52 protein-coding genes and 1 pseudogene (1 of these 53 running past the window's edge) are annotated in these 57,671 nt (G+C 67.7%); 39 read left to right on the top strand and 14 right to left on the bottom strand.

Features of this window, described 5'->3' with window-relative positions; genetic code table 11:
• Positions 1 to 916, bottom strand: the 5' portion of a protein-coding gene (gene eccE, locus ABZT93_RS13110; protein WP_356103575.1) for a type VII secretion protein EccE. 353 nt of this gene lie to the left of the window's left edge; only the first 916 of its 1,269 coding nucleotides appear in the window; its start codon is at positions 914 to 916; the stop codon falls past the left edge of the window.
• Between the two features lie 267 nt (positions 917 to 1,183).
• Here eccE and eccB point away from each other — a divergent pair, with 267 nt between their 5' ends.
• From eccB to ABZT93_RS13085, 5 genes are all read left to right on the top strand, one after another.
• Entirely contained in the window at positions 1,184 to 2,758 is a 1,575-nt protein-coding gene (gene eccB / locus ABZT93_RS13105; protein WP_356103079.1) for a type VII secretion protein EccB, read from the top strand.
• A 224-nt stretch (positions 2,759 to 2,982) separates the two neighbouring features.
• The gene (locus ABZT93_RS13100) at positions 2,983 to 3,303 is read left to right on the top strand and encodes a WXG100 family type VII secretion target (protein WP_007385064.1); all 321 of its coding nucleotides are present in this window, start codon (positions 2,983 to 2,985) and stop codon (positions 3,301 to 3,303) included.
• Between the two features lie 67 nt (positions 3,304 to 3,370).
• Positions 3,371 to 3,664 (top strand): WXG100 family type VII secretion target, encoded by a 294-nt coding sequence (locus ABZT93_RS13095; RefSeq protein ID WP_057616722.1) that lies wholly within the window; start codon positions 3,371 to 3,373, stop codon positions 3,662 to 3,664.
• A gap of 133 nt (positions 3,665 to 3,797) precedes the next feature.
• On the top strand, positions 3,798 to 5,096 hold the full coding sequence (gene mycP, locus ABZT93_RS13090) for a type VII secretion-associated serine protease mycosin (protein ID WP_356103076.1): 1,299 nt from the start codon (positions 3,798 to 3,800) through the stop codon (positions 5,094 to 5,096).
• Between the two features lie 5 nt (positions 5,097 to 5,101).
• Positions 5,102 to 5,416: a hypothetical protein gene (locus ABZT93_RS13085; RefSeq protein ID WP_356103074.1), complete on the top strand. Its 315-nt coding sequence runs from the start codon at positions 5,102 to 5,104 to the stop codon at positions 5,414 to 5,416.
• On the opposite strand, the gene ABZT93_RS13080 is transcribed toward ABZT93_RS13085, so the two are convergent.
• On the bottom strand, positions 5,392 to 6,090 hold the full coding sequence (locus ABZT93_RS13080; protein WP_356103071.1) for a hypothetical protein: 699 nt from the start codon (positions 6,088 to 6,090) through the stop codon (positions 5,392 to 5,394). The two genes, ABZT93_RS13085 and ABZT93_RS13080, sit on opposite strands and share 25 nt — an antisense overlap.
• A 247-nt stretch (positions 6,091 to 6,337) precedes the next feature.
• Between ABZT93_RS13080 and ABZT93_RS13075 the strand changes: the two genes are divergently transcribed.
• From ABZT93_RS13075 to ABZT93_RS13020, 12 genes are all read left to right on the top strand, one after another.
• Positions 6,338 to 6,601 carry a hypothetical protein gene (locus tag ABZT93_RS13075; RefSeq protein WP_356103068.1) on the top strand — a complete coding sequence of 88 codons (264 nt, stop codon included), beginning with the start codon at positions 6,338 to 6,340 and terminating at the stop codon, positions 6,599 to 6,601.
• 345 nt (positions 6,602 to 6,946) lie between these two features.
• Positions 6,947 to 8,266, top strand: coding sequence for a S8 family serine peptidase (locus ABZT93_RS13070; protein ID WP_356103066.1), 1,320 nt, complete (start codon positions 6,947 to 6,949; stop codon positions 8,264 to 8,266).
• A 517-nt stretch (positions 8,267 to 8,783) separates the two neighbouring features.
• Positions 8,784 to 9,941 (top strand): hypothetical protein, encoded by a 1,158-nt coding sequence (locus tag ABZT93_RS13065; RefSeq protein WP_356103063.1) that lies wholly within the window; start codon positions 8,784 to 8,786, stop codon positions 9,939 to 9,941.
• A gap of 522 nt (positions 9,942 to 10,463) precedes the next feature.
• Complete coding sequence (locus ABZT93_RS13060; protein WP_356103060.1) at positions 10,464 to 10,772, top strand: hypothetical protein; 309 nt, start codon at positions 10,464 to 10,466, stop codon at positions 10,770 to 10,772.
• 104 nt (positions 10,773 to 10,876) lie between these two features.
• Positions 10,877 to 11,503 (top strand): hypothetical protein, encoded by a 627-nt coding sequence (locus ABZT93_RS13055; RefSeq protein ID WP_356103057.1) that lies wholly within the window; start codon positions 10,877 to 10,879, stop codon positions 11,501 to 11,503.
• A gap of 24 nt (positions 11,504 to 11,527) precedes the next feature.
• On the top strand, positions 11,528 to 12,967 hold the full coding sequence (locus tag ABZT93_RS13050; protein ID WP_356103054.1) for a putative T7SS-secreted protein: 1,440 nt from the start codon (positions 11,528 to 11,530) through the stop codon (positions 12,965 to 12,967).
• Positions 12,964 to 13,473 carry a hypothetical protein gene (locus tag ABZT93_RS13045; RefSeq protein ID WP_356103051.1) on the top strand — a complete coding sequence of 170 codons (510 nt, stop codon included), beginning with the start codon at positions 12,964 to 12,966 and terminating at the stop codon, positions 13,471 to 13,473. Before ABZT93_RS13050 ends, ABZT93_RS13045 begins: the two co-directional genes overlap by 4 nt.
• A 384-nt stretch (positions 13,474 to 13,857) precedes the next feature.
• On the top strand, positions 13,858 to 14,682 hold the full coding sequence (locus tag ABZT93_RS13040) for a hypothetical protein (protein ID WP_356103050.1): 825 nt from the start codon (positions 13,858 to 13,860) through the stop codon (positions 14,680 to 14,682).
• Positions 14,683 to 14,948: 266 nt separating this feature from the next.
• Positions 14,949 to 15,389: a hypothetical protein gene (locus ABZT93_RS13035; RefSeq protein WP_356103047.1), complete on the top strand. Its 441-nt coding sequence runs from the start codon at positions 14,949 to 14,951 to the stop codon at positions 15,387 to 15,389.
• Positions 15,390 to 15,475: 86 nt separating this feature from the next.
• Entirely contained in the window at positions 15,476 to 17,734 is a 2,259-nt protein-coding gene (locus ABZT93_RS13030) for a hypothetical protein (protein ID WP_356103045.1), read from the top strand.
• A gap of 89 nt (positions 17,735 to 17,823) precedes the next feature.
• On the top strand, positions 17,824 to 18,420 hold the full coding sequence (locus ABZT93_RS13025) for a hypothetical protein (protein ID WP_356103042.1): 597 nt from the start codon (positions 17,824 to 17,826) through the stop codon (positions 18,418 to 18,420).
• A 33-nt stretch (positions 18,421 to 18,453) separates the two neighbouring features.
• Positions 18,454 to 19,518: a hypothetical protein gene (locus ABZT93_RS13020; RefSeq protein ID WP_356103040.1), complete on the top strand. Its 1,065-nt coding sequence runs from the start codon at positions 18,454 to 18,456 to the stop codon at positions 19,516 to 19,518.
• Positions 19,519 to 19,542: 24 nt separating this feature from the next.
• Here ABZT93_RS13020 and ABZT93_RS13015 read toward each other — a convergent pair whose 3' ends face one another.
• Positions 19,543 to 19,692, bottom strand: a complete 150-nt coding sequence (locus ABZT93_RS13015) for a hypothetical protein (RefSeq protein ID WP_356103038.1) — start codon at positions 19,690 to 19,692, stop codon at positions 19,543 to 19,545.
• Between the two features lie 169 nt (positions 19,693 to 19,861).
• Between ABZT93_RS13015 and ABZT93_RS13010 the strand changes: the two genes are divergently transcribed.
• The 6 genes from ABZT93_RS13010 to ABZT93_RS12985 all read left to right on the top strand — a co-directional run bounded on the left by ABZT93_RS13010 (position 19,862) and on the right by ABZT93_RS12985 (position 24,952).
• Positions 19,862 to 20,185: a hypothetical protein gene (locus ABZT93_RS13010; protein WP_356103035.1), complete on the top strand. Its 324-nt coding sequence runs from the start codon at positions 19,862 to 19,864 to the stop codon at positions 20,183 to 20,185.
• Positions 20,182 to 21,312 carry a WXG100 family type VII secretion target gene (locus tag ABZT93_RS13005; protein WP_356103032.1) on the top strand — a complete coding sequence of 377 codons (1,131 nt, stop codon included), beginning with the start codon at positions 20,182 to 20,184 and terminating at the stop codon, positions 21,310 to 21,312. The genes ABZT93_RS13010 and ABZT93_RS13005 overlap by 4 nt, the downstream gene beginning before the upstream one ends.
• A gap of 311 nt (positions 21,313 to 21,623) precedes the next feature.
• Positions 21,624 to 22,760 (top strand): hypothetical protein, encoded by a 1,137-nt coding sequence (locus tag ABZT93_RS13000; RefSeq protein ID WP_356103029.1) that lies wholly within the window; start codon positions 21,624 to 21,626, stop codon positions 22,758 to 22,760.
• Positions 22,761 to 22,995: 235 nt separating this feature from the next.
• Entirely contained in the window at positions 22,996 to 23,319 is a 324-nt protein-coding gene (locus tag ABZT93_RS12995; protein WP_329294175.1) for a type VII secretion target, read from the top strand.
• Between the two features lie 2 nt (positions 23,320 to 23,321).
• A complete protein-coding gene (locus tag ABZT93_RS12990; protein WP_356103027.1) occupies positions 23,322 to 24,584 on the top strand; it encodes an amidase domain-containing protein in 1,263 nt (420 codons plus the stop codon).
• The gene (locus ABZT93_RS12985; protein WP_356103024.1) at positions 24,581 to 24,952 is read left to right on the top strand and encodes a hypothetical protein; all 372 of its coding nucleotides are present in this window, start codon (positions 24,581 to 24,583) and stop codon (positions 24,950 to 24,952) included. Before ABZT93_RS12990 ends, ABZT93_RS12985 begins: the two co-directional genes overlap by 4 nt.
• Positions 24,953 to 25,027: 75 nt before the next feature.
• Here ABZT93_RS12985 and ABZT93_RS12980 read toward each other — a convergent pair whose 3' ends face one another.
• The 6 genes from ABZT93_RS12980 to ABZT93_RS12955 all read right to left on the bottom strand — a co-directional run bounded on the left by ABZT93_RS12980 (position 25,028) and on the right by ABZT93_RS12955 (position 34,000).
• Positions 25,028 to 26,749 (bottom strand): PQQ-binding-like beta-propeller repeat protein, encoded by a 1,722-nt coding sequence (locus ABZT93_RS12980; RefSeq protein ID WP_356103021.1) that lies wholly within the window; start codon positions 26,747 to 26,749, stop codon positions 25,028 to 25,030.
• Positions 26,749 to 28,242, bottom strand: a complete 1,494-nt coding sequence (locus ABZT93_RS12975; RefSeq protein ID WP_356103019.1) for a hypothetical protein — start codon at positions 28,240 to 28,242, stop codon at positions 26,749 to 26,751. The genes ABZT93_RS12980 and ABZT93_RS12975 overlap by 1 nt, the downstream gene beginning before the upstream one ends.
• 759 nt (positions 28,243 to 29,001) lie before the next feature.
• Positions 29,002 to 30,837 carry a hypothetical protein gene (locus tag ABZT93_RS12970; protein ID WP_356103016.1) on the bottom strand — a complete coding sequence of 612 codons (1,836 nt, stop codon included), beginning with the start codon at positions 30,835 to 30,837 and terminating at the stop codon, positions 29,002 to 29,004.
• A gap of 23 nt (positions 30,838 to 30,860) precedes the next feature.
• Positions 30,861 to 31,637, bottom strand: a complete 777-nt coding sequence (locus ABZT93_RS12965) for a nucleic acid/nucleotide deaminase domain-containing protein (protein WP_356103013.1) — start codon at positions 31,635 to 31,637, stop codon at positions 30,861 to 30,863.
• 5 nt (positions 31,638 to 31,642) lie between these two features.
• The gene (locus tag ABZT93_RS12960) at positions 31,643 to 32,215 is read right to left on the bottom strand and encodes an SUKH-4 family immunity protein (protein ID WP_356103011.1); all 573 of its coding nucleotides are present in this window, start codon (positions 32,213 to 32,215) and stop codon (positions 31,643 to 31,645) included.
• 54 nt (positions 32,216 to 32,269) lie between these two features.
• Positions 32,270 to 34,000: a nucleic acid/nucleotide deaminase domain-containing protein gene (locus ABZT93_RS12955; protein ID WP_356103008.1), complete on the bottom strand. Its 1,731-nt coding sequence runs from the start codon at positions 33,998 to 34,000 to the stop codon at positions 32,270 to 32,272.
• A gap of 204 nt (positions 34,001 to 34,204) precedes the next feature.
• Here ABZT93_RS12955 and ABZT93_RS12950 point away from each other — a divergent pair, with 204 nt between their 5' ends.
• The 6 genes from ABZT93_RS12950 (at position 34,205) to ABZT93_RS12925 (ending at position 39,529) form a co-directional block, all read left to right on the top strand.
• A complete protein-coding gene (locus ABZT93_RS12950; RefSeq protein WP_356103005.1) occupies positions 34,205 to 34,921 on the top strand; it encodes a DinB family protein in 717 nt (238 codons plus the stop codon).
• 156 nt (positions 34,922 to 35,077) lie between these two features.
• Positions 35,078 to 35,815 (top strand): hypothetical protein, encoded by a 738-nt coding sequence (locus tag ABZT93_RS12945; protein ID WP_356103002.1) that lies wholly within the window; start codon positions 35,078 to 35,080, stop codon positions 35,813 to 35,815.
• Between the two features lie 112 nt (positions 35,816 to 35,927).
• On the top strand, positions 35,928 to 36,215 hold the full coding sequence (locus tag ABZT93_RS12940) for a hypothetical protein (RefSeq protein WP_031038056.1): 288 nt from the start codon (positions 35,928 to 35,930) through the stop codon (positions 36,213 to 36,215).
• A gap of 53 nt (positions 36,216 to 36,268) precedes the next feature.
• On the top strand, positions 36,269 to 37,522 hold the full coding sequence (locus ABZT93_RS12935) for a putative T7SS-secreted protein (RefSeq protein WP_356102998.1): 1,254 nt from the start codon (positions 36,269 to 36,271) through the stop codon (positions 37,520 to 37,522).
• A gap of 5 nt (positions 37,523 to 37,527) precedes the next feature.
• On the top strand, positions 37,528 to 38,643 hold the full coding sequence (locus ABZT93_RS12930; protein ID WP_356102996.1) for a hypothetical protein: 1,116 nt from the start codon (positions 37,528 to 37,530) through the stop codon (positions 38,641 to 38,643).
• 16 nt (positions 38,644 to 38,659) lie between these two features.
• Positions 38,660 to 39,529, top strand: a complete 870-nt coding sequence (locus ABZT93_RS12925) for a hypothetical protein (protein WP_356102992.1) — start codon at positions 38,660 to 38,662, stop codon at positions 39,527 to 39,529.
• 78 nt (positions 39,530 to 39,607) lie between these two features.
• Here ABZT93_RS12925 and ABZT93_RS12920 read toward each other — a convergent pair whose 3' ends face one another.
• Genes ABZT93_RS12920 through eccCa form a run of 3 tightly spaced genes read right to left on the bottom strand, consistent with a single transcriptional unit; the run spans position 39,608 to position 44,344 of the window.
• Positions 39,608 to 40,210: a hypothetical protein gene (locus ABZT93_RS12920; protein ID WP_356102988.1), complete on the bottom strand. Its 603-nt coding sequence runs from the start codon at positions 40,208 to 40,210 to the stop codon at positions 39,608 to 39,610.
• A gap of 20 nt (positions 40,211 to 40,230) precedes the next feature.
• On the bottom strand, positions 40,231 to 40,380 hold the full coding sequence (locus ABZT93_RS12915) for a hypothetical protein (protein WP_356102986.1): 150 nt from the start codon (positions 40,378 to 40,380) through the stop codon (positions 40,231 to 40,233).
• A 25-nt stretch (positions 40,381 to 40,405) separates the two neighbouring features.
• The gene (gene eccCa, locus ABZT93_RS12910) at positions 40,406 to 44,344 is read right to left on the bottom strand and encodes a type VII secretion protein EccCa (protein WP_356102983.1); all 3,939 of its coding nucleotides are present in this window, start codon (positions 44,342 to 44,344) and stop codon (positions 40,406 to 40,408) included.
• A gap of 260 nt (positions 44,345 to 44,604) precedes the next feature.
• Between eccCa and eccD the strand changes: the two genes are divergently transcribed.
• The 6 genes from eccD to ABZT93_RS12880 all read left to right on the top strand — a co-directional run bounded on the left by eccD (position 44,605) and on the right by ABZT93_RS12880 (position 51,785).
• A complete protein-coding gene (gene eccD / locus ABZT93_RS12905) occupies positions 44,605 to 46,068 on the top strand; it encodes a type VII secretion integral membrane protein EccD (RefSeq protein WP_356102980.1) in 1,464 nt (487 codons plus the stop codon).
• Positions 46,069 to 46,325: 257 nt separating this feature from the next.
• A complete protein-coding gene (rpsO, locus tag ABZT93_RS12900) occupies positions 46,326 to 46,613 on the top strand; it encodes a 30S ribosomal protein S15 (protein WP_005479656.1) in 288 nt (95 codons plus the stop codon).
• A gap of 313 nt (positions 46,614 to 46,926) precedes the next feature.
• Positions 46,927 to 49,149: a polyribonucleotide nucleotidyltransferase gene (locus ABZT93_RS12895; protein WP_356102976.1), complete on the top strand. Its 2,223-nt coding sequence runs from the start codon at positions 46,927 to 46,929 to the stop codon at positions 49,147 to 49,149.
• Positions 49,146 to 50,525, top strand: coding sequence for a pitrilysin family protein (locus tag ABZT93_RS12890; RefSeq protein ID WP_356102973.1), 1,380 nt, complete (start codon positions 49,146 to 49,148; stop codon positions 50,523 to 50,525). Before ABZT93_RS12895 ends, ABZT93_RS12890 begins: the two co-directional genes overlap by 4 nt.
• Before the next feature lie 52 nt (positions 50,526 to 50,577).
• Positions 50,578 to 51,330 carry a 4-hydroxy-tetrahydrodipicolinate reductase gene (dapB, locus tag ABZT93_RS12885; RefSeq protein WP_356102970.1) on the top strand — a complete coding sequence of 251 codons (753 nt, stop codon included), beginning with the start codon at positions 50,578 to 50,580 and terminating at the stop codon, positions 51,328 to 51,330.
• A complete protein-coding gene (locus ABZT93_RS12880) occupies positions 51,330 to 51,785 on the top strand; it encodes a hypothetical protein (RefSeq protein WP_356102967.1) in 456 nt (151 codons plus the stop codon). The genes dapB and ABZT93_RS12880 overlap by 1 nt, the downstream gene beginning before the upstream one ends.
• A gap of 73 nt (positions 51,786 to 51,858) precedes the next feature.
• Here the strand turns inward: ABZT93_RS12880 and ABZT93_RS12875 are convergent, their stop codons facing one another.
• Both ABZT93_RS12875 and ABZT93_RS12870 read right to left on the bottom strand, forming a co-directional pair.
• Positions 51,859 to 52,413, bottom strand: coding sequence for a phage holin family protein (locus ABZT93_RS12875; protein WP_356102963.1), 555 nt, complete (start codon positions 52,411 to 52,413; stop codon positions 51,859 to 51,861).
• Between the two features lie 91 nt (positions 52,414 to 52,504).
• Entirely contained in the window at positions 52,505 to 52,744 is a 240-nt protein-coding gene (locus ABZT93_RS12870; protein WP_356103572.1) for a hypothetical protein, read from the bottom strand.
• Positions 52,745 to 52,937: 193 nt separating this feature from the next.
• On the opposite strand from ABZT93_RS12870, the pseudogene ABZT93_RS12865 reads away from it, so the two are divergent.
• The 4 genes and pseudogenes from ABZT93_RS12865 to ABZT93_RS12850 form a co-directional block, all read left to right on the top strand.
• Positions 52,938 to 53,228 (top strand): annotated as a pseudogene (locus tag ABZT93_RS12865) (FAD-dependent thymidylate synthase); the annotation flags it as partial.
• On the top strand, positions 53,208 to 54,587 hold the full coding sequence (gene thyX / locus ABZT93_RS12860) for an FAD-dependent thymidylate synthase (protein WP_356103570.1): 1,380 nt from the start codon (positions 53,208 to 53,210) through the stop codon (positions 54,585 to 54,587). The pseudogene ABZT93_RS12865 and the gene thyX, both read left to right, overlap by 21 nt.
• A gap of 211 nt (positions 54,588 to 54,798) precedes the next feature.
• Positions 54,799 to 55,698, top strand: coding sequence for a 4-hydroxy-tetrahydrodipicolinate synthase (gene dapA / locus ABZT93_RS12855; RefSeq protein ID WP_356102960.1), 900 nt, complete (start codon positions 54,799 to 54,801; stop codon positions 55,696 to 55,698).
• Between the two features lie 153 nt (positions 55,699 to 55,851).
• Entirely contained in the window at positions 55,852 to 57,537 is a 1,686-nt protein-coding gene (locus ABZT93_RS12850) for a ribonuclease J (protein WP_356102957.1), read from the top strand.
• The last annotated feature ends 134 nt before the right edge of the window (positions 57,538 to 57,671 follow it).

Below are 57,671 nucleotides of genomic sequence, written 5' to 3'. Positions count from 1 at the left end.
TACGGCGGCCCGAGCGGCTGCCGTCCATGGCGGCACCGCCGGTGGTGGCCATCGGGTTGACACAGCTGGAGGTCGCGATGGCCCCGCAGATGTCCGACTCGCTCAGCACCTTGGCCTGCATACCGGCTCCCATGAGCCGGCTGGCCAGCTGGTCGGCGACCCGCAGCAGCGCCCGCCGGGCACCCTGCATACCGCCGCCGCGGGCCTTCACGGCCTCCGGGCACAGCTCCGGGTCGAGCTTGAGCGCGACCCAGGTGATGCGCAGCCCCGGCGTCATGCTCTGGGCCTGCAGCGGCCCGTAGGAACGGACCGCCATGGCCTGCGGGGGCAGGTGCGGGGCGGGGGCGGGCTGGGTGTGCTGGACGATCTGGACCGAGGCGAGCCGGATGTCGTCCACGTCCAGCAGGCCCTGGAGCAGATCGAGGGGGATGTCGCCGGTGCCGTAGGCGGGACGCAGGGGGGTGTCCGCGGCCTGCACCTGTACGAGCGCGGTGAGGAAGGTGCCGTCGCCGAGCATGCCGATCTCGCGCTGCTCGCGGTCCTGGAAGCTGTAGGTGCGCAGCGCCGGGTCGCACTCGACGGCGGGGGCGAAGCCGGGGTCGGTGCCGGGCGGCACGGGTTCGGCGTTGCGCCTGCGGCGGTCCCGGAGCGCGCGGGCGGTGCTGAACCACTCGGGCAGCGGGCGGCCGCGGCGGCGCAGCAGTCCGGCCAGGACCAGCGGTACGGCCAGCACGATGCCGACGGTGAGACCGATGGGGCGCAGCAGCCAGCCGATCAGCAGGACCGCGGCGGCCAGTTCGAAACCGACCAGCTGCTGGACCCGGATGGGGCCGATGCTGCCGGGGCGCCGGGCGAGCGACGGCGAGGCCGGACTCGGGGGCCTCGGGGTCGAGGACGGCTGTGCCGGTTCCGGCACCTGCCCGGGCCCCTGGTTCTCCTGGGTACGACGGCTGCCGTTACGGCGCCGGGACCTGGTCGCAGTGCTCATCCCCCGGTACAACCCCTTTGCATTGTCTGGCCGCGACTCGAGCTGGCGGCGGATCACCGTACCCCGTACCGTACGGTGCGATCGTCACACGGCATAGTAGAGGCCCCTGCAGGAGCAAACGCCACGGAGTACCGGGCGGCCCTGGGGAGTTCCGCATCCGGCAACAAAGCGAAATAACGGGGAGTTGACCCATCGATGGCGACACGTCGGGATGAGCTGAACGCTTACTCCTTCGCGCGCAGGCGCACGGTGGCGGCGTTTCTTCAGCCGTCTCCGCACGGCTCGGAAGAGGCGGCGCCGCGTCCCCTCAAGACGGTCCTGCCGAGTCTCGGTGTGGCGGCGCTGGTGCTCATCGGATTCGGCGCCTGGGGGATGCTCAGCCCGACCGCTCCGAAGGGCTGGGACAGCCAGGGCAAGAACATCCTCGTCGGCAGCGAGTCGACGACGCGCTATGTACTGGTGAAGACCAAGGGCGAGAACAAGCTCAGCCTGCACCCGGTCCTCAACCTGGCCTCCGCCAAGCTGCTGCTGAACGGCGAGAACCCCCAGGTCATGAAGATCAAGGAGTCGGTGCTCGACAACAGCAAGTACCCGATGGGCGCGACCGTGGGGATCCCGTTCGCGCCGGATCGGCTGCCGTCGGCCTCGGACGCGGAGACGGTCAAGACCTGGGCGCTGTGCCAGTCCCCGGGCCAGGACGGGCAGCCCGTCAGCGCGACGTACGTGCTGGACAAGGGCGACTACAACAAACTGCTCCACAACAAGAGCGAGCTGAAGCAGGGCCAGGTCCTGTACGTCGAGGGCCCCAAGGACCCCAACTCGATCAGCGGGAACGGTCCGCGGTACATGGTCACCGCGGACGGGAGCGCGTACCTCATCGGCGGCAAGGCGTGGCGGCTCGCCAGCAAGAACACGCTCCAGGACATCGAGCGCGCGGTGTTCGGCGACGGCAAGCAGCCGCAGCGCGTCAGCCAGGACTTCCTCAAGACGCTCAACGTGGCGGGGATCCTCGACTTCCCGAACATGGCGAAGGACGCGGGGGCCGACGCGAACGTCGAGGGACTCGCGCCCAACCTCTCCAAGGTCGGCATGGTCCTCGTGGCCGACTCCGGAGCCGGACAGCAGCAATACGTCGTGCTGAAGGACAGGGTCCAGCCCGTCTCCGACTTCGCGGCACAGATGTGGCTGCGCAGCCCCTTCATCAACACCGTGTACCCGGGGCAGACGCCGGCGCCGGTGAAGGTCGGCTTCAACGACATCCACCCCGACACCGGCCAGTGGATGGACGAGATGAACTGGCCCCAGGAGCCGGTCGTCCAGGCCAACACGCACTGGGAACAGGGCGGCAACAAGATCTCGTGCAGTGTCTGGCACGGCGGTGAGAAGAACGAGAAGACCAACAGGCCGTTGATGACGGTCTGGTCCGGCCAGGACTATCCCAAGGACCTCTCCCAGAGCGGTTCCAGGACCTACGTCTCACCCGGCAGCGGCCTGCTGTTCAAGCGCCTCACCGGGGCCGACGCCGGTGGCGGCAGCACCTTCCTGGTGACCGACACAGGGCTGCGCTACTCGGTCCCCGCGACGAACGACAGTCAGGTCACCGGCGGCGAGAAGGTCGACAACAACACCCAGCAGCAGACCAACACCGCTCAGGTGAGGCTCGGTTACGGCAAGATCAAGCCGGTCGCGGTACCGGCGGCGTGGGCGGACCTGCTGGCGGCGGGGCCGGAACTGAGCAGCGGGAACGCCGAGCAGGCGCAGGGGTCGTAACCCCGCTCCCGGATCCCGTGTCACTCACACTTCACGAACGCACTTGTGAAAATGGTGAGTTGACTTCATCGCGATCTTGCTACAGGGCCCCAACTGATGTTCGCTCTGTCGGCGGATGCGACTAGAGTGGAAGCAGACCGGACGGGATACGCCTGCCACCATTCGGTGTCGGCGTTCCGAGTGAGGGTCTACTCAGAACTCCTACGTCTCATGGGGGACACAACATGGCTGGACAGCAGTTCACCATGACCGAGGAGGAGATGGTCGCGTTCAGCGGCAAGATCTCCTCGGTCAACTCCTCGATCCAAGGCGAAATCTCCCGCCTGCAGACCGTGATCGACACGATCACGGGCGGCTGGAAGGGCTCGGCGGCCACCGCGTACAACAACCTGCAGTCGCAGGTGAACCAGGATGCCAACAAGATCAACCAGATCTTGAACGACATCAAGGAAGCGATCGACCAGAGCACCAAGGCCTACGCGGCTTCGGAAGAGGAGCAGCGCGCGTCCATCCAGAACATCGCGGCCTCGTCCCCCTTCGGATGATCGGACCCGTGCGCCGCGGCGCACGTCCGTGACCGACCATCCACACATCTGAGGAGACATAGAAGAGATGTCCGGGCAGATTCTTGTAAATTTCGCCACGATCTCCCAGGCCGCGCAGGACGTCCGCAGCACTGCGGGCAAGATCCGTACGCAGCTTGACGAGCTGGAGAGCGGCGTCAAGCGCATCTCCGCCAGCTGGGAAGGCACGGCGCAGGAGTCCTACCGCGCCAAGCAGGCCGAGTGGGACCAGCGTGCCGCCTCCATGCAGCAGACGCTGGAGGCCATCGCCAAGGCGCTCGACAGCGCCGCCCAGAACTACCAGGCGACCGAGTCGAAGAACGCCCAGATCTGGGGCGGCTGACGTGATCGCCTGATGGGGGCGGGTGCGCGACAGCGCGCTCGCCCCCATCGGCGGTTCACGGGCCGTATGGACTTTTCCGCTCATTGCCGGTTCATGCGTCCCGTACAGGAACAACACGGGAGGACGTAACACAGTGGGATCCGGGGCATCGCGCGCCGCGCGTCGGAGCGCCGCAGGCACCGCCGCCGTGGCGGTTCTGGCCTGTGGGCTGCCCTTGGCGGGGGCCACACCGATCGCCGCCGCCGAGCGCGTGCGGACCACCCTGGCCGACGACGACGTGCGCTTCCAGGTCGACGACACCAGCTGCTCGTTCCCGTCCGACATCATCAAGGGGACACCCTGGTCGCTGCAGCGTGTGGTCCTGGACCAGCTGTGGCAGGACACCAAGGGCAAGGGCGTCAAGGTCGCCGTCATCGACACCGGTGTCGACACCGTCAACGCGCAGCTCAAGGGCGGCGCCGTCGCCAACGGCAAGGACTACCTGCACCCCGGTGGCAACGGCCGGACCGACAAGGTGGGCCACGGCACCAAGGTGGCCGGCATTATCGCGGCCAGGAAGCTCGACGGCACCGGCTTCGTCGGCCTCGCCCCGGAAGCCACGATCATCCCGGTCCGGCAGAACGACGACCAGGGCAGCGGCAATGTCGGCACGATGATCCAGGCGATCAAGTACGCCGCCGACGCCGGCGCCAAGGTCATCAACATCTCGCAGGACACCGCGTCGAAGATGGACCCGGCGGTCGACGCGAACTTCCGGCAGGCCGTCGAGTACGCCCAGGACAAGCACGACGCTCTGATCGTCGCGGCGGCCGGCAACGACGGCGCGGACGGCAAGGTCAAGGAGACGTACCCGGCGGCGTATCCGGGCGTGCTGGCGGTCGCGGCATCCGACCGCAACAACGCCCGCGCCCCCTTCTCCCAGTCGGGCCCGTTCGTGGGCGTCGCGGCACCGGGCATCGACATGGTCTCGACCGTCCCGGTGGGCGGCAACTGCGTCGACCAGGGTACGAGTTTCGCGGCCCCGTACGTCTCGGGTGTGGCGGCCCTGATCCGCGCCAAGCACCCGGACTGGACCTACAAGCAGGTCATCACGCAGATCGAGCAGACGGCGGACCGGACCAAGTCGGGCCGCGACGACTTCGTGGGCTGGGGCGTCATCGACCCGGCCGCCGCGGTCAACGACGACACGACGACGCCCTCGGCCGACGGCCCGAAGCCGGACTCGGTCGGCCCTGTGGGCGACTCCGCCAACGTCCAGGCCGCGACACTGGTCCTCGGCGAGTCCGAACAGCAACGCACGGAACGGTACGCGCTGTACGTCCTGGCGGCGGGGTTCGCGTTGGTGCTGCTGCTGTTCGGCGGCGGACGGGTCCTGAGCGACTGGCGACGCAAGCAGGGTGTGGGTAACAACGTGGAGTCAACGGGGAGCTGAGCATTATGGCTGAGCAGTACAAGGTCGATCTGAGTGAGATCGAGGGGACGATCACCAAGCTCAACGGCGTTCTCAAGAACATGTCGACGTCCAAGGCGAGCGTTCAGAACAAGACGTACCTGCCGCAGGGGGCACTCGGGACAGGCTTCGGGGAGGCGGAGACGTTGTACACGGCTCATGCCCAGATGAAGGAAGTCCTTGAGGGCGTTGTCCAATACCTGGAAGACCTGCTGGACGACTTCGGTCAGAAGACTAAGAAGACACACGATTCGTTCAGCGATGCCGAAGCGGATAACTATGCCGCATTCCAGGGGAAGTGACAGGTGTTCTGCTTCATGGAGATGAGGGGACAGTAGCCATGGGTGGCAAGGGCATCGGCAGTTTGGAATACCTTCCCGCGAACCAGTGCTTCGCAGCAAAGCCCACCACGAAATTCGGGCTTGATTGCGACATGGACCAGATGAAGGCCATGGTTCAAAGCGCAGACGCAGGAACCGTGAAGTCGGTGGCTCAGGGTTGGGCTGATCTGAGCAACGAACTCATCGGAAGCGGCGGTATCAAGGAAGGCCTTGAAACCGCTGTCCAGCACGTCCTGGCGCATTGGGAAGGTCAGAGCGCGGAGCTGTTCAGGCAGCGGGCACAGGAGATCAGTAAGACGATCGCCGACAGTGCCGGCTACGCAGACCACGTCGCGGCATCCCTCCGAGGTGCGGCTGCGATCCTGTCGACCGTTAGGGAAACGGTTATGGCGATGGAGAAACCAGGCAAGCTCTCCAGCGCGGCGGACTATCTTGGAGATCTCGGCGACCGAGATGGCGGTCCGGCTGCCGATGACGCCCTTAGAAATGGCGCCAGTTCGGGGGATGTCCTCGCCAATAAGGAGGGCAGCCTCTCGGCAGGGCGAGAAGCTCAGCTCAAGATGGCTGAGCAGATGGAGATTCTGGGGGCGGCTTACAACAGTCGAGCCCTGGAGATGGGGAGGTGGAAAGGCCACATTGAGGATTCCCAGGACTATCCTGGCGATCCTAGTGGCGGTGTTGCCCCTGCTCCCGTGATCATGCCTACTGGGACCGCAACGCGAAGTCCGCAAAAGGTATCGGCGGGCAGCGCTCGCAGTGCTGGCCAGACCAGTTCGATCGCCTCCACTAAGTCTGTGACTCCCCCGTCGGGCATCACCGGTGGCGCGCACAAGGCGACGCCGCAGACCCCGAATGTAGGCACAGCGATTGATGGCATCGCCGGTGGACGCACTGGTGCGCCGACAGGCGGTGGCGCAGGCATGGCCGGTAGTGGATCAGTTGGCGCTGGTGGTGGTGTCGGTGGTGCTGGCTTCGTCGGTGGTGCGGTCGGCGGTGCGGCTGGAGCCGGTGCCGCTCGCGGCGGCATGGTCGGTCGTGCAGGAGCTGGAGGCATGGCAGGCCGCGCTGGCGTTGGCAGCGCTGGTGGTGCAGGTGCTGCCAAGGGTGCAGCTGGACGTGTCGGAGGCACGGCTCGTGGTGGCGTAGTAGGCGGCACGCCCAAGTCCGGTGCTGGTGTGGGCAGAGGCACAGCCGGTGGCTCGGGCCTACACAGCAGCCGTGGTGCCACAGGAAAGGGAGGAGCCAGCGCCGTTCGAAAGGGTGGTATCGCAGGCGCCCCCGGTTCGCGCACTGGTCGCCGTAAAGAAGACGAGCAGCATGAGGGCGAGCGTCCCGACTACCTGGTCGAGGACGAAGAGACCTGGGCCCCGCAGACCAACGCGGCCCCTCCAGTCATCGAGTAGTCGGCTGATACTCAGCGACAAGTGACAGGATGCGTGGGCGTGGCCAGAAGACCACGCCCACGTTGGGTAACGGGAGATGGAAGACGAAATGGCCTTCGAACGAACGCTGCATACGCTGAGTGTCACAGCGTTGACTGGCGCTCTGATCCTGGCAGCGGCTCCCGCAACTTTCGCCGATCAAACTAGGCGTGACCAGTGGGCGCTGGACGCACTGCAAGCTGAGTCGGTCTGGAAGGTCTCAACTGGCAAGGACGTCACTGTCGCCGTCATCGATAACGGGGTTAATCGCGACCATATTGACCTTAAGGGGAATGTGCTCGAGGGGCGAGACTTCGAGGACAACGATGATGACGCAAGCCCTGAGGGGAATAATTCGGGATCAGGCCATGGTACGGCAATGGCTTCGATTATCGCCGGTCATGGGCATGGTCAAGAAGGAGACGATGGCGTCAAGGGGCTAGCGCCAGATGCCAAGATCCTCCCCATTCGGTCGGGTACCGAGGGCTACGCGGACGCCATCCGTTACGCGGTGGATCACGGTGCCTCAATTATTAGCGTTTCCGAATTTCAGACACAGGATCTCCCGCAAGACAGAGAGGCCGTGACATATGCGCTTGCGCATAACGTCTTGATTGTTTCCGGTTCGGGTAATAATGGTAGCGCTAATATTCAGTTTCCCGCGAAATATCCTGGCGTGCTAACTGTCGGGGGCGTGGACAGTAGTGGCAAGATTTGGGATAAATCTAACTACGGGCCCGAGGTTCTTCTTACTGCTCCAGCTACTCGCATTGTGCACGCAGGCTGGCCTGGTAATAATAAGCTCAGTATCGGAGATGGAACTTCAGACGCCACCGCCTTCGTATCTGCTGCCGCAGCGTTGCTCCGGTCTAAATTCCCCGACCTCACCGCGGGACAGATCGCTAACCGCCTAGTGAAGACTGCTGTAACTCCTGCATCAGCTAAGGGTATTTCCCTACCGGACGAGAAGTACGGCTACGGAATCATTAATCCCATTAATGCGCTGACGAAGAATATTCCTGCAGGATCCAAATACGGCCCGCTCAAGGTCTCAGGCGAGGGCGCCTCTGCTGCTCCGAATGTCGGCGCGTCGGGCGCTGGCGAAGCCGCCGATAGTGAAAAGGCAGACCAGAAGCAGATGCTCTTCTTCGTCGTCCTCGGTGTCGTTGCCCTGGTCGTGATCGGTCTCATCGTTCTCCTGATTGTGAAGCTGTCCCGACGCAACAAGAACAACAACGGCGGTCCCGGTGGCCCGAGTAGCTATCCGGACTATGGCCAACAGCCTTCTCCGCCGCAGCAGAACCCGTATCAGCAGCAGATTGCACCGCAGCAGAACCCGTACCAACAGCAGCCCACTCCGCCGCACGGGCAGTGGCCGCCTCAGCAGTAGCTGCAGAGGGAGCGCGGGCCTGAGGTGGCTCCTCAAGGACGTCAGACCGCCAGCGGACTTGCTGACTTGTAGTGGCCGAGCGAGCAGCGGGCGGGAACTCAGTCGCATTGCGCCCGCTTTCTTTGGTTTTTCTACGCCGCTCAGTCAGGCAACTCGGATCGCTCCCACTTGTCATGTCGAGTGGTAAACACTATGAATATGTGGCGGTGCGAGTAACTGCCTTGAACACCCTTTCTGAGACTACGTAGGAATTTCTGTGTCATACTCGCAGCCGCCTAGCGGCAACTGGCCGGGTCAGACGCCTCGGCAGGATGATCAGCGACAGCATTTCTTGCAGCCGTCCTGGCAATCTCCGCCGCAGCCGACACCGCCGCCTCCCCGCCGGAGTCTCCTACGCAAAATCCTGATCGCCGGCGCCGGCGTAGTAGCGTTCGCCCTTCTCGCACTCACGAGTCTGCTCGTTTATGGGAAAATGACGTACCACGCACCCACGGATGATGAAAAGTATGCCGACTCCGTGGGCAGGCTCTTTGACGACCTTAACCAGGCGCTCAAAGAGAAAGATGAGACGGCTTTTATCTCACATTTCAACGGGACCGCGAAAGACGAGCAGCGCAAGGTTTTCCGTAACCTTGTAAAGGTCCCTTTCTCTGTGGCTCGGTTTCAGCCCCTCAGGGAAGCCGCAGCAGCTGGTTACGAGGACATTGTCTTCGTTCATCAGATCGAGGGTGCCGATGTCGTTCCCGTGTACGAGCAGTACACGTGGAAGCTGAATTTCGACTACAAATCCGAGTATCCGTTCTCCGTCAGTGAGGTTCGCGAAAGCGACGCCCCGTGGACGGGGCTGGACGCCACGTACTATCCCGCACCCTGGGATGTCTATGACGACATGACTGTCGTCAAACAGGGGCGCATCGTGGTCGTCTCGGACAAGAGGTACGCACGGAGTACCCAGCGTTATGCCCCGTACATCTTCCGCGCAGGTGCTGAAGATGTCTCCTTCTGGGACCGAAAGGGTCCGGCAGATGTGTCCGTGACCAAGGGCGCAATGGTGATCCTGGAGCCGAACCGAAAGATCTACAATAGGTTCTTCTCGAGGGGTGGCGAAAACGACTCCCTGGAAGCTGGGTCTACCGTATCGGTGCCGGCGTACGAATCGAAATCGACGGAGAGACTTCAGTTCGGCTCCCGGGTGATCATGGACTCATCGCTCAGCAGGTTCACCTCCAGCACGTGGCGAGACGGGGTTCAACGGATCAGCCGTCATGAGATCGCGCACGCGATGCTCGCTCACTTTTCACCCCCCGCTACCTGGCTGGCTGAAGGCTTCGCCGAGTACATGGAGCTTCGGGGGGATTCCAGCGCTGCTCAAGCAGATGCCAGTTCGCTGAATGGGTACTCCTTCAGAGGACTTCCGCCGTCCGGCGGCAAGGATTTTTATTCCGATGACGCACGTGAGAGGGCAGGAAATTACACGCTGTCTCGGTTGGCAGTCCAGTACATGGCAGAAAAATACGGTGACGAAAAGGCGCTCCGCTTTGTTGGCCTTTTCTATGCTGACCCCGCGAACGAAGAAAAGCTTTACGTAACTCTGTTCGGTCTGGAGGAAGGCAGCTTCTGGTCTCAATGGGCTTCATGGGTTCGTTCGGAGCATCCGGGTATCGGCAGCTGGTAGCCGACTTGCGCGGTCGACTTTTCCCACAGTCCATGCCTGCGAATGGGCGTCTGGCGACGCAGGCTTCACGAGGCGCCCACTCGCGGCTCCAGCAGCCAGGCGGGGACATCGGAGGCCGTGGCTGTCAGGGTTTCGGCCCGTCTGGTTCGTCACGGCGGACGAAGGTCCTTCGGCTCAGTGTTTTCGCGTGGGGGCACACGGCGGAATGGGCGTTCCAAGCAGCAACTCGCGTGTGCAGCCCAGGCATAGCAGAACTGCGCCACCCTGTGCACCTCGCGATCGGTAGCTCCGCGAGCACGGTCACACCATCATCGCCCTGGCCGCGGGCAATGTGTTGTCGGATCGTCACCCTCCGGACGACTTCCTGGGTGTGTTCTGGACCAGCAACTACATCAAGTGCACGGGTTCTTGAGGGGCCCCAGGGGGCGGGTGTGATCGCGGGCACCCGCGCCAGTACCATAACCATCCGATTCTTCGGGCCCGTGGGCCGACGTGCAACATCATCGGGGGAGTTCGACGACGGTGGCTGGCTATTACAAGGTTCAACTTGAGGCGCTTGCCCGGCTGGGCACGCAACTCGGCGAATGCGGGGACACCATGCGTTCGGCGATGAAGCAGCTGAAGGACATTGGTCCAGAGGGCTCGGGGTACGCCGAGTTGGAAGAGGCCTGTGACGAGTTCCAGAACAAATGGGGCTACGGCATCGGGTTGATCGCTGACGCCACCGGCGGCGTCACGGAGGGGCTCTCGGAGACCCGGAAGGTCTACGAGACTCTGGAGGGGCAGATCGCCGAGGCGTTCAAGGTGTCCGGGAAGGCGGACGGCAAGTGAGGCCGGCGCCTGACACCGGGGTCGAGAGACAAGCCGATTCGGAGCCTGCTTCGTCTGCATTCCGCTTCCAGGTTCAACCCGAGTTTCACGAGATCCCTCTCGGCGTGGGGACCGACGAGGCCGCCCTCGATGAGCAGATGGTCGCCTTCGCGCGTGACTACTGGGGCGGCCAGGAAGAGCGGGAGCCGCTTCGCGCGCTCACCGCAGCCCTGTACGGGGTGAACTCACGGCACTTGGTCTCCGAAGGGGCCGTCTTCAACGCGATGGGTGTCTTCCCCGTCGGAGGCGGCGAGGACGGATCGAAGCCGACGGAACGAGTCAGCCGCTGCACCCTGCTGATCACTGTCCAGGATCTCGACAACCCGGACCCCGTGCTTGCCGCTGCCGGCATCGCTGAGACGCTTTCACGAAGCAAGCACGGCGGGGACGTGCTGACGGTCCGTCTCCCGGCCGGCCCCGCTGTGGTGCATGTCGCGGGTACTCGTATGGTCTGGGCGCTGGCAGACGGGGAGCAGGAACGCTTCTCCGTCCGTATCGAGATCTGGTTGCCCTTCCCCGGCGAGGACCGGGTTCTCGTCATGTCGCTCAGTACCGCCGACGTTCAAGACCTGTACATGTACCAGGCAGTCCTGGCCGATATCGCCGACACCATCGCCTTTGCCGACAGCAGTGGAGATCCCCCCGTCGCTCCTGCCACGACCACCCTGCCTGGGCCCAACCCGTTCGGATAATCGCGTCGAGGAGGACGTAGACGTATGAGCACGCAGACCTACGACGCGCTCGGCTTCGACCCGGCCCCCGGTGTGCCGGCCTCGGTCCAGCGACTCGTCACCACGCTGAGCAAGGTGGGCAACCAGTTGAACGATGCCCACGGCACGCTGGCCAAAATAGGGAAGGCCGACGGTGCGTGGGAGGGCGACGCCGCTTCCGGTTTCGCCAAAAAGGTCGGAGAGCTGCCGAAATATCTCGCCGACGGCCACAGCTCCCTGATCGATGCCGCGCAGGCGCTCAACCAATGGCATTCCCAGCTGTCCGACTTCCAGGCGCTGGCCGCCCGCTACGAGCGGGAGGCGGAGGAGGCGCGGCGCGTACTCGAGGCCGCCCAGGCCAACCCCGACCTGCGGCTCGCGGGAAAGACCTTCGACACCGAAGCGGCCCTGGACAATGCCCAGAAGCGTCTGGACTACGCAGTCAGTCGGGTCAACGACGCCACTGGTGAACTGAATGCCGTCATCAAGAAGGCTCAGGACCTGCTCGGTGATCACGAGGAGTCCGCGCGAGCTGCCGCGGAGGCCGTGCGCAGGGCTGCCCAGTGCGCCCCTGACAAGCCTGGCCTGTTCGACCGTTTCATGGATACGCTCAAAGGCCTCGGTGACAAGATCACTGAGCTGGCGGGGGACATCTGGGAGTGGATACAGGAGCACGCCGACACGATCTACAAGATCGGCGACTGGCTGGGCATGGCGGCCGCTGCATGCGACGTGCTGGCCATCGTCTTCTCGGAGACGGTCATCGGAGCCGCGGTCTTCGAGATCGCGGGCAGGATTCTCAACGCGGGGGCGCTCGGTTTCCACGCGGCCGGATGGGCGGCGGGTGCCCAGAAGGGCTCCTGGGCGGACATCGGCCTCGACATTGCGGGTTTCGTGCCGTTCGGCGATCTCCTCAGGGGCGGCAAGGTCGCTATGGGTGCCTGGAAGGGCGTGGAAATCGCGGCGGACTCGTTCAAGGCAACCGAGCGCGTAGCCGAGATCGCAGGGAAGGCCAAAAATGCCGAAGTCTTTCTGGAGTCCAAGAAGTTCCTCGGCTTGTTTGGTGAAGGCAATGCGGTGTACCGGGTCACCGCGGATACGATCAAGGATCGGCTCGCGATCGCAACCGAGCGCGTTTTCAACGATGCCACGCGGTACGAAAGGCCGCTGACGAGTCCTGTCAAATGGGCGGACGAACACCTCTTTCCGAAGATCATCGACCACACTCCGCTAGGCAAGATCCCGGGTCTGGCCGACGCCGTGAAACTGGGTGAGAACGGAAAGACGTTCATTGATCCCACCTCGTGGGTCTCGCGCGGTGCCGAGGCGGCCTACCGCGGGTACAAATTCGTGGAGTCTGCCGAAACGGCCTTGTCCGACGAGGTGCAGGGGAAGTACGAGAAGTACAAGGACATGGCCGACCGAGGTCTTGGAGCATTCGGATGAGCACTGTGACCGGCGGTTCCAGCAAAGAGTGGGGCCCAAGACCGCCAAAATCAGCGCTGCGTGTCTGGACTCGCTATGTCACGCAATGGCTCTGGGGCCCCCCGATCTGGGTGCTGGCGCGAATTCCACTACTTCTCCTGACTGTTCTCGAGATCGACGTGCAGAGCTCGGGAACCGGACGGGCCAGGAAACCGCGTTGGCGGCGCCGCATCTGGGTGGACCGGGAACGCCTGCGTCTCGACCGGATGCGTGACCCACAGGAACAGGAGCGCGATCTGCGTCAGTTCCTCGCGGATCACCGCCTGAACTGTGTTCCACCGCGACCTGGGGCGCCGGTGCCGCTGCCCTGTCCAGGGGGCAAGCATCGGCTGGGTATCGATGACTGCTACTACCGTCTCCTGGGCGCGCGGCGCGCTCTGGACATCGCCCACAACGAGTTCGGTTGGGTGCCGGCCGAGGGTTTCGAGAGGAAGCTGCCGGGGTGGCTCCAGCTGCGGTGCCCGTGAGTTTGCATATGCGGGCCGACAAGGTCGTGATGGTGCCGCCGGCGAACACCCCAGTGTTGTGAGAGCCCCGTGAGTGGTCACCGTCCTGCCCGGTCCGCGTGTGTACTGCGACGAAAATCCACAGCCTCGGAGGATTCCCCACGTGGCTGACCGCCCACCCTTCTTGAGGGCGCGCACTCGTGGTCCTCGTGATCCGGCCGCATGTGGATGCGGACGGTGCGAGGCAATGAGGACTGGACGGAGAAGGCCTGCCAGACCGGCTCCGCCAGTCGCCACTCCGCGTAGAGACCGGCGCGATCCGGGGCGCCGTCGCGAATGACGTCGAGGAGATCGGGCCGGCTGCAGCCGAGCAGGGCTGTGCGTACGTCCTTGGCGGAAGGCGGTGTGACACCGTCGACGGGGCGCTGGGTGCCGGGCAGTCTGTCGAAGTTCACGGGGGTCTTTATGAAGACGCACGTCCTCTCTGCCCGGCATGCAGCCGTCACGCTCTCCTGCGTCGTTGCGCTCGTATCGCTGACGGCCTGCAACGACGGCAGCGATGCCGCTGAGTCCGCAGCTGGTTCCACGCCGTCCAAGGCTGCGAAAGCCAGTCCCGCTGCCGAGCCGAACGGCATCGAGAAGCTCTCGGCGAAGGAGATCTACGAAACCGGCATGAAGACCAATGCCGAGGCGGCTTCCTTCCACGAGAAGATGGAGCGCGAGGGCACCAAGAGCGACTTGCGGCTCTCCGCCACGGAATGTGTCGGCACCGTCGACATCTCGGAGAAGGGTTCCTTCGAGATCATCCGCAAGGGCGACGACATCTGGGCCAAGCCCGATGCGACCTTCGCCAAGGGCATGAACTCCGCGCTCGGTGAGAACGCGTTTTCCACCGAGAAGTGGACCCATGGCACACCGAGCAACGCGCTCATGGCGAAGCTCGCCAGCTGGTGTCACCAGGAGCAGCTCAGCGCCCCCGACACGCTCGACGCCGGCAGCAAGGTGACCAAGGGCAAGGTGGCCACGGTGGGCGGTCAGCAGGCGGTGCCGGTCGTACTGGCGGAGAAGGGGGAGTCCGTCACGTGGTACGTGGCGAGCACCGGAAAGCCGTACTTCATCAAGCAGGACAGCACTCGTGAGGACATGCAGGACCTCACCGACTCCGACTTCGGCGGGCCGGTGGGTGCGAAGGCGCCGTCCGAGTCGGTTGTCGAGGCACCGGCGGCCTGATCTTCGGTGAGCGGCGAACGGCTCGGCGGGCACCTGCCCGCCGAGCCGTTCGCGTTCACTTTCGCGTCCCACAGTGCGGCCGGCAGTGGGCCACTCAGAGGAAGATCCGGTATCTTTCGGCCTGCTGATTGGCATGTCCTTGCCTAGGTCGCCGGGTGCCGGTCCCGGCCGGAGTGGGCACCTCACGTCGTACGGATCAACGGAATCCGTGGCCGAGTGAGCGAACCGGGCATGTCCACCACTTCACAACGGGGATGGGACAAGGGATGAGTACTCCCTTCGATGCGCCGCAGCACAGCGGATCCACTCGGACGCGGCTGAACTCCGTGCCCGCGGACGGCGGGGGCGGGAGTGGAGGCGGCGGTGGTGGTACGAACGTCGACACCCAGCGTCTCGACGAAGCCGCCAACGCGCTCGTCGAACTGCGTGGTGACACCGAGAACGCCGACAACAGTGCCGACGACGACTGCCTGAGCGCCTCCCGGGGGCTGAACAAGCACAGCGCCGGCGGCATGGCCGAGGCGGGCTCCTGGGCCACCGCCGGTTCCCTGGTGACGATGGACGTCCGCTGGGGGGCGCAGGTCCTGAACCTCAAGAGCCTGCTCCAGGAGATCAGCGACAAGCTCCACACCACCACGGGTCACTACACCAGTACCGAGCAGGAGGAACAGGCCCGCCAGCACTCGATCAGCACCCCCTTCGGGTGAGCCGGGCCGCCCGGGCCGTCGCCGTAGCGCCGCCCGGGTGAGCCCATCGAGTCGGACCTGAACCCCCTCACAAGGAGCAGTCGCACATGGTGTCCATCCCCTATCTCGACAAGGCCGACCTCGCCCCTCTGGCCGACGCCGCCGCGTCCTGGAAGGCGTTGCCGGCCAAGTACGAGGCGCTGCAGCGGGAGTTCGAGCAGCGGGTCATCAACCACCTCAAGGGCCACTGGGAGGGCGACGCGGCCGACGCCGCCTTCACCACCATGGGCAAGGCCCGCACGGAGTACGAGAACGCCGCCACCGAGGCGGAGCGCATAGCCAAGCTGTTGCTGGACGCGCACGGCGAATTCACCGCCTCCCAGAAGCAGTTGCACGCCCTGCTCGACGAGGCGCGCGACGACCACTACAAGGTCTACGACGACGGCCGTGTCGAGGACGTCGATCCACGGCAGGACAGCCCGACCGCCTCCGCCTCGCCGGGCCTCGCCGAGGAACGCAAGAAGAAGCTCGACTCGCTCGTCTCCCGGCTGACGCGCGTCCTGGAGGTGGCCACCGCCGCCGACGAGGCCGCCAGTTCGGCCCTGGAACGCGACGCCAACGGCGACAGCCAGTCCTTCAACACCAGCGTCTACACCACCCTCGACTCCGTCGAGGCCGACCAGGCGTCCGCCCTGATGAACAAGAAGGGCCGGCTCTCCGACGCCGAGATCACCAAGCTCAACCTGCTTCTCTCCGCCAACAAGAACGACCCGGAGTTCTCACGGGAGTTCGCGGTCAAGACCGGCGGCGAGAACATGCTGAGCAAGTACAACGAGCTCATGAGTCCGCCGGCCGGCACCACCCTCTCCAAGGAGCAGCTGGCCCAACTCAAGCAGCTCAAGGCGAACTTGGGCACCACCATCGGTACGGCGACCACGTCGGACGATCACCGTAAGGGCGGACCCGACCCGGAGATCACCAAGTTCCAGAACGACCTCCTCAAGGCGGGCCGGCGCGACTTCAACGCCAACCCCACCGAGTCGCCGTACGGCCTCAGCGGCTATCAGCTCACCAGCAGCCTGATGAGCGAGGGCAAGTGGGACAAGGACTTCCTCCAGGACTACGGCGACGCCCTGATCACCGCGGAGAGGAACGGCGCCAACGCGGGGCAGAACCCGGACGCGTACTGGGGCTATCCGCGGACGCTGGGCACGACCAACATCGGGGCGCTCGACCCCATGGCCGGGTACATGGACGCCCTGGGGCACAACCCGGAGGCCTCCACAGAGTTCTTCGGCTCCGAGACCTCGGTGAACGGCGAAAAGGTCGACCACTACGACTACTTGATGAAGGACCGGCACTGGCCCGAGGGTGCCGGCTACACCGGCGACGACAAGAACCCCAACGGCTACAACAACCTCGGTCACGCTCTGGAATCCGCCACGACCGGGCACGCGTACGACGCCCCGATCCCGAACCCGCTCCCCAAGCACACCACCGAGCAGGCCGACCTCACCTCGAAGATCATCTCGGATGTGTCCCAGCATCCCGAGCTCGCCCACAAGGGAATGAACGACAGCCTGGGCCGCATGTCCGCCGAGTACATGCCCGACATCAACCGCGCCCTGGCCAACGACGAGCAGGGCCTGGACAAGCTCTACCCCGAGGGCGACAGCGCACCGGCGACCATCAGCGACAAGAGCGAACGGGACGTCACGCGGTTCCTGTACACGGTGGCCCAGGATCCGGACGGCTACGCGGCGATCAACTACGGCCAGACGCAGTACACCAGCTCGCTGATGGAGTATCACCTCGAGCACCCGGGGGCGTACGACGTCTCGGCGACCGAGAAGATCGAGAAGATCAGCACGAACTCGGCGGAGATCGAGGGCATCATCGGCACGGCCCGCAAGGACGCCGTCATCCACGACAAGGTCGCGGACGACGCGGTGTTCAACAGCCGTATCGAGGCAGCGGGGGAGTGGGCGAAGACCGGCGTCGGTATCGGTATCGGCGCGGGGACCGCCACCATCGCGTCTCCGGCGGGCGGGGCCGTGGCCGGTGCCGCAGCCGAGTGGGTCAGTGGCCAGGTGATCGACTCGATGGTTTCCGGTGCTTCCAGGGACTCGCTCGGCGAAGTCGTCTACAGCACAGGTGGAGAGGTCGAGGACCGAAAGAGGTCCTTCATGGCGGTCACCAGCAACGCCGCGATGCTCGCGAACGAGCGGGCCGAGACCGGGCTGAGCCAGGAACAGGTGGACACCGCGGTGAGCAAGGGGCTCAACAGCGGCCACGGAAACGCCAAGGACAACCTGGACGACTACGCCAGTGACCTCGATGCCGATACATCCGGCCTGGGAAATTGAGAGGCCAGCCCGTGACCGACCCCACCCACCCCGAACCCGAGGTCCCTGTGAGCACGAGCTCTGCCTTTCGGAAACGCCTGACCGTCGGCTTGCTGGCCATACTCTGCCTGGTCGCGGGAACAGTCATCGGCGACCGCTTCATCCCGTTCCGTGGCACGGGTGTCTCCGCTGACTGCGGTGGCATTCTCTCCGCCGTCGACATGGGATTCATCGAGCAGACCACTTTCACCGGCCGTCGGGTCACCTCAACGGAGTTCACCGAGTCCGGTGCGGGCGACGCGTACCGGTTGGACTGCACGATCGACGGCGACGAGAAGACGCAGCTCGACGCACGGGTCCGCCTCACCACCGCCGACGCTAAGGCATGGGAGGACGACCTCAAGGAACGGGGCCGCCTGCCGGGCGAGACGAAGCCCCTGAGCAGCACGGCCGCCGGTGCGCAAAAGTCCGTGGCGCTGTCCGGTGACTCGAGCGCGGCGGTATACATCCCCTGCAAGTTGGACGGCAACGCGACAGCTCGCCTCAGCGTCTCCGTCGAGGCTCCGGGCGCTTCCGACGGCAACTCGGACAGTCAACGTCTCACCATCGCAGCCGTCGCTGCCCGCCTCGCCAACCACTCCGTCCTCGGTGCCGGGTGTCTGAAGCCTGTTTCCGCGGCTGACCAGTCACCTTCCTTCGGCTCCTGACCGCGGACCGACCTGCACCTGAAATGAGTCCCCATGACGTGGGATCACCGCACATGGCTCCGAAGGAACGGGAGACGCCGGCTGATCAGTTCCGCGCTGACGCTGGCCGTCCTGGGGGCCGGGTACTACGGATTCCAACTCCAGTACCCGGCCGCCAGGACCGCGCGAGTATGCAGTGGGATGCTTCCGGTCGACCCGGTGCTGAGCCTCGCGGGAAAGTCGAAACTCTCCCTGCTCGGCTTGGGCTTTCACGTCTCCAGCAAGCAGTTCGACGTGTCCGGTGATGTGACGGAGCCATCCGGTCTGGCGACGACATGCGATGTCGACGGCGTCGTCATATCGATCGAGACCGCGTCCGGTGCTCGCAACGCATACGGTTTCTATTCCTTCCAGCGTGATCAGGAGTCCTTTCCCGTACCTCTGGACGCGGGTTGGCGAGGATTCATGGTCACCGACGAGGACGAGGCCACGGCGTCGGTACTGCTCAGCTGTAAGAACTGGACGCCGGAGGAGGGCAGCGGAATCCTCGTGGCGGGCGAGTCTCCCTACGGCAACGAGGTCACGAAGGCCGTCCGGCTCGAACTCGCCCGTACGGTGACCGGGGCAGCCCAGCGTGCCGCAGAGAAAACCGGTTGTGCGACGGAACCGGGAGACTCGGACAAGCTCACCGCTCCTGCTGCCGAAGCCACCACCGCGTCGGCGAGCGATGCCACCGGGACCTGCAAGGGCATGACGTCGGTGAAGAAGGTACGGGAAACCGCCGCTGGAACGTCACCGGCCGAGGAGTGTCTACTCGTCGGCGATCTGCAACTTGCCGCCGCGTACGGTCCTTTCAGCGATGCTTCCCAGGCGGTGGTCAACGGCCCGTACGGCGGCCACGACACCCCCTCGGGCACCGATGTCTACACCGCCTGGACGTCGGCCACCTGTCAGGGCGCGCTGGGCGTCGGCTACTACCACGCATCGCCTTTGGAAGGCAGCGACCGGAAGTTGACCTCGGACCCGCTCACGAAAGCGGAGCGCGCGGACCTGGAGCACTTCGCGGAGCAGTCGGCGGCCCGCCATGGGTGCGGCGCACCGGCGGCCCTGCCCTCCTGAGTCAAGGACGCTCAATCACCGGCGCTACGGCACCGTCCTGGAGCCCGGCGAGCAGAGGCGCTCGCTCGTGAACGGCGCCGGGACGTGGCCGGGGTGGTCGCGGATCCCGGTCAGCGCGTCGAAGCAGTCGGCCCCCTCGCCGCTCACCTGGCCCCAGGGACCGACGGCGGTCATCGTGAAGTCATGTTTCCCGCCCTCCCAGCGCATCCGAAACAAGTGGTGTCACCTGGCGGGGAGTTGACTCCGTCCCTCCATCGTGTGCTGGTACGTGACTCTTCGCTCGGCGCGCGGTTGCGGAAGTGCAAACCAAGGGTCGTCGAGGAATGAGTGCACGGAGCGGCGCATGTCTGGTGACTTCTCTTTAGATCCGCAAGAACTGGCGAAGCTGGCCGGCGCGTTCGATACGCGGGCCTATGACTTGGCGAGTGCGGTCAGGGAATTTGAGCGTACGACGGGGGCGGAGCAGATCCATGACGGTTTCGGGTTCTTGACGGAGTCCGAAGAGGTCACGTCGGCCTATGTGGAGTTGGCCGCGGGGATGGTCGAATCGTTGGGGAACCTGGCTCGGCACCTCGATGAGGTGAGCCATGCTCTCCAGGACAACGCGAAGAACTCGAAAGCGTCGGACGAGGCTCTCGCGGGTCTGTTCAAGGGTGGGAAGACGTGAGCGAGGAGAGTGTCGCCGAGAAGGTGTACGAAGCCGGGATCGAGGTGGTGAATCCCGGTGGCCGCCCCGATGTGCTGCGTGCGGCGGCCAAGGGGTGGCGGACCATGGGGGAGGAGCTGGAGGAGGCGTACGTCGGGCTCGACAGGAGGGTGCGGGCCGTACTCGGTGAGCATTGGCGGGGGAAATCTGCCGAGGCCTTCCGTGAGCATTGGGCGAATGTCGGGCGAGCGGTCGAGGAGACTGCGCCGCTTTTCGAGCAGGCGGCCAAGGGGCTTGAGGAGGCGGCCGACAACATCGAGGAGATCAATGATGAGATTCATCAGATCTACCTTGAGATCGGTGTATCCATCGCCGCGTCCGCCGCGCTGTCCTTTGTCACGCTGGGCTTCTCCGCGCCTGCCGGAGTCGCCAACGCCCTCCGCCTGGCTGCGCAGGCCGCCGAGGCCGCCTCGAAGTTGGGGCGCCTGCTCAACGCCGCCGCTCGTGTGTTCCGGTACGTTCGCGGGCTGGCGAGGGGGAACGCGGGGTGGCGACTGGTGGTCGAGCTCGGTGTGCAGTGGGGTGCGGGGACCGGTACGGGGATCGCGACGAGCCTGGCCACCGGCAATGGCCCCGAGTATCAGAGCAACGCTGTCAACGGGGTTGTGGGTGTACTTGGCGGGAAGTACTTGTCCGGTCATCTGGCTTCGACGCTGGGCGGAGGCGTGGTGGCGCATGCTGCGGACGGCGCGACTGTAGGCGTACTCTCCTCGGTCGCTGGTGACACCATCAACAACCTTCGTAGCAAGCAGCATTTCGACGGATCTCAGCTGGCGCTCGGAGCCGTCGCCGGAGGCCTTACCGGAGGAGCCGGCGGCGCAGCCGTTCACAGGGCCACGGACGGACGGACAGTTTCCACGGCGCACGGTCTGGTCGGCGACGTGGCGACCAACGCCCCCATCGGCTTCGGCCTTGGCGCGGGCGGCAACATCTCCAAACGACTCGATGCGGCCGTCAACGGCGACCCCAACGCTGAGGAGGAAGCTGAAAGGCCTGGTGGCGCCGCTGACACGCGGAAAGATGCGAGTGAGGACGGCAAGGCATTGCGGGAGCGGCCCGACACGCGACGCTACGGAGCGTTCGGGTGAGTGCTGAGTGGACTATGGACAAGGGTGAGAACGATGCCGCCGACGGCGCCGGGTTCCACCTCTTCCCGCGCTGTGGACGGTTCGTCGCTTCAGCCGCCCCGCTCGCCCTTGTGGCGCTGACCGCCGCATGGCTCTTCATAGGGGCCACGCCAATCCGGACAGCTGTCCTGTGGTGCTCGTTGACCCTGCTGGCGGCCTGCTGGCTGATCTTGGGCGTAACCGTGGCGTCCTGGGGCAGTCGGTGCCGCCGCGACACCTACCTATGGGGTGTGCAAGCAGCGTCGGCGACCCCTGACCGCGGGGAAGGTGCAGTGCCGTCGCGACTGAGCAGTGCGTGCTGGCTGTCGGCCCGCTTCGCAGGTGCCGCGGTCGCCGTTCCTGCGCTGTTGGCTCTCTGGGTGACGCTGGCGGCGGCCGACGCGCGGGGAACGGGCACGAGTTCGGTACTCGCACAGGCAGACGCAGTGATCGAGCAGCGTCCCATCGTGAAGATCGAGAACGAGGTCGCGGAGGGCAGCAGCCGTTTCGCTGCCGCCACGGCCGACCTCACCGTCCTGCTCCCGTCACCGACCGGTGGGCGTGCTGTGCCGGCCAAGTTCGAGGCGTCCACGAATCGGCGACAAGGTGTCGGCAGCGACCTTTACGTCGCCTACGTCCCCGCACACCCCGAACTGGGCGCCATCGGTGACGACCAGCGTGAGGACGTGGAGCGTCAACTCGCCGGACGAGCCGTGCAGTTCGGTGACGCGTGGGTGATCGGGGGCTTCTGGGCCCTGGCGACGGTCGCCCCGCTCGTCCACTGGTGGAGGAAAGAGAGCCTCCGCCGTCCCGCGCGTACCGTCGGCCCCGAGTGGAAGGCGCTGCGCGTCACCGTCACCGGCACGGTCGAGCACACCGACGCACCCCCGCACGGCAGTCCGGAGGCGGCCGACGAGAAAAAGCGTCGGGAGAACACCCGCACGCTGCGGTGCCTGGTGCTGGAGGGCGGTGGGCGGCAGGTTCCCTTCCATTCCCAGATGGACGCCGAAGCCGCGGGGGCTGCCCTGACCGGCGCGCACGGCTGGCTGCTCTGGCATCCGCGACAACGTCGTGGCCGGGATGTCCTCGCCGAGCTCGTGGGCGACGACGGCTGGCAACTGCCGGGCGCGGTCCCGGTGCGGGTGGCGGAGGAGATCGAGGAACAGGGCGTGATGGGTGCCGCGCAACCCGACTCCGAGCGCCGGGTCCATCTCCTGGACCTCGGCGCCGGCTGGCTCGTGACCGCGTCCGCACCGGTCGTCGTGGGGTTCGCGGTGGCGCTCGGTTGTCTGACCGTCCTGCTGCTCGTCCCGGACAGCGGCGCATGGCGGCTGTGGACGGCTGCGGCGGGTGTGCTGGCGCCCCTCGCCGGTTTCGCCGCGCAGGCGGTGGCGAGGATGGACCACGGCGATGGTCGCGCAGCAGGTTGAGACCCGCCGGTGAACAGGCCTCTCGCCGACGACACCGGAGGAGAGGCACTGACCGGGTCCCCTGGCGGCGTGCGACGAACACACCATGACCTGGGAGGGGGCCGTAGGGGGCGGATTGGGCCCTGCGAAGAGTGCCGTCCACGACATGGGGGGCGGGTGTGAAGGTTCGGCGGAGGCCCCCCGGAGCCCCCGTACGATGATTTTCGACAGCCAGTTCACATCGGGGGAGTTGTCCATGGCCGACATCGACATCGACGCTGTGCGCGTACGCGCCGCGGCCGATGACACCGAGTCCTTGTCCCAGCAGACGATGAAGCGTCTGAGTCATTCGCTCGACACCAGCGACGAGGTGTACGGCGCCCACTACGGCAACGGCTGGGAGAGCCCCGTACACCTCAAGGTCTGTGCCGAGAAGTGGGAGGAGCACATGGTCTCCCTCGCCCGGCGGATGGGCGAACTCAGCCAGAAACTCCGGGAGTCCGCCGACGGCTACGACCGCGCGGACGCCGAGGCCGAGTCGCGGCTGCGGGCCGGGCTGAACGACCTCGGGAGGGCCTGATCATGGTGTCGTACGAAGGAATCAACAACGCCCGCCCCAAGACCTGGGCGACGGCCGCCGACGAGTGGCACGCCCTCGCCAAGTACTCCCTGGACGCGGCGAAGGACCTGCGGGAGTACGGCGCGAAGCCGCTGAAGGACAACTGGACCGACGAGGTCGGTGCCGCCGCGGCCGCCGAATTCGAGCTGCTCGCCAACCAGTTGGAGGCGGCCTACGACATCCTCCTGTCCGTCAACATGGTCGCCGACGGGATGACCACGACCATCGAAACCGCGCACAGCACCATGCGGGCCGCCGTGGATCTCGCCGCCCAGTACGGTCTCGAGGTCGGCGTCGACGGGACGGTCACGGGTCCGCCGCCGCGCAGCCGTACGGAGGCCGAGGAGATGGGGCCGTACCGCACACAGGTGCAGGACCTTGTCGACCAGGCCGTCGAACAGGTCACCGCTGCCGACAAGTTGGCCGCCGAGGAGTTCGCCAAGCTCGGCGGCCAGACCGGACTCACCGATCCGGGCAAGGCGCTCAACGACCTCCAGACGCACGCCTCGCACGTCCAGATGCAGATGCTCGCGCATGACATCCCGGTCGGCGAGGACCCGACCACCGTCCGGCAGTGGTGGAACGGGCTGAGCGAACAGCAGCGCAAGGACATGATGCTCGCCCAGCCGGTCGCCATCGCCAACCTCGACGGCATTCCGGCCGACGTGAGGCAGGAGCTGCGCGGCAACGGCAAGTACGACCGGGTGAAGCTCGTCGAGTACGCCCTCGCCAACTGGGACAAGGACGACCCCACCGACTTCGGCAACAACTGCACCAACTTCGTCTCCAACGCCCTGCTGCACGCGGGGATGAAGGAGAAGACCAGCATCTGGGGGACGTCCGACGACGACTCCTGGATGATCGGCAACCGCACCGGCGCCGACGGCGTCGACAAGCGCCTTGCCTACTCCGACAGTTGGGCCGCCGCCGAGAACAACCAGAACTTCATGCTGGAGCACGGCGGCAGCGAGGTCCCGCGCTCCGACGTGAAGCCGGGCGACATCATCTACTACGAGCAGTCCGGGCCCAACGACTCCATCGAGAAGGGCAACACGCACCACGCGGCGATCGTCACCGCGGTGATGCCGGACGGCGAGATCAAGTACACCCAGCACAGCGACTCGTACCAGAACGTCAGCCTGGAGGGGCGGCTCCCCGCCACCGAGCAGCACGAAGGGCAGCAGAACATCCGGATCGTCCGCCCCAACCCGGACTGGTACCGATGAGCACCGGAACCGTCAAGACGTCCCGCTGGGCCCTGCTGGTACCCGTCCTGGTCCTTGCATCCGCGGGCCTCCTCGCCGCCCACTTCTCCTTCGACGGCGACACCTTCCAGAACTGTCGCTACCTGGGCCCCTCCACCCGCATGTACGTCACCGCCTGGGCCGCTCCCGCCTGCGCCCTCGCGGCTCTGCTGACGCTGGTGCTGCTGCGCCGGCGCGGGCAGCGACCGGGCGGCCTCGCCCTGGCGGCGGCCTGTCTCGTCCCCGTCCTCCTGCTGGCCCAACTCGCCGCGCTCTACTGGGTGTACGAGCCGGATCCCGCCGGCGGGCAGGACTGCTCGGGGCTGACGAGGATCGCCGCAGAGCACTGACGTACGAAGAAGCTCCCGTCGCCGGGGTCCGTAAGGAACAGGCGACGGGAGCTCTTCTTCAACTGCGGCCGGGGCTCAGTCGGCAGTGGGCAGGGCCACCAGGGTGTACGGGGTGTCCCCGTAGACGACGGACGGGTTCGCCTCGGAGACGTAGAGCCGGTTGTCGTGCCAGTAGGGCCTGGCGAAGACCGACATGCCCTTGTGGACGTCCGCCGGGTACTCGACGACGGTCTTGATAGCACCGTCCTTCGCGCCCAGCTCCACCAGCTCGGAGCCCGCGTCGTTGTCGTTGTTGTCCCGGTAGGCCAGGATCCGGTCGCCTCCCGCCGCCGGCAACGGATAGAACGCCCTGAACTCGACCGCCTCGGTCTTCCACAGCTCCTTGCCGCTGTCGAGGTCGTAGGCGGCCAGCAGTTCCTTGCTCTTCTCGCTGGTCACACCGATGACGAACGTGTCGCCGAAGACACCCGCCTCCGACCAGGGGCCGCCCCGCGAGTCGTGGGTCATGACGTACTCGGCCGGAGTGGCGGGGGAGAACTGGCTGCGGACCTTGCCGGTCTCGTCGTCGAGGGAGAACAGGGCATCTCCGTCGTCACTGTGTCTGATCAGGACGACGGGGGAGGTCGAGATGACGTCACCGCCGTCGAGCTCGCCCAAACTGTCCTTGGGGACCTTGCGGTGGTAGGTCCAGCGGGCCTGGCCGGTGGCGGGGTCGATCAGCGAGACCTCGTCCCAGTTCTGTCCCCAGTCGGGGTCGTCGAAGTCGTTGATCTGGCAGCCGCGGACCCGGATCAGCGCCTTGCCGCCGGTGAACTCGCCGCTGTCGCAGTCCTCGGTCGCGAACTTCTTCGGATCCCAGGCTGTCGTGCCGTCGGCCGCCTTCAGGGCCAGCGTCACCTTCGCGGCGTTGATGACGACGACATCGCCGGCCCGCGCGACCGACACCTGGTCCTTCGACGTCGTGTCACCGGGCTTGAGGTCCTTGTCCCAGAGCTGCCTGCCGCTGCCGAGGTCGTAGGCCACCACGTGGTCGCAGGCATTCCCCTCGCCGTAGGCGACGATCCCGATGTCACCGGAGGAGTTCTCGGGTGCGACGCACGCCTCGTTGCTGTCACCGGGCAGCGCCGTGGCCCACAACTGCTTGCCCGTGTCGAGGTCGTACGCCTTCACACCGGTGGACAGTGTCTGCACCACAGCCTTGTCGGTGAACCAGGTGCCCCGGGTGTTCGCCTGGATTGCCGCGCCGACCTCGTCACCGTTCTGCTCGGTGCCTTGAACGGTCCACAGGACGTTGTTGCTCGGCGAGCCGATGAACATGTACCAGGCCCCGAACCCGGCCCCGCTCAGGACCAGCACGGCCATGACGAGCAGCACGATCATCCCGACCGGCTTCTTGCGCGTGCTCCCGGGCTGAGCCGCGCCGCCAGGACCGACGGGGCCGGGATAGCCGTACGGCTGCGGCTGGGGCTGGAAGCCGTAGCCCTGCGGGGGTTGCTGCGGAGCGCCGTACCCGGGCGGAGGTGCTTGCGGGCCTCCGTATCCGGGCGGAGGTGCCTGCGGGGCCCCGTACCCGGGCGCGGGCGGCGGAGGGGCCTGCTGGGGAGACCCGTATCCGTAGCCGTACTGCTGCGGCGGTGGGCCCTGCGGCGGCGGACCCTGTGGCGCAGGAGATTGCGGCGGAGCTCCCTGCGGTGGTGCCGGAGGCTGCTGCGGGTAGCCGTATCCCGGCGGTGGCACCGGCGGCGGAGGCTGCCCGCCGTACGCCCCGCCCGCTCCCTGCATGCCGTCTGTGCTCATCAGCTGTGGCTCCTCACATAACTCGCCCAGGCGGCCTGGAACTGGCTCTCCCCCATGCCCGTGGCGTCGCGCAGCTGCTGGTCGAGCCGCTTGGGGTCGCGGTAGTGGTCGGCGACGAACTGGAGCGCGGCGGCCGTGCCGCTCTTCTCGGCGATGAACCGGATGGCCAGGTAGCTGACCGTGTAGTCCGTGCCCACCTCGTCCCCGCTCCCGGCCGAGGTGGGCAGCGTGCCGCCGAACTCCTTGCCGGTGACGTCGTTGCGGACGTTCCACGCGCCGAGCTCGGTGTCGAAGCGGAACGCGACGTAGTCGGCGAAGCCCTCCACCACCCACCAGCGGGCGTTGGTCTCGGTGACGAAGGTGCCGGTGGCCTCCAGCGGCTGGACGATGGCGTGCGCGAACTCGTGGTGGGAGATCTCCTGCACGAGCTTGGGCCAGTACGTCGCGTTGGTGAAACGGCTTCCGGACGTGTCCATCTTGACCCGGGCACCGCCGTACTCCAGGTCCTTCTCGTCCCCGCCGTACCCGGCGTCGAAGGTGGGCATCGCCACGCTCTGGCCGGCCTCCCACTCGACGGACTCCGAGCCGTACAGGGAGGAGTAGGTCTTGCGGTCGGGTTCGAGGACCGCCACGAATCCCGTGGGCGTCTCGGTGTCCTCGGGACCGTTCGCCTTCCACAGCTCGATGTCGTCGGCCGCCGCCTTCTCGATGTACGGCGCATAGCGGTCCGTGTCGGTGGCGTACTTCTTGTTCGAGATCGTGAGCGTGTGGGCCTTCTTGACGACGTGCATGTCCTCGTAGAGGTCCCAGGGGGCCGGGTAGAACACATAACCCTTGGAGCCGTAGGCGCCGGGCGAGGGACCCACCTTGGTGATCCGCGGCTCGGCGTCCTTCGACTCCCGCTTGATGATCCAGCGGTACCACTCGGACACCGGCCTGACGTCCACGTCCTGGATCTTGTGGACGAACGCGACGTCGAGGGCGATCGTGGCTCCGTCGCCGTACTCGTCCGTGGTCGATCCGGTCGTCTTGAGGACGGAGTACTCGGCCTGGGTGAAGGGGATCTTGCGCAGGTTCTCGAAGAGGTTCTTCTGCGTGCCCTTGGCCTCACCGGTGAAGGGGGCGAGATATGTGTCCTCGTCACCGCTCCTCAACGCCTGACTACGGCCGTCGAGCAGCTCCTCGATGTCGTCCGGACTGAGCAGTTGCTCGCCTTGCGCGTCGCCCGTCGCGGTGGGCAACGCGCCGCCGCCGAGGGCCTGGTAGGCGGCGAGACCGCCCACTCCGAGCACGGCGAGCACGGCAAGGACGACGACACCGATGACGGCCTTCTTCAGGCCGCTCCCGCCGCCCTGGTCACCGCCACCGCCTCCACCGGGAGGCTGTTGGTGCGGATACGGCGGGTGGGGTGCCGTGGGCCAACCCGGCGCCGTGGTGGGCGGTTGCGGCGGATAGCCGTAGTGACCCGGCGCGGCCTGCGGCGGATAGGGCACACCACTGTGAGGCTGAGGCTGAGGCTGCGGAGGTGGTGCCCACCCTCCCTGCCCCTGTGGATACGCGCCGCCCGGCCCTCCGGGCGGCGGAGGGTACGACATGAACTCCCTCTCCCCATGAGTCTCGATGATGCGTGGGAGCCCACAGCGAAATGGAGCATGACGCTCAAGTGATCAAAAAGCTCCCCCGAAATGCTCATGACACCTTACAAGCTTGTCGGTTTCGGCCTGGTGCCGCTGATCGCCGTCTTCCTCATCCGGGCGGCAAAAGATGGTGATCCATACGGAAAAGCACGAGGGGGGTGGTGTGGTCCGAGTGGGGCGATGGTGTGAATCCCCGTGAGGGAACCGTGGCGTCCGGGGGTGCGACAGCGCCGGTACGGCGACGGAACGGACGTGCGGAGGCCGCGCTCCGGCGCCCGTCCGCCCGGCCGGCTGCGCGAGGAACTGCGTGGGGAGATCCGCGACGGCGCCCCGAACGTGCGCGGGCACGTCCGGGTCAATCCCGCCCGCTACCCCGGGATCTCCGCCGGAGGGGCCGAGACCGTCGCCGGGGAAGAGGGATTCGCGTGGCAGAACCGCGATACCACGTGGTGTCCCTGTCCACCGAGGTCTTCGAGGCGGAGGAAGACTTCCTGCAGCTGGCCACGCTGGTGGCCGCCGGGATCTCCTTCACCGCACCGAAAGCGCCGGCCCGGCAGGAACCGACGGCGGCCGTCACCGGGACGAGCAGCCCCTTCGGACAGCCGAGACGGCGCCTCACCGCTCCCAGAGCACATCCAGCCGCAGCCGTACGGCGGAGACCCCCTCGGGGTCCCCGATGACCAGCAGCCCCCCGGGGGTCAGCGCGAGGGCGTCGCAGTCGCCCAGCCACGGCAGCACCCGCACCCTGCCGGAGAACACGTGCCACAGATGCACTTCGCCGTCGCTCCAGGCCACGGCGAGCACCGGACCGGCGGAGGTGTCCGCCGCGGCGAGCGCGGTGACCCGGTACGCGCGCTGCTGCACCGGCTCGGGCATCGGCTCGGCCGAGACCTCCCACAGCCGCACCGAGCCGTCCGCCCCGGCGCTGAAGGTGAGCGTCAGTCCGTCGGCGGTGTCGACGACGGTGGCGGCCGTGACCGGCTGCTCGTGCACACCGAAGGAGCGCGGGAGGTCCTGGTACTCGCCCAGGGACCACACGTGCACCGTGCCGCCCCGGTCGCCGACGACCGCGTACGGACTCCGGGTGCCGCCGCTGCCGAGCGCGGTGACCAGCGACTCCTCCGCGGTGAGCGCGGCCGAACCGTGATGCTCGGCGATGCGCTCGAGCGCGAACGCGGTGGTCGGGTCGTCCTCGGTCACGAGCGGCAGCAGCGCGTCGGAACGGTCGAGCAGCAGTGCCGAGCGGGCGTCCCGCGGGGCGAGGGAGCGGGGGCGTACGGAGGCGGGGTGGACGGAGGACGCTGCGGCTACGGCGGACGCGTTGACGGACGGTGATGCGGTCCCGTCGGACGCGTCGACGGACGGTGATGCCGTCCCCTCGGACGCGTCGACGGTCGCACCGCTCTCCACGTCATACGCCCGCAGCCGCCCCGTCGGGTCCGAGACCAGCAGTCCTCGCTCCGTGCCCGGCACCAGAGCCAGCGCGTTCACCGGGAGGGCCCGCCTGGCCCATACCGTGGACCACCAGTGCTGATGGGCGAGTGGTCGCAGGTACTCGGTCAGGTCCGGGTCCGTGTCGACCGCGGCGGCGTGCAGCAGGGCGGCCCGTTCGGCACTGTCGGTGTGATACGCCGTCAGCTCCGGGGCGGCTCGCCTCCACACCTGGCGCAGCCGCCCGGGCACCGGGAGTCGCTCGTCGGCGAGGGTGGCCGTGAGCGCGGCGGCCGAGCCGTGCACCAGGAAGCCGGGGTCGGCCAACAGGGCTCGTACGGCGGCCCCTTGGTCGTCGGTGCGCAGGGCCGCGTCGAGGACGCGCCGGCGCACCGGGTCGGGTGCCTGGGACCAGTCGGGGCGGTCGTCGGCCGTGCGGGGGACCGTGGACACGAGATCGGCATACGAGGGCTGTCCGGTGTCGCGGCCGTCCCCCTCACCGAGGTCGACCACCTCGACGCCGTCCGCCCCCAGCAGTCCCGACGTCCCGACCTCGACAGCCGTGCGCAGATGGGGGATGGCCAGCAACGGCTCCAGCAGCTCGGCGACCAGGGTCTCGGGAGCCGCCGACGGCAGATCCGCGGGGCCCGCCCCCGCCCGGTGCAGATCGGGCACGAGCAACAGCAACGGCCGTTCGTCCGCCGCCACTTGGTCGAGCAGACGGTCGGGGGAGAGGGGGCCGTAGCCGAGCTGGCGCCCCAACTCCCAGGCGAAGCTCTCGGTGGTCAGCCCCGCGGACGGCACGGTGGCGTGGACGGTGATTCCCGGCCGGCCGACGGTCCCGGCCAGCAGCCAGGCGAGCAGGCCGCTCTTGCCGCTGCCCTCGGCACCCCGGACCAGGCAGAGCCGGGGGCCCTTCGCATCGGCGGCCCACTCGAACAACCGCTGCCCGTGCGAGCGCAGTCGGTCGTCGAGCGGCGGCCAGGACGCGATGTCCGGCGTGACGGTGCCGACGGTCATGATGTGCTGAACCCCTCTTCGCTCTACTCGGGCTGCTGGGCGGCCGCCTCGCGCAGCAGCCGGATGCCCTCGGCGCGGGACTCCGCCGTCTCCCCGTAGGGGAAGTTGTGCGTCAGCTGCGCCTCGGGGAAGACCTGCCCGAGCCACACCGCGCAGTAGTGGCCCGGCATGAAGCAGGCTTCCAACTCGGTGTGGATCCGCAGCACTTGCTCCGGCTGCACACCGGCGGCCCGCAACCGGGCCCACAGCCGCTCCTCCGGGTGGACGCCGATGTCACCGGCCTGCGTGACGATCTGCTTCTCGCCCTGGTCATTGACGATCTCGAAGGCGGTGAACCACTCCGCGCTCGCGGTGTCACGGATGTCGTCGAGGACGAGGGGCCACCAGTGCTCGCGCCCCTCGAACGCCCGCGGATCCAGGGTCCGCAGCCGCTGCTCCAGCTCCGCGAACGCGGCGGCGGCCTCCTGCGGTTCGTCGGTGCCGAGGATCTGGGCGAGGCCCTGGTCGAGCACGACGAGCGACTGCGCGAAGGCTTCCGGAGTCGCGTTCACGAACCGCGCCTCCTCGGTCCAGTCCAGGAGCACGGCGCGTACGACACCCTCGTCGTCGGCGCAGAGCTCGAACCCGCGGTCGGAACCGAGCCGCGCCCAATCCCGGCACTCCTCCAGCACGACCGTACGGCCGACTTCCTGGGCGAACTCGTGCAGCGGTACGGGGTCGGACGCGGCCGTCGCGAAGTACGGGCCGACGGTCAGGGGGAGGGTGATCCCACCGATGCGCCGAATGTCACTGTCATTCATCGCCATTACCTCGCCTCGGGTTCGGCGACATACTCGAGGATGTCGTGCCAGCGGGAATTACTCACCTCAAGAGCGGCCGGGTCGATTTCCCGCATACGCTCGGTGAGACGTGCCGCCGCACTTTCCGGGTCGATATTCTCGAGTTCCGACTCGAAGTCGTAGTTAGGGCGCTCCTTCTCCAGCAGATAGAGAAAGTGGGCGAAGGAGGGGAGATCCTTGTTCAGCGGATAGGTCTCGGATTCGTCGCCCGGCAGGCAGTACACGACACCGGTGACCCCGTCCAGGGCGATGTCGTCATAGGGCACCATGCCCAGCAGGACCCAGTTCTCGGCCCCTTCGGGCAGGTCCGTCCACCGCTCGCGCAGGTCGTCGTAGGCGTCGCCGAGCGTCCTGGCCTGCTCTGGAGAGCCGTCCACGAGGTCGAACCAGGGGTTCGGGCGGGCCGGGATGCCGACATTGCGAAGGAAGTCCGCACTCGGCTCGTGCCGGATGTTCGCCACCACCGCCGCGGAAAAGGTGGTGAGCTCCTCCGGATCGAACTCGGATTCCAGAGTCTCCCGGTCGATGGGGGACGTCATCTCGTGACCTGCCTGCCTTGCGGATGATCGGAGTGCCCGATGCTAGCATGTGCGTTATTTGTGCCGGTTCGCCTTGAGGCGGTCCAGATAATCCATCATTTCCGCGTTGCCTGAGGCTCTGGATTCCTTTGTGTTTCCGTAATCGATGCTGTGGGTGACATCGACGTGCGAGAGTCTCTCCTTCATCCACGCGCTGCAGTTCGGCGCGGACGAACAGGGAGCTCTTTCCGTGTACAGCTCGGTCATACGGCCACCGGCGCCGTCCCGGAGGACCGGGAAACCGATCATGCGCTCGGAGTGACGGAATCCCGAACTGCGCGCGACCATGATGAAGTTGCTGTCGTCCTTCTTCGCGCTGTCGAACCGGGCGGCGGCGTAGTTGTTGCTCTCGAACTTGTCCTGCCCGTTGACCTGTTTGTGGTTGCCGTAGCTCTTGTCCGAGTGTCGGGCCAGCTGTACGGCCTGGGACAGGGGGGTGCTCCCGAGCTCGACCTGTTGCGAGTTGCTGAGGGGCCGCGGTCGCTCCTTGCCGTGGAGCTTGAGGTTCGGTTCGCCCGGGAGCGGCCGGCCGGCGTTGTCGCCGTCGAGCCTGAGACCCAGGCGGTCCCGGTCGTCCTGGGTGAGCTTGTCGGTCCCGCCGTCGGCCCGCAGCTTCTTGAGCGTGCCGTCATCGCCCATGAGGTACATGGGCGTCTTGCCGTCGTTGCCCTTCTGCAACTGCTTCAGGGACAGGGCGGTCTCGTCGTCGTTGTCCTTGTGACGCTTGGCCATCTGCTTCAGGCCGCCGGTCATGCTCTCGTCGAGGTGGTCGGCGGAGCGCTTGACGCCTCGACCGATGCCCTCCATGACCTCGTCCACCATGGGGTCGAGGAGGTTGGTCAGCGGATCCTTGCCCCGCGCACGGCCGTGCGAGGACTTCGCACGGGACAGCTTGGTGCCGGCCCCGTCCCGGATCTTGCCGCCCGCGCCCTTGAGTCCGTTGCTCGCGCGGTCGTAGGAGTCGAGGTCCATGCTGAACTGACCGCCGCCCCCGCCACCGCCGCCCGAGCTGCTGGACCCACCGTCGGCACCGGCCAGTTGCATCGACCCGCCCGCACCCCCGCCCGCGCTGGCCAGTTGCATCCCGCCCGACTTGAGGGTGTCGACGCCCTCGCCCAGACCCTTCTCGCCGGCCTTCGCGGTCTGGCCGAGGTCGACGCCGTTCTGTGTCCCGAGTGCGTTGCCGCCGATCTGTACGACCAGGTCGCCCGCCATCGCGCCGATGGCCTGGAAGACCGGGCCCATCGCGACCTCCATGATCCGCCCGGCGATCTCCTCGCAGACCTCCTCGAAGATGCGCTTGACCGCGATCCGGGTGACCTGTGTCCCCGCGATACCGCCCAGGGTGGACAGTCCGAAGGTGAGCGGGGCGGCCGCGATGGCGGCCGCTATCTCCGCGGCGAGGATGCCGAGTTGGGCGATTGCCGCGATCTTCGCGCCCTCGATCAGCACGGCGACCGCGTCCAGCGCGGTCGCCGCCACCCGGCCCGCTTCGGCGAGGTTGGTCAGATGCTTGCCCTTGACCAGGTCCCAGTGCTTCTCGAGCGCCTGGATCGCGAGGCCTTCGTTGCCGCCGACGAGGTCGGTGATCGCCCGATGCGCGTCCGCGGCACCGTCGTCGATGTCGTCGGCGAACTCCCGCATGGCCTGGGCCATGTCGCGGTAGTCGTCCTCGTCGACATTGGGCCAGCTGATGCCTATCAGGTCCAGGGCCGCATCCAGCTCGCTCGGCAGGACTACACCCACAGGGACCCCCGTTCGAAAGTTTCTCCGAGCAACGTAACTTCGATCGGATCATGCGAACAAGTTAACCTGGCGTCACATGTCTTGATTCGAGGCTCAGTTGGCGCAGACCTTTCCGAACGGAACCCGGAGGCCCGGAAATCCGTCGCGCTTCCCGCGGGCGGCCGGTTAGCCTCCGGCTGGACGTGATCGCGAGGGGAGCCGGGCATGGAATCGGGGCGAGTACGGACCGACCGACTGGGCGTACTGCTGGACCAGTTCGACTGTGTCAGGGAGCGGGCGCAGATCCGGCTCGAGGGGCTCGGCGACGCGGAGTACCTGTGGGAGCCGGTGCCGGACTCCTGGTCGATCCGGCGCCGAAGCGAGGCGGTGACGCCCAGGGCGTACGGCCCCGGCGAGTGGGTCCTCGACAAGGGTGCCCCCGACATCCCCTCGGGCGAGTACGCCGAGGTCGCCCGACAGGCCGCCGACGGCATGAGCGTCGCGAAGATCGCCGCGGACTGGAGCGTGAGCGTCGAACGGGTCGAGGAGGTCCTCGCCCACACCGGCCCGGTGGAGCCCGACATCTCCCCGGTCACCACCATCGCCTGGCGCCTCGGCCACCTCCACTCCTGCTTCGCGGGCGAATGGGAGTGGACCTTCGGCGAACGCCGCACGGATCCCTATGAGTTGGTCGACTTCACCCCCTCCGCGGCCCTCGCCCAGGAACGCTTCTGGTCCCTGCTCGACCGCTGGCGGGAGGCTGTCGGCAAGGTGACAGAGGAACAGCTCGACACGATCGGCTTCTCCCAGTACCCCTACGGCTCGGCACCGGACGAGCCGTACATCTCCACGCTGTGGGGCTCCAACCTGGAACTCATCCATCACATGGCGGAGATCGCGCTGCTGCGGGATCTGTGGCAGGGGCGCCCCACCAAGGGCTGAGCCGATACGGGGCGAGCGCTCTTGGGGACATGATGTGGACGTCCTGTGGAACAGTCGTCTCCAGTTCTTCCGGCGCCGACCACCCCGCGACATCGCCGACCCAGTTTTGAGAGTCTGTCGACCGTCATCGTCAACCGGACCGACAGTTGGGCGGCCATGAACCACAGCAGCCAGGAACGGGCCCCGCAGGCTCAGCAACCGGGGCCGTACGGCCAGGCGCCCGCTCCTGCGGAGACCGTGATCCACGTCCCCAACAAGAGACTGCGCAGGTACGACAAGGCCGCACCGGGGGAGCCGACCACCACCGTCCAACAGGCCGGCCCCGGCACCCAGGACCAACCGCTGGCGTACGTCCACGTGCCCCAGGACGCCCCCAAGGGCGGCCGCCGGACCCGGCCGCCGTTCACGGTGAGCGGCCCGAACGGCGAACCGCTCAGCTCCGTACGATCCGTCGGCGACGGGGTGTACGAGGTCTACGGCGGTGACGGCGCCCCGATCGGCCGGATCACCCGGCGCGCAGGGCGGATCCTGCCGTGGCCGCGGCGTGTGCAGTGGAGCGTGGAGCCCGTCCAGGGAGGTGGAGCGCTGGTGGGCGAGGTAGGGACCAGTAAGGCGTGGGCGGTGTTCGTCCTGATCTCCCCGCTCTACTTCGTGCTCTGGGCGGTCATGGCGGCCCAGGGGGCGCTCTGGCTGCTCCTCGGTGAGAAGAGCGAGGCGAAGAAGGAAGCCGCCTGGGAGATGGAGCCTCCGACCTGGACCCGGTGGCGTTGGGACAGCGAGCCGGACGCCGCGATCGAGTACCAGACCGGCCGCAAGTACCGCCTCGCCTCGGCCCGCTTGGACCACAGGCTTGCCTACGCCCAGGCCGTCCTGCACGTATGGGACCGCGCGTGAGCGTGCGCACGCCACAAATTGGCGACAGCGAACATCGCCAGGTAGGCCGAAAGTTGCTGCTCCGATAGTCTGACCGGCGATCACCGATCACGCTACGGGGAGGCACACGGCGATGGCGGACTTTCAGATCGATGTCGATCGTATGAAGACCCTGATCAACCGGCTCGACCAGGTGGACGACCGCATGCGGGGCGCCCAGGAACGGCTCAACAAGGTCGGTCCCAAGGGTCTGGGCACGGACGGTCTCGACAACGCCTGCGACGGTTTCCAGGACGACTGGGGCGACGGCATCAAGCGGATCGCCGACGGCGCCAAGCAGCTGCACGAGGGTCTGCAGAAGACGCTCGAGGCGTACCAGACGACCGACCAGGATTTGCAGAAGGGCTTCAGTCAGAAGTAGCCCGCTCCACAGCTGAGACAACTCGCACACGCGCACACAACGGGGAGAAGACGATGGGGATGTTCGACGATCCCAGCTGGCCCGGACTGACGTTCAACCCGGCCAAGGGTGACCTGCACACGATCGAGTCGCTGGCGTACGACGTCAAGACGGTCGGTGACGAGCTCGACGAGATGCGCGAGATGCTGGTGGGCATCGGCAGGACGGACGGGATCTGGGACGGCGAGGCCGCCAAGAAGTTCCAGGACAAGGTCGGCGAGCTGCCCAAGTACCTTCAGCAGGGCCATGAGTCGATGGCCGCCTGCTCCAGGGCGCTGCGCGGCTGGCACGACGAGCTGGAGACCATGCAGCGCCAGGCCAAGAACCTGGAGGAGCGCGCGGTCGAGGCCCGCAAGCGGCTCGACCAGAAGAACGCCGACGTCGACAAGGTCAACGTCAAGATCGAGGGCGCCCAGTTCCAGCAGCTCACCGAGCAGCAGGCCAAGGCCCTGTCCGAGGAGGCCGACTCCGCCTCGCGCGCGGCCCAGGACGCCGCGACCGACCTCAAGCTCCTCATCCAGAACGGCGAGGCGCTGCGCAAGTACTGGGAGGAGCAGGCCGCGAAGGCTGAGAAGGCCATTCGCGAGGCCGCGAAGAACCGGCCGCCGGACATCAGCATCTGGGACAAGATCACGGATGGTCTGAAGGGTGCCTGGGACGGCTTCAAGAACTTCCTGATCGACAACGCGGACCTGTTCTCCACGATCTCCGCCGCGCTCGCGGCCGCTGCCATCGTCGTCAACGTCATCCCGGTCGGTGGCCAGGTCGCCTCGGCCATCCTCGGTGCGGGCTCGGTCGCGTTCGCCGGTGCGGCGATGGCCGGTCACTGGATGGGCGGCGCTCCGATGTGGAAGGTCGGCCTCGACGCGCTCGGTGTGATCCCCGGTGTCGGCGGCGCCGGCAAGGCGCTCATCTCCGGCGGTAAGGCGCTGTTCACCGGAGCCCGTGAAGCGGGGGCCCTCGCGTCCGGCGCCAAGGTCATGATGAACCAGATCAAGAACCCCATGAGCACCAAGATGATCAACTGGGGCCTCGGCAAGTTCGGCAAGGCCGTCGACCCGTCGCTCATCACCGGCGCGGTCAAGGGTTTCTCCACCGGCTTCGGCATCGGCCACCTGATCTCCGGCGGCAACGAGGGCGGCGGCAGCGCGCCCGCGGTCTCGACCCAGCCGGCCCCGGCGACCGGTCAGCCGCAGCCCGCCCCGCAGGTCACGACGATGCCCTGGCCGGCCTCGGGTGACAAGTTCCACCAGACCCTGGCGGCCTGAGCACCATGAGCGAAGTCACCACCGCCGCTCCGGCCACGGAGCCGTTCGCGCTGCACGTCGGTTGGGTGGTCCCGCCGTTCTTCCATGAACTTCCGCTGGGCACGGACGACGCCGACGAGGCGGCCGAGCAGCTCTACGAGACGGTCCACAAGGTCATGCCGGGCGGCGCGGACCAGGACCGGTTCCGCATGTTCGTCACCTACGCCGGCATCATCGACGACCTGCGGAACGCCGGAGCCGTGTATGCGGGCTTCTGCAACCTGGACTTCGACGGCCGCCCCAGCACCGCCACCGTCGCCGTCTACCGCATGCCGCTGCACGACATCACCTCCGAGGAAGTCCTGTCGGAGGCCCTCACCGGCCTCCGGCGGGCCTACCCCGACGACGACGTCCGCATCAGCACCCTGCCCTCCGGCAAGGGTGACTCCGAGGCCGTCGTACGGATAGGCCAGGCCCCCTTCACCCTCACCGCCGAGGCCTCTCCCACCGGTGAGCCCCTGGAGGTTCCGCGCGGTCAGATCCAGGTCTACATCCCGCTGCCGAACAACGCCGACCTGCTGGCGTTCGAGCTCTCCACGCCCTGTATGGAGGACTGGGACTTCTATTCGGAACTCTTCGCCACCATCGTCCGGACCCTGGACTGGGCGACGGAGGAGCAGGCGGAGATGGAGGCCGCCCTCTCCCGGGCCCAGCCGGTCCCGGAAGTCGCGCCCGACCCGGTCGTGGTGCAGGAGCTGTACTCCTTCTCCAGCCGGGTCCTGGACGGCCTCGGTGTGCTGGGCCGGATGGACGAGGGCAACGTAGTGTCCTCAGTGACCTGCGCCGACTGCTGGTCCAAAGGGCTGACGACGGTGTGCACGGCCCGCCATCTCTGGCAGATCGACGGCGTTCCGGACGAGCAACTCGCCTTCGCCGTCGGCCGATTGGACACGACCTTCCAGAGTCAGGGTTGGCTCAAGGTGGCCGGGGCACCGGGGGAGAGCGTGTCCCTGGCCGCGGACAGCGGAGCCGGACACCGCGTCAACGCCACAGTGATACACGGTCGGCAGCGGCTTGTCGTCGAGGTCGTCGCCCCCTGCACCCGCACAGTGCGGGGGCCGGGCAACTCCGTGTTCGGATAGTGGAGGCGAACCCGCCATGAACGAAACCACTGGCGCCCTTCTGCCGATCGGCGCTCACTCACTGTCCGCGGACCCCCGACTCGCCACCGCGGTACGGGATTTCGGCCGCACATATGGCTACGACTACTTCGACGACGAGACGGTCGGGCGGACTCTTGCCGAACACGAGTCCGCCCTGCGCCGCGTCGCACGCGGCTGGCTTGTGTGGGTCGGCTCCCTGGCGACCGCCGTCGGGATCGTCTGGCTCGTGTGGGCCGCCTCCGGCAAGCCGGAGAGCATGGTCGTCGCGGTCGCGCCCCCGTCTGCCGTACTGGTCCTGGCGCTCGCCGCCTTCGTCCAGGTCAACCTCCAGGGCCGGCGCAAGCTCCGGCACCCCTTCCTGGAGGGGTACCGGCACGTCCTCGCGGCGGCACTGGCGCACGGCGCGCCCGTGACCTACGTGCCCGCCTGGCTGACCGGCCGAGGCGGCGGGGCACTGGAAGTGGCCCCGCTACCGTCGTACAGCGCACCGGCAGGGGGCCCGGCCACCGGCGTACGCGGCACCTCCGTGGCCCCGCCGCCCAAGCCGGCCGAGGTCGAGGAGTACGAGCGGATCGCGGAGCACGGCGGCTGGCACGACGAGGCGGGCTGGATCCTTGTCGTCGCGGGAGCCGTCGGCGTGGGCTACGCCGTGGTCAAGGACCTGCCCGCGGCGTACGCGTCGGTCCTGCTCATCGCCCTCGGCATCTGGACCTGGATCGCCGGGCACCGCCTCGGCAGACGTCAGCGGGAGCTGTCCGGCGACGCCCTCCGTTACCTCGACGAGCTGACCAGGTCCCAGGCCGCGGGCGCAGCCGTGCACGAGCTCTCACCACCCCTGCGCAAGCTCCTGGACACACGGCTCTGACAAGCGGTACGGATACGGCGGTGGCGGCACCCTCCCCGGGCGCCGCCACCGCCGTATCCGCGACGGATGACCAGTCCCTCAACCGACCCGCGCCCCCGCAGCCGTGGCGCGCTCCCGTGCCTCGGGGCTGACGCCGCGGGTGCGGGCCGACATCCGGTCGTCCACCGCCGTGCGCTGAGCGACGCCGAACAGTCGGCGCGGGCCCGGTACGGCAACGACGCCCAGGAAGCGGGGGTCGCCGGCGAACCAGACCTCGCCGACCTCGCCGGACCTGACCTTCCGGACCCAGAACGTGTAACCGCTGCCCAGGAAGCTGCCGTAGCCGAGGGAGACGGTCCTGTCCGGGCGCTCGGGGTCAGTGAAGGAGAACCGGGTGGTGCCGTTCTTCGCGATCGAGGCGGCTCCCGGGACCGACTGCCAGGGGTAGACCTTCAGGATCCGGCGCAGCGAACGGATGCCCATGACCCTCGCCGTGCTGAGCATGGCCAGGTAGATGAGCACGAACAGGGCCGGGAAGACGATCCAGAGCGTCCACACCGGTGTCAGGAGCACCGCGTACAGCCAGGCCGCGAAGGACGCGAGCGAGAACACGAAGGCACTGAGCCGGAACGTGGCCGTGCGGCGCCAGGCCCGCCGCGTGGCCGGGTCCTCGTAGGCCGTCTTTGTCAGGGGAACGTCCACCGCGTTGCACTCCATCAAGATCAGACGAAGACCGCGCGCACGGACGCCTCGGCCTCGGACTCGGGGTTCTGGGCCTTGAACTCCTCGGGAAGCGGATTGTCGAAGCTCACCATCTCCGCCATGGCGCGGTGTACGTCTCGGTAGTGCTGAGAGGGGCGGGCCGCAGACACGGCCCGCCCCTTCACCGACACAGGCTCAGCTCTCCGGCAGGTAACCCGTCTGCACCAGCTGCCCGCTGGTCCGGCGTGAGATGAACTGGCCACGGCCCTGCGGCTGCGGAGTGGCCTTGATGTTGTTGAACACCGGGCCCTCCGACGGGTCGCCGGACAGCACGATGCCCTGCGCGCCGAGCTCCTTGATCCGGGTGAGCACCGGCTCGAAGGACGAGCGCGAGGCACCCGAGGTGGAGCGGGCCAGGATGATGCGCAGACCGAGGTCGCGCGCGAACGGCAGGTACTCCAGGAGCACCGACATCGGGTTGCCCATCGACGTGGCGACGAGGTCGTAGTCGTCGATGAAGATGAACGCGTCGGGCTCGTTGTACCAGGAGCGGTTGCGCAGCTGGTCCGGCGTGACGTCCGGGCCCGGCATACGGCGGCTCATGGAGCCGGCCAGCGACTCCATGACCTCCTGGAGCTGCGGACCCGAGGCGCAGTACTTGTACATGTGGCTCTCGGGCACCTGGCCGAGCAGCGCGCGCCGGAAGTCCGAGACCACGAACAGCGCCTTGTTGGGGGCGTACCGCTCGGAGATCTGCTTGGCCATGAACCGCAGCAGCGAGGACTTGCCGGACTCGCTCTCGCCGTAGATGACGAACAGCGGGTCGGTCTCGAAGTCCACGAAGACCGGCGAGAGGGTGAGCTCGTCGACGCCGACCGCGATACCGCGGCTGCCGAAGTCGCCACCGCCGGGCAGCTCGGACGCGTGCAGCATCGTCGGCAGCATCCGCACCTTGGGTGCCGCCGCGCCCTGCCAGGCGTTGTTGACGCTCTGGACGAGGTGCGCCATGCCGTCGGCGAGGTCCTCCACCGCGGTCGACCCGTCGATCCGGGGCGTGGCGGCGAGGTAGTCCAGCTTGTCCGGGGACAGACCGCGGCCGGGCTTGCCCATCGGCACGTTCTCGGCCCGCTTGCGGTCGAACTCCGACTCCATCGCGTCACCGAGCCGCAGTTCGAGGCGGCTGAGGATCTGGTCGCGCAGCGCGGGCCGCATCTCGGTGTAACGGGTCGCGGTAATGACCAGGTGGATACCGAAGCCGAGGCCACGGGTGGCGATGTCCGCGATGACCGGGTCGAGCATCTCGTAGTCGTTCTTGAACGTCGCCCAGCCGTCGATGATGAGGAAGACGTCGCCCCACTGCTGGTCGGGGTAGTGACCCTGCGCCCGGCGGTTTCGGAAGGTGCCCATGGAGTCGATGCTCTTGGAGCGGAAGAACTCCTCACGGGCGTTGAGGATGCCGTGCACCTCCGCGACCGTACGGCGGACCTTCTCCTGGTCCAGACGGGAGGCCGCGCCGCCCATGTGGGCCAGGTTCTCCAGCGCGAGCATGCCGCCGCCGCCGAAGTCGAGGGCGTAGAACTGCACTTCGGCCGGGGTGTGGGTGAGCGCGAACGAGGTGACCATCGTGCGCACGAGCGTCGACTTGCCGGACTGCGGGCCACCCACGATCAGCGCGTGACCGGCGGCCCCGGACAGGTCCGCGTACATCACGTCACGGCGCTGCTCGAAGGGCTTGTCGACCAGGCCGACCGGGACGATCAGCTTGCTCTGGGCGTGGTAGCCCTCGGCGTGCAGACCGCGCTCCGGGCTGATGTTGAGGGCCGGCAGCACCTGGTCGAGGCTGAACGGCTCGTCCAGCGGCGGCAGCCACACCTGGTGGGCGGGCGGGCCCTGACCGTCCAGGCGGCTGACGATGACGTCGAGGACGGTGTCCGCAAGCGCGTCGTCGACCTGGTTGCTCCGGGTCTCCGGCTCGGGGTCGGCGAGGATCCGCACCGGCACCGGAGCGGCGGTGAACAGCACGGGGGAGCGGTCGATCCGGCCGCCGCCCTGCACCGTCGGCCCGTTTGGCCGGTAGGTGCCCGACACGTACGCGGCCTTGAACTGCACCATCGTCTCGGTGTCGTACTTGAGGATGCCCGCGCCGGGGACGTTCGGCAGGTGGTAGGCGTCGGGCACACCGATCGCCGTACGGGACTCGGCCGCCGAGAAGGTGCGCAGACCGATGCGGTACGACAGGAAGGTGTCCAGGCCGCGCAGCTTGCCCTCCTCAAGGCGCTGCGAGGCGAGCAGCATGTGCACACCCAGCGAACGGCCGATCCGGCCGATCTGGATGAACATCTCGATGAAGTCCGGCTTGGCGGCGAGCAGTTCGCTGAACTCGTCGATGATCAGGACGAGTGAGGGCAGCGGGTCGAGGGCGGCACCGGCGGCGCGCGCCTTCTCGTAGTCGGTGATGTTGGCGTAGTTGCCGGCCGTCCGCAGCAGCTCCTGGCGGCGGGTCAGCTCACCGGTGATGGAGTCGCGCATGCGGTCGACGAGGGTGAGTTCGTCGGCGAGGTTGGTGATGACCGCGGAGACGTGCGGCATGGAGCCCATGCCGGTGAAGGTGGCACCGCCCTTGAAGTCCGCGAGGACGAAGTTGAGCGTCTCGGACGAGTGCGTGACCGCGAGGCCGAGGACCAGCGTGCGCAGCAGCTCCGACTTTCCGGAACCGGTGGCGCCGACGCACAGGCCGTGCGGGCCCATGCCCTCCTGCGAGGCCTCCTTGAGGTCCAGCATGACCGGCTCGCCGCTCTCGCCGAGACCGATCGGCACCCGCAGCCGCTCGTGCAGCGTGCGCGGCCGCCAGGTGCGCGAGACGTCCACGCTCGCCGCGTCGCCGATCTGCATGAGATCGGTGAAGTCCAGGTTCGCCAGCAGCGGTTCGTCCGCGTCGGCCGCGCCGAGACGCAGCGGCGCGAGCTGCCGGCCCAGCGACTCGGCCTGCGCCTGCGACAGCACGTCGGGGACACCGGTGAAGACACCCGTGCCCGCCTCCAGCTCCATGGCGTCGGGCCACACCCGCACCGACAACGAGCCACGCAACTCGTCGAGTTCACCGGGCACCACCTCGAGGATGGTCACGCCCTGCAGGCCCTCCGCCGAGGCGAGGACCGAGTCCGCGGGCACCCCGCCGCCGTCGAGGACGACGACCACGTGCGGCTGGTCGAGCACCGGCGAGCCGTCCCGGCTCCAGCGGGGGCGGCCCTCCAGCTGGTGGGCGATCATCTCCTCCAGCTCGCCGAGGTCGAAGCAGAGCAGACGCCGGCTGCCGGCGCCGTCGGACTCCTTGTGCTGCATGTGCGGCAGCCACTTGGTCCACTCCCAGTCCACCGCCGCGCCCGGCGAGGCCACGACCGCGATCACCACGTCCTCGGGGGAGTGCAGTGAGGCCAACTGGCCGACCACGGACCGGGTCTGGCCGTAGACCGTCTCGGCGTCGCCGGAGATCGTCACGTGGTAGAAGGAGCGCAGCCCTATGGCCAGCGGGAGTTCACCGAGGGTGCCGTAGCTCGCGATGAACTGCTGCATCGCGTGGGCGGTCAGCGGCTCCAGCTCGTCCACCGGCGCGGTGTCGGGCGCGACCAGGGGCGTGGCCAGCTGCTGCGGGCCCAGGCCGATGCGGACCTGGACGAAGTCCGGGTCCATGGAACGCCGTTCCCACAGCCGCGATCCCTCGGCGACCAGCGCCCACAGCTGTTCCGGCGCCGGGTGCAGGTAGTACTGGGCGTCGCGCTGCTTGTGCACCGTGCGCCGCACCTCGCGGCGCTTCTGCGCCAGGTACTTGAGGTAGTCGCGCCGGGCCTCGGCCATCTGACCCGACGGTCCCTTGCGGGCCCGCACGATCTGGGCGACCAGCATGGCGACCGTGGACACCATCATGAGCCCGCCCATGATCTTCATGAAGCCCTGGGCGCCGGGCATGAAGAAGAACGCCGCCGACGAACCCATGCCCAGCATGGGCAGCAGGTTCATCAGCAGACTGTCGTCCTCGGTGCGAGGGAGTTCGGGAGGGGACTCGAGCTTGACCTCCTCACTCGGCACCTCCGGCGGGAAAACCCGCGGCGGGCGCTTGACGATGACAACGCTCACCGATCCACCAGTCCTTCACGCAATCGCAATGTCGAACCGCCCCCGTCGTGACGGCCCCCGTATGTTCGTCGACCCATGGGGCTTTGCCAACGCATGAGTCGGGCGTTGATCCTACTGTTCTGCGGGGCCGTTGGGCCGGGAGGGGATGGGGAGATGCCGCGAGAGGACGGTAGGGTGACGCTCCAAACGAAGCGCGGAGCGGGTTTCGCCCTGGCAAACCGCGACGAATCACCGAGTACTGGACTAGGGGGAACCGTCAGGTGAGTACGGTTTCAGCAACCGGATTCTGCCGGGTCACGGTGGCGGCACCGAACAGCCGGATCGATGTGGCACTTCCCGAGGATGTGCCGCTCTCTGACGTCTACCCGGAGATCCTGCGGTTGTCGGGCCAGACGCCCGAAGAGGCCGCGCCCACCGGGTACAACCTCGTGCGCAGGGACGGCTCCGTCCTCGACGACGGCCGCTCGCTCTCCGAACAGCAGATACGCGATGGCGAATTGCTGCTCCTGCGGCCGTTCGCGGACTCGCTGCCGCCCGCCGTCTTCGACGACGTCGTCGACGCCGTGGCCGCCGCCGTCGAGGCGGACAGGCGCAGTTGGAACGACGGCATGATGCGGGTCGTCGGTCTGACCGCCGGCGCGCTGCTGCTGACCATGATGGCGCTCGCGCTGTGGTTCTCCGAGCCGCTGCGCCACGACATGCACGGCCTGCCCGGCGTCATCGCCGGAGTCACCGGCGTCGTCCTCGTCGCGCTCGCCTCCGTACGCGCGCGTGTCTACGACGACGACCACGCGGCCGTCGCCCTCGGACTCGCCTCGCTGCCGCACCTGATGGTGGGCGGCTCGGGCGTCATGAGCCTCGACGCGGGTGAGGGCCCGGGCCGGCTGAACCTCCTTGTCGGCTTCGCCGTCGTCCTCGTCGCCGCGGTGCTGCTCGTCCTGTTGCTGCCGCAGAAGGACGCCCCCTTCATCGCGGCCGCGTTCGGCGCCGCCATCGGCGCCGTCGCCACCTTCGCCGCGATCGTCTCCGAGGCCGAGCCGCGCGAGACGGCCGCAGTCACCGCCGTCGTCATGATCGCCGTCATCGGCTTCCTGCCCGGCTGGTCCGCCCGCTTCTCCCGGCTGCCCATCGGCTTCCGCTCGCCCGACCAGATCGCCAAGCGCGGCCGCGCCGAGGACCAGCAGGAGCAGGAGCCGGTCGACTACCAGCTCATCACCGACCAGGCCCGCCGCGGTCACGAACTGCTGCTCGGCCTCGTCGGCGGCTGCGCCGTCACCGGCGTGGCCTCCGCCGGTGTGGTCCTCGGCTTCTCCAGCAGCGGCTGGGCCCAGCTGCTGTCGCTGGCGGCCGGCCTCGCCATGCTGATGCGTGCCCGGCTCTTCCTGTACACGTCCCAGGTCGTGACCCTGATGATCTCGGGCATCATCACCGTCAGCCTGCTGGTCCTCGGCCTCGCCCTGAACCCGCCGGCGGACATCATCAAGGAACTGGTCTACGACCACAACAGCGCCCCGCTCGACATCCGCACCGTCTGGCTCTCCGCCGCGGTCGCCCTGGGCGCCACCCTCCTCGTGGCCATCGCCCTGATCGTGCCGCGCAAGGGCGTCACCCCCTTCTGGGGCCGGATGCTCGACCTGAGCGAGGGCGCGGTGCTGCTCTCCCTCGTCCCGCTCTGCCTCGCCGTCCTCGACCTGTACGCGGCGGCCCGCGGCATGACCAGCTGACGTCCGGCCCGAGCAGTTGACAGCGGCTGTCACCCACATGGGTGGCAGCCGCTGCGCCGTCCGTACGACGACGGCGTGGGCCGGGGCACCGCCGCCGGGCTGGTACCCTGGCTGACGGCCGTTTGTGTACGCACCCCCGGAGCCGATCGCTCTGGAGGCCGCGCCCAGCGGATCCCCGCCTCCCGAGTAACGGAAGCTCCCCTGAGAAGTGGACCAGGGGCACTCGGTGGCTACCCAAGAGACTACGAGGAGTACGCGTGTCGCTCGACGCCGCTACGAAGAAGCAGATCATCACCGAGTTCGGTACCAAGGAGGGCGACACCGGCTCCCCCGAGGTCCAGGTCGCGATGCTCTCGCGCCGTATCTCGGACCTGACCGAGCACCTCAAGACCCACAAGCACGACCACCACTCCCGTCGTGGTCTGCTGATCCTGGTCGGTCAGCGCCGTCGCCTTCTCCAGTACCTGGCGAAGAAGGACATCCAGCGCTTCCGTGCGCTGGTCGACCGCCTCGGCATCCGCCGCGGTGCGGCGGGCGCCAAGTAGGACGCCGTGAGGGGAGCGGTTCCCGAAACGATCGGGGGCCGCTCCCTTTGCCGTACGTGCGCACCGTACGTACGGAAACGTGCGCAGTGTCACACCCACTTTGTAGTGTGGTAGCACAACGCAGTACCACGAGGAGAAGTGCACCTCGCCGCCGCCGGTCCTCGGTAGTGGCCCCCGGGCCTTGCGAACCCGGGTGCTTCGATCGAAGACCGGCCCGCACCAGATGGAGCGCTTCTCCGCGCACGTCCCCCCGCCACACGGGCGGATCGGGACAAAAGACGATACGCAGACGAAAAGTAACGGAGAGCACCTAGTGGAGAACGAGACCCACTACGCCGAGGCCGTCATCGACAACGGCTCCTTCGGCACCCGCACCATCCGCTTCGAGACGGGCCGCCTCGCCAAGCAGGCCGCCGGCTCCGCCGTGGCGTACCTGGACGACGACACCATGGTGCTGTCGGCCACCACCGCCTCCAAGAACCCCAAGGACCAGCTCGACTTCTTCCCCCTGACGGTGGACGTCGAGGAGCGGATGTACGCCGCCGGCAAGATCCCCGGCAGCTTCTTCCGCCGTGAGGGCCGCCCCTCCGAGGACGCCATCCTCACCTGCCGGCTGATCGACCGCCCGCTGCGCCCCTCCTTCAAGAAGGGCCTGCGCAACGAGATCCAGGTCGTCGCCACCATCATGGCGCTCAACCCCGACCACCTGTACGACGTCGTGGCGATCAACGCCGCCTCCGCGTCCACCCAGCTGGCCGGCCTGCCCTTCTCCGGCCCGATCGGCGGCGTCCGCGTCGCTCTGATCAACGGCCAGTGGGTGGCCTTCCCGACGCACTCCGAGCTCGAGGACGCCGTCTTCGACATGGTCGTCGCGGGCCGCACCCTGGAGGACGGCGACGTCGCGATCATGATGGTCGAGGCCGAGGCCACCGAGAAGACCATCCAGCTGGTCAAGGGCGGTGCCGAGGCGCCGACCGAGGAGGTCGTCGCCGCCGGTCTGGACGCCGCGAAGCCCTTCATCAAGGTCCTCTGCAAGGCCCAGGCCGACCTCGCCTCGAAGGCCGCCAAGCCCACCGGCGAGTTCCCGATCTTCCTCGACTACCAGGACGACGTCCTGGAGGCGCTGTCCGCCGCCGTCAAGCCGGAGCTCGCCTCCGCGCTGACCATCGCGGGCAAGCAGGAGCGCGAGGCCGAGCTCGACCGCGTCAAGGGTCTGGCCGCCGAGAAGCTGCTCCCGGAGTTCGAGGGCCGCGAGAAGGAGATCTCCGCCGCGTACCGCTCGCTCACCAAGCAGCTGGTCCGCGAGCGCGTGATCAAGGAGAAGAAGCGCATCGACGGCCGTGGCGTCACGGACATCCGTACGCTCGCCGCCGAGGTCGAGGCCATCCCGCGCGTGCACGGCTCCGCGGTCTTCGAGCGTGGCGAGACCCAGATCCTGGGCGTCACCACCCTCAACATGCTCCGCATGGAGCAGCAGCTGGACACCCTCTCCCCGGTGACCCGCAAGCGCTACATGCACAACTACAACTTCCCGCCGTACTCCACCGGCGAGACCGGCCGCGTCGGCTCCCCGAAGCGCCGCGAGATCGGCCACGGCGCCCTCGCCGAGCGCGCCCTCGTCCCGGTCCTGCCGACCCGCGAGGAGTTCCCCTACGCGATCCGCCAGGTCTCCGAGGCGCTGAGCTCCAACGGCTCGACGTCCATGGGCTCGGTCTGCGCCTCCACCATGTCGCTGCTGAACGCCGGTGTGCCGCTCAAGGCCCCCGTCGCCGGTATCGCCATGGGCCTGATCTCCCAGGACATCGAGGGCGAGACGCACTACGTCACGCTCACCGACATCCTCGGTGCGGAGGACGCCTTCGGCGACATGGACTTCAAGGTCGCCGGCACCAAGGAGTTCGTCACCGCCCTCCAGCTCGACACCAAGCTGGACGGCATCCCCGCCTCCGTCCTGGCCGCCGCCCTCAAGCAGGCCCGTGACGCCCGCCTCCACATCCTCGACGTGATGATGGAAGCGATCGACACGCCGGACGAGATGTCCCCGAACGCCCCGCGGATCATCACCGTCAAGATCCCCGTGGACAAGATCGGTGAGGTCATCGGCCCCAAGGGCAAGATGATCAACCAGATCCAGGAGGACACCGGCGCCGAGATCACGATCGAGGACGACGGCACCATCTACATCGGTGCCCAGGTCGGCTCGCAGGCCGAGGCCGCCCGCGCCACGATCAACTCGATCGCCAACCCGACCATGCCGGAGGTCGGCGAGCGCTACCTGGGTACGGTCGTCAAGACCACGACCTTCGGTGCGTTCGTGTCGCTGCTCCCGGGCAAGGACGGTCTGCTGCACATCTCGCAGATCCGCAAGCTGGCCGGCGGCAAGCGCGTGGAGAACGTCGAGGACGTGCTCGGCGTGGGTGCCAAGGTCCAGGTCGAGATCGCCGAGATCGACTCCCGCGGCAAGCTCTCCCTGATCCCCGTGATCGAGGGCGAGGAAGACTCCTCCGACGAGAAGAAGGACGACGCCGACCAGTGACGTCCCTTAGCTCCAAGGCGACGGCCCGCACCTCTTCGGAGGCGCGGGCCGTTGCCCGTACCCAAACCCTCATCAAGGGCGAGAACGGCATCGGCACCGTCCGCAAGACCACCCTCCCCGGTGGCCTGCGCATCGTCACCGAGACCCTCCCCTCGGTCCGCTCCGCGACCTTCGGCATCTGGGCGCACGTCGGCTCCCGCGACGAGACCCCGTCTCTGAACGGCGCCACCCACTACCTGGAGCACCTCCTCTTCAAGGGCACACAGAAGAGGAGCGCGCTGGACATCTCCTCCGCCGTCGACGCGGTCGGCGGCGAGATGAACGCGTTCACGGCGAAGGAGTACACGTGCTACTACGCGCGCGTGCTCGACGCCGACCTGCCGCTCGCCATCGACGTCGTCTGCGACATGCTCACGGGCTCCCTCATCCGCGAGGAGGACGTCAACGTCGAGCGCGGCGCGATCCTCGAAGAGATCGCCATGACCGAGGACGACCCGGGCGACTGCGTGCACGACCTGTTCGCGCACACGATGTTCGGCGACAACCCCCTCGGCCGCCCCGTCCTCGGCACGGTCGACACCGTCAACGCCCTGACCGCCGACCGCATCCGCCGCTTCTACAAGAAGCACTACGACCCGACGCATCTCGTCGTCGCGGCCGCGGGCAACGTCGACCACGACAAGGTCGTACGACAGGTCCGCGCCGCCTTCGAGAAGTCCGGCGCCCTCAAGAGCCCGGACGCCACGCCCATCGCCCCGCGCGACGGCAGGCGCGCCCTGCGCACCGCCGGCCGCGTCGAGCTGATCGGCCGCAAGACCGAACAGGCCCACGTCGTCCTCGGCATGCCCGGCCTCGCCCGCACGGACGACCGCCGCTGGGCCCTCGGCGTGCTGAACACCGCGCTCGGCGGCGGCATGTCGTCCCGCCTCTTCCAGGAGGTCAGGGAGAAGCGCGGACTGGCCTACAGCGTCTACTCGTACACCTCCGGCTTCGCCGACTGCGGCCTGTTCGGCGTGTACGCCGGCTGCCGGCCCTCGCAGGTCCACGACGTACTGAAGATCTGCCGCGACGAACTGGACCAGGTCGCCCAACACGGTCTCTCGGACGACGAGATCGGCCGCGCCATCGGCCAGCTGAGGGGCTCCACGGTCCTGGGCCTGGAGGACACCGGCGCGCTGATGAACCGTATCGGCAAGAGCGAGCTGTGCTGGGGCGAGCAGATGTCCGTCGACGACATGCTGACCCGCATCGCGTCGGTCACCCCCGACGACGTCCGCGAGGTCGCCCGCGAGATCCTCGGACGGCGCCCGTCGCTGTCGGTCATCGGCCCGCTGAAGGACAAGCAGGCGGCCCGACTGCACGAGGCCGTGGCCTGATCCACCCGGTCACACCGATCACACCGGTCAAGTCGGTTAAGGAAGCAAGAACATGAGCAAGCTGCGCGTGGCGGTCCTCGGAGCCAGGGGCCGGATCGGCGCCGAGGCGGTCAAGGCCGTCGAAGCCGCCGAGGACCTGGAACTGGTGGCCGCCCTCGGCCGGGGCGACCAGCTGGAGACCCTGGCCGAGACCGGCACCCAGGTGGCCGTCGAACTGACCACGCCGGCCTCGGTGATGGACAACCTCGAGTACTGCGTCGGCCACGGCATCCATGCCGTCGTCGGTACGACCGGCTGGACCGACGAGCGCCTCGCGCAGCTGAACGACTGGCTGGCCAGGTCCCCGCAGACGGGTGTGCTCATCGCGCCCAACTTCTCCATCGGGGCCGTACTGAACATGAAGTTCGCGCAGATCGCCGCGCCGTACTTCGAGTCGGTCGAGGTCATCGAGCTGCACCACCCGAAGAAGGTCGACGCCCCCTCGGGCACCGCCACGCGCACGGCCCAGCTGATCGCCGCGGCCCGCGCTGAGGCGGGCACCGCCCAGGCACCGGACGCCACGGAGACCGCCCTGGACGGCGCGCGCGGCGCGGACGTCGACGGCGTCCCCGTGCACTCCGTCCGCCTGCGTGGTCTGCTGGCCCACCAGGAGGTCCTGCTCGGCGGCGAGGGCGAGACCCTGACCATCCGCCACGACTCCCTCCACCACAGCAGCTTCATGCCGGGCATCCTGCTCGGCGCCCGCCGCGTGGTCACGACCCCGGGCCTTACCTTCGGCCTGGAGAACTTCCTGGAGCTGGGCTGATGCGCGCCAAGCTGTCCTACGCCGTCACGGCCGCCGTCCTGGTGTTCTACTTCGTCCTGGTCGGCAGCCGCGGCGTCATGCTGATCCAGTCCGGCACGCTCATCACCGTCACCTTCGGCGTGGCGGTGCTGATCCTGCCGGTGATCGGTCTGTGGTTCCTGTGGAAGAACACCCAGTTCGTCCGCCGGGCCAACGCCCTCGCCGCCGAGCTCGACGCCGAGGGCGGCCTGCCCGTCGACGAGCTCAAGCGCACGCCCGCCGGCCGGATCGACCGCGACTCGGCCGACGAGGTCTTCGCCAAGCGCAAGGCCGAGACGGAGTCGGCCCCCGACGACTGGCGCAGCTGGTTCCGGCTCGCCGTGGCCTACCACGACGCCCGCGACACCCCACGGGCCCGCAAGGCCATGCAGCGCGCGATAGCGCTGCACGACGGCAGGCCCGTCCAGCAGCCCTGAACCCCGGCTCGTCGAAGGGGGCCGGTCCTGGTGCGGACCGGCCCCCTTCTGCGCTTCGCGTGCCCCTGTCGGGTCAGCCCCGCGCGTGCTCCGCGGCCCAGGCCTCCACCGCGTCCGCGGCCCGGTCGAACGCCTGGCCGCGCGCGACGAAGTCCGCGTTGTGCGTGGTCAGCAGCGGCGGCAGGTCCTCCGGCCCCCGACCCTGCCGTACGAGGGTCAGGGCCTGGCCCTGGACCGTGCGGGGCAGTCCGAGCCAGCGCACGGGCTGCTGTGCCGTGCGCACGGCGACCACCTGCTCCCAGGGCACCGTGCGAGTGAACAGGAAGCCCACCCGTCGCACCCCGCGGGCGCACACCCACACCCCCATGCGCAGCAGCCGCAGCGCGCCGACGATGACGAGCACCGCGATGCCGAACACCACGGCGGCCTCGGTCGGCGAGTCGGTGAGCGCGATGATCACCGCGGCGAACAGCACGTACGAGGCGAGCAGCAGAAGAATCGCCGCCACACCCACCCGCCACGGGCCGGGCCGGTAGGGGCGCCGCCAGCGGTCACGGTTCTCGAACGGCAGAGCGACGTCGTCGTCCGTCTCGAATACGCGGTCGGCCGTCAGGAAGGGCAGGGGCACGGCGGGTCCTCACTCGATCCATACGGTGGGCTGTGCCCGGTGAGGTTATCCGCCGGTGTCCCTGCTGACCACTTCAGGGGGACCGGATGAGTCAGTGCCCCTGGGAGGCCTGCGACTGCTGGTTCTGTGCGGGCGCCTGATCCTGTGACAGCGCCGGCATCCCGAGGACCAGGGACCCCACGAGTCCGGCGACGATGGTGAGCCCTATCAGCCAGCGCCCGGCCATCTCCCCGGCGGATGCCCGCTCACGGGGCGGCGGAGTGACATTGCTGCGGAACCTGTCGGCTTCGGCGACAAAGGCGAACGGTACGGGCTCGCGCCGACGCAACAGCATGGGGGTATTGCTCCCTTCGGGGATCGTGTCAATCACTGCTGTCTGTACAGACGGTCGAGTGCCACAAAAGGTGCCCGGTTGACCCGAATTCACAGAAGGTGTCGTGACCCGGCACCGAACGTCCCGATGTCAGTGGCGGCCCGTAGAGTGGGCGCCGCCCGAGAGAAGTAATCGGAAGGACTCCCGAGCCGTGACCGACACCCCCGCCGACGACCTCAAACCCAGCTTCCGCAGTGACGTCACCGTCGAACTGGTCAAGCACACCGCGTCCGATGCCGACGTGCTGTTCGCCGCCCGAGTCTCGACCGCTGGTGAGCAGTCCCTGGACGAGCTGGGCAAGGACCCGGAGCGCTCCAAGGGTCTGATCAACTACCTGATGCGGGATCGGCACGGCAGCCCCTTCGAGCACAACTCGATGACCTTCTTCATCAGCGCACCGATCTTCGTCTTCCGTGAGTTCATGCGGCACCGCGTGGGCTGGTGTGTGGCCGGCGACACCGAGGTCACGCTGGTCAGCGAAGCGGGCAATGTCCGGCGCCGCTCCATCGCGGACCTCTACAAGCTGTGGCACATCGGCGTCGAGGACCGCCTCCCGCACTCGGCAGGAGGTGTCACCTGGCACGCCCGCGCGGAGAAGTGGATGGCGCAGGTCCGTCGCGCGGAGACCAATCACTACCTGGGCCTGTACGACAGCCGCGAGGCGGCCGACTCCGCCGTGGCGGAATTCCGCGAGCAACATCCGTCCACGCGTCTGCGCAAGCTGGAATCGGTCCGGCGCAGCCACGTCCGTTGCTATGACGAAGAGACACTGACGGCCCACAGGGGCCAGATCCTCGATGTCATCCAGTCCGGGATCAAACCCCTGATCAGGATCACCACCGCCGGCGGCAAGGTGCTGCGCTCCACTGTCGACCATGCGGTCCTGACGCCGGACGGCTGGCGGAAGGCGGGTGAACTCGCGGTGGGTGACGCGGTGATGGCCGCCGGAACCGCGCCTCGCCCCTCGGAAAGGCCGGTGCCTCCGAGCCTTCGTCGCGGTGTGGGGGTCTGGACCTCGATGCAGCGCGACCGTCTGATCGCAGAGACCGACACCTGCCACCTCTGTGGACAGTCCTTTGCCCGCGAGGACCTCGCGCTCGACCATGTCGTGCCCGTCGCCGAGGACCTGACCCGCGCACTCGACGAGCGGAATCTGGCTCCCGCATGCGAGCCCTGCCACGCGGCCAAGAGCGCCGAGGAACAGAAGGTCGCGCGCCGTGGCGGCAAGATCGCCACGGCTGTTCCCGATCCGATCGTGTCCATCGAGCACGACGGCGAGGAGATGACATATGACCTCACCGTGGAAGGCCCCTGGCACAACTTCCTGGCCAACGGCATCGTCGTCCACAACTCCTACAACGAGGAGTCGGGCCGCTACAGGGAACTGCAACCCGTGTTCTACGTCCCTGGCGAGGACCGCAAACTCGTCCAGCAGGGACGTCCCGGCAGGTACGAGTTCGTGGCGGGCACTCCGGCGCAGCAGGAGATCGTCGAGCGCTCGATGCAGGACTCGTACCACCAGGCGTACGAGCGTTACCAGGAGATGCTCGCCGCCGGCGTCGCCCGCGAGGTAGCCCGTTCGGTCCTGCCCGTCGGCCTCTTCTCCTCGATGTACGCCACCTGCAACGCCCGCTCGCTCATGCACTTCCTCGGTCTGCGCACCCAGCACGAGCAGGCGAAGGTGCCGTCCTTCCCGCAGCGGGAGATCGAGATGGTCGGCGAGAAGATGGAAGCGGAGTGGGCGAAGCTCATGCCCCTCACCTACGCCGCCTTCAATGCGAACGGTCGTGTGGCACCCTGACGGACGCCTGTTTACCGGCGGAGCACAGATGTACGGGTCAACTGCCCGAAGTGTCCGTATTGCGGCATTTAGAGAAGTTCATCTAGCCTGATCAAACGGACCCGGCACTGCTTGAACCCCCGAGCAGGCAGTGCCGGGCTCCGCATTTGTCCTGACTTTTCCCGCCCCCCTAGGGCAGACCCCGCCTTGAGCAACGAGTAGCGTGTTACCCATGGCTCCGACCTCCACTCCGCAGACCCCCTTCGGGCGGGTCCTCACCGCCATGGTCACGCCCTTCACGGCGGACGGCGCACTCGACCTCGACGGCGCACAGCGGCTCGCCACCCACCTGGTGGACGCAGGCAACGACGGCCTGATCATCAACGGCACCACCGGCGAGTCCCCCACCACCAGTGACGCGGAGAAATCGGACCTCCTACGAGCCGTACTGGAGGCGGTCGGCGACCGCGCCCACGTCGTCGCCGGCGTCGGCACCAACGACACCCACCACAGCATCGAGCTGGCCCGCACCGCCGAGAGGACCGGCGCACACGGCCTCCTCATCGTGACGCCGTACTACAACAAGCCCCCGCAGGAGGGCCTGTACCGGCACTTCAAGGCCGTCGCCGACGCCGCCGAGCTGCCCGTCATGCTCTACGACATCCCGGGACGCAGCGGTGTGCCGATCAGCACCGAGACGCTGGTCCGGCTCGCCGAGCACCCGCGGATCGTCGCCAACAAGGACGCCAAGGGCGACCTAGGCCGCGCCAGCTGGGCCATCGCCCGCTCCGGCCTCGCCTGGTACTCCGGCGACGACATGCTGAACCTGCCGCTGCTCTCCGTGGGCGCGGTCGGCTTCGTCTCGGTCGTCGGCCACGTCGTCACCCCGGACCTGCGCGCCCTGGTCGAGGCGTTCATCTCGGGTGACGTACAGAAGGCCACCGAGATCCACCAGAAGCTGCTCCCCGTCTACACGGGCATGTTCCGCACCCAGGGCGTGATGACCACCAAGGCGGCGCTCACCCTCCAGGGACTCCCCGCCGGGCCCCTGCGCGCCCCCATGGTGGAGCTCTCACCCGAAGAGAACGAGCAGCTCAAGATCGATCTTGCCGCCGGCGGGGTACAGCTCTAACACCAGACTTCGCGCGCCCGGCGCGCAACCGGACTCAACAACTGAATACGCGGGCCACCGGTGCCCGCACCACAACGACAACTGCTACACGCACGAACGTCACGCACGCCATGTGCCCCACCGGTACGTGGCGTGCGTGGTGAGGAGAGTCTTTTGAGTCATCCGCATCCCGAACTGGCCCCGCCCCCGCCGCTTCCCGAAGGCGGCCTGCGGGTCACCCCACTCGGCGGTCTCGGCGAGATCGGCCGAAACATGACGGTCTTCGAGTACGGCGGCCGCCTGCTGATCGTCGACTGCGGAGTCCTGTTCCCCGAGGAGGAACAGCCCGGAATCGACCTGATCCTGCCGGACTTCTCGTCCGTCAGGGACCGCCTCGACGACATCGAGGGCATCGTCCTCACCCACGGTCACGAGGACCACATCGGCGGCGTCCCCTTCCTCCTGCGAGAGAAGCCGGACATCCCGCTGATCGGCTCCAAGCTGACCCTCGCGCTCATCGAGGCCAAGCTCCAGGAGCACCGCATCCGCCCCTACACCCTTGAGGTGTCGGAGGGGCACCGCGAGCGCATCGGCCCCTTCGACTGCGAGTTCGTCGCGGTCAACCACTCCATCCCCGACGCCCTGGCGGTCGCCATCCGTACCCCGGCCGGCATGGCCGTGCACACGGGTGACTTCAAGATGGACCAGCTCCCGCTGGACGGACGGCTCACGGACCTGCACGCGTTCGCGCGGCTGAGCGAGGAGGGCATCGACCTTCTCCTCTCCGACTCGACGAACGCCGAGGTCCCGGGCTTCGTCCCGCCCGAGAAGGACATCTCGAATGTCCTGCGGCAGGTCTTCGGCAACGCCCGCAAGCGGATCATCGTGGCGAGCTTCGCCAGCCACGTCCACCGCATCCAGCAGATCCTGGACGCGGCCCACGAGTACGGCCGCCGGGTCGCCTTCGTCGGACGCTCGATGGTCCGCAACATGGGCATCGCGCGCGACCTCGGCTATCTCAAGGTCCCCCCGGGTCTGGTGGTCGACGTCAAGACGCTCGACGACCTCCCCGACCACGAGGTGGTCCTGGTCTGCACGGGCTCGCAGGGTGAGCCGATGGCCGCCCTGTCCCGCATGGCCAACCGGGACCACCAGATCCGGATCGTCCAGGGCGACACCGTCATCCTCGCGTCGTCACTGATCCCCGGGAACGAGAACGCGGTCTACCGCGTGATCAACGGCCTGACCCGTTGGGGCGCCAACGTCGTCCACAAGGGCAACGCCAAGGTGCACGTCTCGGGCCACGCGTCCGCGGGCGAGCTCCTGTACTTCTACAACATCTGCCGGCCGAAGAACCTGATGCCGGTTCACGGCGAGTGGCGCCACCTGCGCGCCAACGCCGAGCTCGGCGCCCTGACCGGCGTCCCGCACGACCACATCGTCATCGCCGAGGACGGCGTGGTCGTCGACCTCGTCGAGGGCAAGGCGAAGATCACCGGCAAGGTCCAGGCGGGTTACGTCTACGTCGACGGCCTCTCGGTCGGCGATGTCGGCGAGCCGGCGCTCAAGGACCGCAAGATCCTCGGCGACGAAGGCATCATCTCGGTCTTCCTGGTCGTCGACTCGTCCACCGGCAAGATCACGGGCGGCCCGCACATCCAGGCGCGCGGCTCGGGCATCGAGGACTCGGCGTTCGCCGACGTGATCCCGAGGATCACCGAGGTCCTGGAGCGCTCGGCCCAGGACGGCGTGGTCGAACCCCACCAGCTGCAACAGCTGGTGCGGCGGACCCTGGGCAAGTGGGTCTCCGACACGTATCGCCGCAGGCCGATGATCCTCCCTGTGGTGGTGGAGGTCTGACGCACCGTCGGACACGCGTCCGACTCAACCTGGAGCGGGGGGGGGGGGGGGGGGGGGGGGGGGGGCCCGCCGCGCGACATAGGGTGAGGCCCCCCCGGCGGGGACCGCGCAGGGGGGGGGGGGGGGGGGGCGGC

It is taken from the genome of Streptomyces sp. NPDC005303 (assembly GCF_040607335.1).
Lineage (GTDB): Bacteria > Actinomycetota > Actinomycetes > Streptomycetales > Streptomycetaceae > Streptomyces.
This window is presented reverse-complemented; position numbering and strand designations above follow the sequence as displayed.

What these genes read in the sequence shown, in the direction of transcription:
- dapA (WP_356102960.1), top strand. Translation starts at nt 54,799, where the DNA reads ATGGCTCCGACCTCCACTCCGCAGACCCCCTTCGGGCGGGTCCTCACC.
- ABZT93_RS12950 (WP_356103005.1), top strand. Translation starts at nt 34,205, where the DNA reads ATGGAATCGGGGCGAGTACGGACCGACCGACTGGGCGTACTGCTGGAC.
- ABZT93_RS13095 (WP_057616722.1), top strand. Translation starts at nt 3,371, where the DNA reads ATGTCCGGGCAGATTCTTGTAAATTTCGCCACGATCTCCCAGGCCGCG.
- ABZT93_RS12990 (WP_356103027.1), top strand. Translation starts at nt 23,322, where the DNA reads ATGGTGTCGTACGAAGGAATCAACAACGCCCGCCCCAAGACCTGGGCG.
- ABZT93_RS13085 (WP_356103074.1), top strand. Translation starts at nt 5,102, where the DNA reads ATGGCTGAGCAGTACAAGGTCGATCTGAGTGAGATCGAGGGGACGATC.
- eccB (WP_356103079.1), top strand. Translation starts at nt 1,184, where the DNA reads ATGGCGACACGTCGGGATGAGCTGAACGCTTACTCCTTCGCGCGCAGG.
- ABZT93_RS12925 (WP_356102992.1), top strand. Translation starts at nt 38,660, where the DNA reads ATGAACGAAACCACTGGCGCCCTTCTGCCGATCGGCGCTCACTCACTG.
- ABZT93_RS12965 (WP_356103013.1), bottom strand. Translation starts at nt 31,637, where the DNA reads ATGAATGACAGTGACATTCGGCGCATCGGTGGGATCACCCTCCCCCTG.
- ABZT93_RS12960 (WP_356103011.1), bottom strand. Translation starts at nt 32,215, where the DNA reads ATGACGTCCCCCATCGACCGGGAGACTCTGGAATCCGAGTTCGATCCG.
- ABZT93_RS12980 (WP_356103021.1), bottom strand. Translation starts at nt 26,749, where the DNA reads ATGAGCACAGACGGCATGCAGGGAGCGGGCGGGGCGTACGGCGGGCAG.
- ABZT93_RS12880 (WP_356102967.1), top strand. Translation starts at nt 51,330, where the DNA reads ATGCGCGCCAAGCTGTCCTACGCCGTCACGGCCGCCGTCCTGGTGTTC.
- ABZT93_RS13050 (WP_356103054.1), top strand. Translation starts at nt 11,528, where the DNA reads ATGAGCACGCAGACCTACGACGCGCTCGGCTTCGACCCGGCCCCCGGT.
- ABZT93_RS13045 (WP_356103051.1), top strand. Translation starts at nt 12,964, where the DNA reads ATGAGCACTGTGACCGGCGGTTCCAGCAAAGAGTGGGGCCCAAGACCG.
- ABZT93_RS12985 (WP_356103024.1), top strand. Translation starts at nt 24,581, where the DNA reads ATGAGCACCGGAACCGTCAAGACGTCCCGCTGGGCCCTGCTGGTACCC.
- ABZT93_RS13035 (WP_356103047.1), top strand. Translation starts at nt 14,949, where the DNA reads ATGAGTACTCCCTTCGATGCGCCGCAGCACAGCGGATCCACTCGGACG.
- ABZT93_RS13020 (WP_356103040.1), top strand. Translation starts at nt 18,454, where the DNA reads ATGACGTGGGATCACCGCACATGGCTCCGAAGGAACGGGAGACGCCGG.
- ABZT93_RS12940 (WP_031038056.1), top strand. Translation starts at nt 35,928, where the DNA reads ATGGCGGACTTTCAGATCGATGTCGATCGTATGAAGACCCTGATCAAC.
- thyX (WP_356103570.1), top strand. Translation starts at nt 53,208, where the DNA reads ATGCGGCACCGCGTGGGCTGGTGTGTGGCCGGCGACACCGAGGTCACG.
- ABZT93_RS13010 (WP_356103035.1), top strand. Translation starts at nt 19,862, where the DNA reads ATGTCTGGTGACTTCTCTTTAGATCCGCAAGAACTGGCGAAGCTGGCC.
- ABZT93_RS12945 (WP_356103002.1), top strand. Translation starts at nt 35,078, where the DNA reads ATGAACCACAGCAGCCAGGAACGGGCCCCGCAGGCTCAGCAACCGGGG.
- ABZT93_RS13070 (WP_356103066.1), top strand. Translation starts at nt 6,947, where the DNA reads ATGGCCTTCGAACGAACGCTGCATACGCTGAGTGTCACAGCGTTGACT.
- ABZT93_RS13100 (WP_007385064.1), top strand. Translation starts at nt 2,983, where the DNA reads ATGGCTGGACAGCAGTTCACCATGACCGAGGAGGAGATGGTCGCGTTC.
- ABZT93_RS12935 (WP_356102998.1), top strand. Translation starts at nt 36,269, where the DNA reads ATGGGGATGTTCGACGATCCCAGCTGGCCCGGACTGACGTTCAACCCG.
- ABZT93_RS12995 (WP_329294175.1), top strand. Translation starts at nt 22,996, where the DNA reads ATGGCCGACATCGACATCGACGCTGTGCGCGTACGCGCCGCGGCCGAT.
- dapB (WP_356102970.1), top strand. Translation starts at nt 50,578, where the DNA reads ATGAGCAAGCTGCGCGTGGCGGTCCTCGGAGCCAGGGGCCGGATCGGC.
- ABZT93_RS12930 (WP_356102996.1), top strand. Translation starts at nt 37,528, where the DNA reads ATGAGCGAAGTCACCACCGCCGCTCCGGCCACGGAGCCGTTCGCGCTG.
- ABZT93_RS12970 (WP_356103016.1), bottom strand. Translation starts at nt 30,837, where the DNA reads ATGACCGTCGGCACCGTCACGCCGGACATCGCGTCCTGGCCGCCGCTC.
- ABZT93_RS13015 (WP_356103038.1), bottom strand. Translation starts at nt 19,692, where the DNA reads ATGACCGCCGTCGGTCCCTGGGGCCAGGTGAGCGGCGAGGGGGCCGAC.
- ABZT93_RS13030 (WP_356103045.1), top strand. Translation starts at nt 15,476, where the DNA reads ATGGTGTCCATCCCCTATCTCGACAAGGCCGACCTCGCCCCTCTGGCC.